Raw genomic sequence first — 50857 nt, 5'->3', positions numbered from 1 at the left:
GGGGCTACCCCTCGACGTCGGCCTTGAGGTTGGACAGCAGCTCGTGCTGGATCCGCTTGAGCCCGGCCGGCGCGAAGGTGCGCTCGAAGAAGCCGCCCACTCCCCCGGCGCCGTCCCACGAGGTGGTCATCTCCACGAGCGACCCGCCGGTCGCCTCGCGCACGGTGTACGTGGTGGCCATCGACGAGTTGGCGTCCTCCTCGACGAGCGACCAGTGGGCGGCGGCGTCCTCGACGGTCACGGTGGCCCTGACGTCGCGGCTGCGCTTCTTGGTGGCCTGCAGGTTCCAGGCCGCGACGGTGCCCTGGCCCCGGCCGCCCTCGATCAGCCGGTACGCGCTGAACTGCTCGGGCTGGATTCGGGGACGGACCTGGGCGTAGTCGGCGATCGCCGCGGTGACGGCGGCGACGGGCGCCTCGATGACGATGGTGTTGCTGGCGGTGACCCTGCCCATGACTGTGGTGTCCTCCTCGTCGGTCCGACCGTGTCGCGCCGACCGCGGCCCGCGGTGGCGGCGCCCTCCAGGAGTGCGCGTCAGACCACGTCCATCCTGCCCGATCCGCTCTCCCGCCGAGCGCGCCACCTCGCCCCGACCTTGCGGAGCTCCTCCAGCCACAGGATCGACGAGCCCACCGCCGCGGCCAGCAGCCACTCGTCGCCGTGCAGCGAGGTGGTGTCGAAGATCCCCTGCAGGAACGGCACCTCGACCACCGTCACGAGCAGCACCGGGACCGCGACCAGCGCCACCCAGATCGGCGCGTTCCGGGCCATCTCCCGGGAGAACACCGAGCCGGTGGTGGATCGGACGTTCATCAGGTTGAACACCTGGAAGAAGACGAAGGTGGCGTACGCCAGCGTGGTGGCGAACAGCGGCACGCCCGCGCGCTCGGGGAACACCCGGTCCGCGAACCCCAGGACGAGCAGCGTCCCGGCCGCCATCACCACGCCGAGCCACAGGATGCGCACCAGCCGTGCCGGTGTGAGGATCTGCTCCCCGGCCGGCCGAGGACGCCGACGCATGGCGTCCTTCTCCACGGGCTCCACGCCCAGGGCCATGGCCGGCGGGCCGTCCATGACGATGTTGACGAGCAGGACCTGCAGAGCGGAGAACGGCACGGCCGCCAAACCGAACAGCCCGCTGGCCAGGAAGACCAGGACGAACGCCCACGCGGTGGTGAGCTGGAACTTGACGAACTTGACGATGTTGTCGTAGATCCCCCGTCCCTGACGCACCGCCGAGACGATGGTCGCAAAGTTGTCGTCGGTGAGCACCATGTCCGCCGCGCCCTTGGACACGTCGGTCCCCGAGATCCCCATCGCGATCCCGATGTCCGCCTGGCTCAGCGCGGGGGCGTCGTTCACGCCGTCGCCGGTCATCGCCACCACCGCACCGTCGGACTGCAGCGCCCGGACGATCCTGATCTTGTGCTCCGGCGTCACCCGGGCCATCACGCCGAGCTCACCGGCTCGACCGCGCAGCTCGTCGTCGTCGATCCCGTCGAGCTCGGCTCCGCTCACGGCGTCCCCGCCGATCCCCAGATCCCGGGCGATCGCGGTGGCGGTGACCAGGTGGTCTCCGGTGATCATGTGCACCGAGATCCCCGCCTCGTGTGCGACCCGGATCGCCTCCGCCGCCTCCCGGCGCGGAGGGTCGACGATCCCCAGGACGGCGAGGACCGTCACGCCGCGCACCTCGTCGAGGAGCGAGTCCCCGTCCGGCGGCGATCCCCCGTCGAGGCCGGGGACCCCGGTCCGGGTCGCCACGAGCAGCGTCCGCAGCCCCCGCGCGGCGAGCTCCCCGGTCGCGCGGCGGATCTCCTCGCGGCGCTCGTCGGTGAGCTCCACGGCGCGGGTGCCGTCCCAGCCGTGGGTGGCGCGGGGCAGCAGCGCGCCCGTCGCCCCCTTGACGTTGAGGGTCAGCTCGCCGTCCGGCGCACGGTTGACCGTGGCCATGAACTTGTACTCGGAGTCGAACGGAACCTGCGCGACGCGGGGCCGCGCGGCCCGAAGCCCCTCCACGTCGATCCCGCACTTGGCGGCGGCCACCAGGAGCGCGCCCTCGGTCGGATCGCCCACCAGCTCGCCCCCGGTGACGACCGCGTCGTTGCACAGCGCCATCACCACCGCCGCCCTGCGCAGGTCCGGCACGGCGTCCGGATCCGCGGACAGCACCGCACCCGCGGTGTCGTACCCCGTTCCGGTCACCGAGTAGGCGCCCCCGTTGGCCACGATCCGGGTCACCGTCATCTGGTTGAGCGTGAGGGTCCCGGTCTTGTCGGTGGCGATGTGGCTGGTCGAGCCGAGGGTCTCCACGGCGGCGAGGTTCTTGATGATCGCGCCCTCCGCCGCGAGCTTGGACGCCCCCATCGCGAGCGTGAACGCGACGACCGCCGTGAGCCCCTCGGGGATGGTGGCCACCGCCAACGAGACCGCGCTGAGGAGCATCTCCTCCCACGACTGACCGCGAAGGAGACCGATCGCCATCACCAGCGCCACCACGACCAGCGCGATCACGGTGAGCACCCGGGCCAGGACCCCGATCCGCCGCTGGAGGGGCGTCCGGCCGGCCTCCGCGCCCCCGAGCAGGTCGGCGATCGCCCCCATCTCCGTCTGCTCGCCGGTCCCCGTCACGACGACTCGGGCCCGCCCCCGCGTGACCTCGGTGTTCATGAACACCATGCCCGACCGGTCACCGAGCGGCGCGTCGGCCGGCGCGACGGCCTCGGGCCTCTTGTCCACGGGAACGGACTCCCCGGTCAGCGCGGCCTCCGCCACCTGGAACCTCGACGCCTCCACCACCCGGCCGTCGGCCGGGACGCGGTCACCGGACTCCACCACCACGAGGTCGCCGGGGACGAGGTCGGGGCCGTCGACGATCATCTCCACCCCGTCGCGGATCACCCTGCTGTGGGGGACCGACATGTCGCGCAACGCGGCCAGACTCTCCTCCGCGCGGGACTCCTGCACGTAGTTGAGGACGGTGTTGAGCGCCACCACGAGGAGGATCACCACGGGGGTCTCCCACTCCCGGGAGACCCCCGCGCTCACCCCGGCCGCCACCGCCAGGACGATGATCATCGGATCGGCCAGCAACCTCAGCAGGCGCCGCCACGGCGGCACCCGCCCGGCCGAGGGGAGCGTGTTGGGTCCGTGCTCGGTCAGGCGCCGGGCGGCCTCGGCGCGGGTCAGTCCGCCCGCCCCCGCTCCGAGCCGGGACAGCACCTCCTCCGCGCCGAGGGCGTGCCACGGGGCCTGGCCGTGGTCTGCGCCCGCGCCCGCGCCTGCGGGAATCGTCGTCATCGCCCCGGCCTCAGTGTCCGCGCGCGATCCACTCCTCGAGGTGCGGCGACTCCTCGCCGACCTTCGTGCCGTCACCGTGACCGGTGTGCACCAGCGTCTCCGCCGGCAACGTGAGGATGCGGTCGCGGATCGAGGTGATGATGGTCGGGAAATCCGAGTAGGAGCGTCCCGTGGCCCCCGGACCGCCGGAGAACAGCGTGTCGCCCGAGAACAGCACGCCCGCCTCGGGCACGTGGAAGACGCACGAGCCCGGGGAGTGGCCGGGGGTGTTCATGACCACGACGCGGGTGCCCGCGATCTCCAGGTGCTGGCCGTCGGACAGGTCACCGTGGGTGACGCCGGGGTGGGTCGCGTCCCACAGCATCTGGTCGCCCGGGTGCACGAGCACCGGTGCGTCCAGCTTCTCCGACAGCTCCGGGGCCACGGTGATGTGGTCGTTGTGGGCGTGCGAGCACAGGATGCCCTTGACCGTGCGACCGGCGACGGCGTCGATGATCGGTTGCGCGGTGTGGGCGGCGTCGATCACGTACACCTCGGAGTCGTCGCCGAGGATCCAGATGTTGTTGTCCACCTCCCACTCGCCGCCGTCGAGCGCGAAGATCCCGCTCGTCACGACCTTCTCGATGCGCAGTCCGCCGGCGTGCCCGGCGCTGGTGTGCGTCTCGCTCACAGCGTCACCACCGATCGGAGGACGGAGCCGGCCTTCATCGCCCCGAAGGCGGCCTCGACCGCGTCGATGCCGATGCGCTCGGAGACGAACTTCTCCAGCGGAAGCCTGCCCTGGAGGTGCAGGTCGACGAGCATGGGGAAGTCCCGCTCGGGCAGGCAGTCGCCGTACCACGAGGACTTGAGGGAGCCGCCGCGACCGAAGAAGTCCAGGAGTGGCAACTCCAGCCGCATCTCCGGGGTCGGCACACCCACCAGGACCACGGTCCCGGCGAGGTCCCGCGCGTAGAAGGCCTGCTCGTACGTCTCGGGACGACCGACCGCGTCGATCACGACGTCCGCGCCGAACCCCCCGGTGAGCTCCCGGATCGCCGCCACCGGATCGGCGCCGGTCGAGTTGACCGTGTGGGTGGCGCCGAGGTCGCGCGCCCACTCCAGCTTGGTGTCGTCGATGTCCACCGCGATGATCGTCGAGGCGCCGGCGAGATGCGCACCCACGACCGCCGCCACGCCGACCCCGCCGCAGCCGATCACGGCCACCGACTGCCCACGGCTGACCCCGCCCGTGTTGACGGCCGCCCCGAGGCCGGCCATGACGCCGCAGCCGAGCAACCCGGCCACCGCCGGATCGGCCTGCGGGTCGACCCTGGTGCACTGCCCCTCGTGGACAAGCGTCTTGTCGGCGAACGCGCCGATTCCCAGCGCCGGGGTGAGCTCGGTGCCGTCCACGAGCGTCATCTTCTGGGACGCGTTGTGGGTCGCGAAGCAGTACTGCGGCTGCCCGCGCTTGCAGGCGCGGCACTCGCCGCACACCGCGCGCCAGTTGAGGACCACGAAGTCGCCCTCCGCCACGTGCGTGACGCGATCGCCGACGGTCTCGACGATCCCCGCCGCCTCGTGTCCGAGCAGGAACGGGTACTCGTCGTTGATCCCGCCGTCGCGGTACGCGAGGTCGGTGTGGCACACGCCGCATGCCTGCACGCGGACGATCACGTCATTCGGACCCGGATCGGGGACCACGACGTCGACCAGCTCGACCTCGGCCCCCTTGCTGCGGGCGATGACACCCTTGACGGTCTGCGACATTGACTCCTCTTTCCACGGACGTGTTCTGCTGGGGTCCACTGTGTCAGAGAAGCCGATCCCACCGCCCGGCAACGCACCGCGCCCCGCCTCCCTTCCGGGGGAGACGGGGCGCGGGAGAGCGTCAGGCGCGCGGCGCGATCAGACCGCGACGCCGTTGGCGCGCAGCCACGGCACGGGGTCGATCCACTGGCCGCCCTGGTTGCGCACACCGAAGTGCAGGTGGGGGCCCGTCGAGTAGCCGCGGTTGCCGACGGTGCCGATGACCTGTCCGGCGTTCACGCGCTGGCCCACCGACACGTAGTTCTGGTCGTTGTGGCCGTACTCGAGCAGGTAGCCGTCGTCGGTCTGGATGCGGATCCACAGGCCGTACCCGGAGGCCGGACCGGCCGCGACGACCTTGCCGGACTTCACGGCGTACATCGGCGTCCCGATGGGCGCGCCGAAGTCGGTGCCGTTGTGGAAGGTGCCCCACCGCGGGCCGAAGCCGGAGGTGATCGGGCCGGAGGTCGGGGCGTGCGCGCCGCCGATCCCCGGGATGCCGATCGAGCCGAGCGCCGGCTCGAACGCGTACTGGCGCAGCTGATCGTCGGTCAGGCCGATCCCCTGGGCGAACTCCTGCGCCATCTGGGTGATCTGGTCCACGTTGATCTCGGCGGACTGAGCGGACGCGGCGGGGGCGGCGGCCATGGCCACGCCCCCGGAGAGCGCGGCCCCGGCGACGGCGCCGGCCACGACGCGGCCCATGCCGTTGGCGGAGCGGGCGGCGCGGTGACGACCGGCGGTCGCGCGGGTGCCGTCCACGCCGAGCCGGTCTGCGAGCTCGGAAAAGGTGATACGAGTGGCGTCGGTCATCAGGGGAAACCTCAGAGATTCGATGCGGTGGTGAAGCAAGGGCCGACCGGCTTCCCCGGTGGCCTCCAAAAAGGTAACAGAAGTGTCTCGGCCTTGTCACGTCATTAGCACAGGAGATCACAAAAGCGCCGGTGAGCGGCCCGCCCACCGGCGCTTGCGTTGTTACCTCGCGGTGATCAGTGGTCTGCCTCGCCCATCCGGTGCACCAGGATGAAGTTGGTCGAGCCCTCGACCCCGGGGACGTTGCCCGCGACGATCACGATGAGGTCGTCCTCGTTGTAGCCCTCCACCGGCAGCAGCAACTCGTCGGTGACCTTGACGAGTTCGGCGGTCTCGTTCACCCGGTCGGTGAGGAACGTCTCCGTTCCCCACGTGAGCGCCAGTTGGCTGCGGATCCGCGGGTCCCCGGTGATGGCGATGAGCGGCAGATGGCTGTGCAGCCGCGCCAGGCGGCGGACCGTGTCCCCAGTCGAGGTGACGGCCACCAGTGCCTTGGCGCCGAGCCGCTCCCCGATCTCGCGGGCCGAGTACGAGATGACCCCGCGCTTGGTCCGCGGGATGTGCACCAGGTCGGGTGCGGCGGTGGAGTCCGCCTCGACCGCCAGCGCGATGGACGACATGGTCCGCACGGCCTCGATGGGGTACTTGCCGACCGAGGTCTCGCCCGACAGCATGACGGCGTCCGCGCCGTCGAGCACCGCGTTGGCCACGTCGGAGGCCTCCGCCCGCGTGGGGCGGGAGTTGCTGATCATCGACTCGAGCATCTGGGTGGCCACGATCACCGGCTTCGCGTTCTCCCGCGCGATCTGGATGGCCCGCTTCTGGACCAGCGGCACCTCCTGCAGCGGCAGCTCAACACCCAGGTCGCCGCGGGCGACCATGATGGCGTCGAAGGCCAGGACGATCGACTCGAGGTTCTTGATCGCCTCCGGCTTCTCGAGCTTGGCGATCACCGGCACGTGGATCCCGACCTCGTCCATGATCGCGTGGACGAGGTCGACGTCCGCCGGTGAGCGGACGAAGGACAGGGCGATGAAGTCCACGCCCAGCGCGAGCGCGAAACGCAGGTCCGCGATGTCCTTCTCGCTCAGCGCCGGGACGGAGACGTTCATCCCCGGCAGGGAGACGCCCTTGTTGTTGGAGACGATGCCGCCCTCGGTCACCACGCAGTGGACGTCCTCGCCCTCCACGTGCTCGACCGTGAGGCCGATGTTCCCGTCGTCCACGAGCAGACGGTCACCCGGGCGGGCGTCGTCGGCCAACCCCTTGTAGGTGGTGGAGACGCGATCCCTGGTGCCCTCGACCTCGGCCACGGTGATGACGACCCGGTCGCCCTCCACCCACTCGTGCCGTCCCTCGATGAAGCGACCGAGCCGGATCTTGGGGCCCTGGAGGTCCGCGAGCACGCCGACGGCGCTCCCCGACTCGTCGGAGGCCTTGCGGACCCAGCGGTAGTTGGCCTCGTGGTCGGCATGCTCTCCGTGGCTGAAGTTGAGCCGGGCGACGTTCATCCCCGCGTCGACGAGCTCGCGGATGCCCTCCTCGGAGGCGACGGCGGGACCCAGGGTGCAGACGATCTTGGTACGACGATTCACTCGTCCCAATCTAGTCCTCTCCCCGGGACGACCGGTTAACGCGTGGTCAACGCCCGACCAACGGGGGTGCGTCCTCCGGGGCTCCGTCGGCCGCGTCGCCAGCCGCACGCAGTTGCGACGGGTCCTCGCGGCCTCGCTCGGCGCGCCACACGTACACCAGGGCGGCCACCATGACGACGACCGAGACGATGGTGTTGATGCGCAACCCGAACACCTGCGTGGCGGAGTCCGCGCGGAGCAACTCCACCCAGAACCGGCCGAAGCAGTACAGCGCGACGTACAGGGCGAAGAGGCGGCCGTGACCGATCCGCACACGGCGGTCGATCAGCACCAGCGCGATCGCCACCAGGACGTTCCACACCAGCTCGTAGAGGAAGGTCGGGTGCACCGTCGCCAGCACCTGCCCGGTGGAGCGGCCGATGGTCTCGGAGTACCCGTACGCCTGGTCGTAGCGCTGGTAGATCTCCAGCGCCCACGGGACGTCGGTCTCACGTCCGTAGAGTTCCTGGTTGAAGTAGTTGCCCAGGCGCCCGATGCCCTGCGCCAGGACGATGCCCGGTGCCACCGAGTCGCCGAACGCCCCGAAGGCCCGGATACCCTGCCGGCGGAGGCCGATGTAGGCGCCGAGGGCGCCGAACGCGACCGCGCCCCAGATCCCCAGTCCGCCGTCCCAGATCCGGAGGGCGCCGACCGGGTCCTTGCCCTCGCCGAAGTAGCGGTACCAGTCGGTGGCCACGTGGTAGATGCGACCGCCGATCAGGCCGAACGGGACGGCCCACAGGGCCGTGTCGAGGACCACCCCGGCGCGTCCACCCCGTGCGACCCAGCGCTTCTCTCCCCACCAGATGGCCACCACGACGCCGAGGATGATCCACAGCGCGTACGCGCGCAGGGGGAAGGGGCCGATCTCCCAGACGCCCTGCGGCGGACTGGGGATCACGACGCGCCCCCGGGCCGACGGACGCCCTCGGCGAGTTCGGCCGTGAGCCGGGCCAGCGCGTCGAGGCCCTCGCCGGCGGCGGTGATGAGGGCGGAGCCCACGATCACGCCGTCGGCGTAGGAGGCGATCTCCGCGGCCTGGTCGCCGTTGCGGACGCCCAGACCGACACCGCACGGCAGGTCGGAGAGTTCACGGACCCGGGCGGTGAGCGTGCGGGGGGCGTCGGAGACCACGTCCCGCGCGCCTGTGACGCCCATGACCGCCTGCACGTAGACGAATCCGCCCGTGTGGGACAGCGTCATGGCCAGGCGCTCGGGGGTGGAGGACGGCGCCACGAGGAACACGCGGTCGATGCCGTGGGCGTCCGAGGCCGCGATCCAGTCCGTCGCCTCGTCGGGGATGAGGTCCGGGGTGATGACCCCCGTGCCCCCGGCGGCCGCGAGATCCGCCGCGAAGCGGTCCACGCCGTACTGCAGGATCGGATTCCAGTAGCTCATCACGACCGGGACCGCCCCCGCCTCGGCGACCGCCCGCACCACGTCGCAGGTGGCGCGGACGCGGAACCCCGCCTCGACCGCCACGTCCGCCGCCGCCTGGATGGTGGGCCCGTCCATCATGGGGTCCGAGTACGGGATACCCACCTCGATCACGTCGCAGCCGCTCCCGACCATCGTCCGGACGGCCTCGATCGATCCCTCGACCGTCGGGTAGCCCGCCGGGTAGTACCCGATGAGGGCCGCCCGGTTCTCGGACCGACACCGCTCGAACACGTCGCTCAGCACACTCATCCCTCGACCCCCCCGTCCGCGTACGCGCCCTCGCCGTCGTCGGCGCCCTGGCTCGAATCCACCCCCGCCTCGGGCGGGCTCCCCCCGCCCAGGAGACCGAACCACCGGGCCGCCGTGTCGACGTCCTTGTCCCCCCGACCGGACACGTTCACCAGGATGAGGTCCACCCCCTCGGCGGCGAGCTGCGCGGCGCCGGCGATCGCGTGCGCCGACTCGATCGCCGGGATGATCCCCTCGGTCCGGCAGAGTTGCGCGAACGCGTCCATGGCCTGGGTGTCGGTCACCGGCCGGTACTCGGCCCGGCCGATGTCCGACAGGTGGGAGTGTTCGGGCCCGACACCGGGGTAGTCGAGCCCCGCGGAGATCGAGTGCGAGTCCACGGTCTGGCCGTCCGCGTCCTGCATGAGGTGCGCGTACGACCCCTGGAAGACGCCCGGCCGCCCGGCGTTGACCGTCGCGGCGGTCCGACCCGTCCCCACGCCGTCGCCGCCGGCCTCACACCCCACCAGACGCACGTTCGCGTCGTCGAGGAAGGGGTGGAAGAGCCCGATGGCGTTGGATCCGCCGCCCACGCACGCCACGGCGGCATCGGGCAGCCTCCCGGCCTGATCGAGGATCTGCACGCGGGCCTCGGCGCCCACGATCCGCTGGAAGTCGCGGACCATCGTCGGGAACGGGTGGGGCCCGGCGGCGGTACCGAAGGCGTAGTACGTGTCGTCGGCGCGGGAGACCCAGTCGCGCATCGCCTCGTTGATGGCGTCCTTGAGGGTGGCCGATCCGATCTCCACGGCTTCGACCTCCGCGCCCAGCAGCCTCATCCGAGCGACGTTGAGCGCCTGGCGACGGACGTCGACGGCACCCATGTAGATCTTGCACTCCAGGCCCAGCAGCGCACACGCGGTCGCGGTGGCCACGCCGTGCTGCCCGGCGCCGGTCTCGGCGATCACGCGGTTCTTGCCCATGCGCACGGCGAGCAGCGCCTGCCCGAGGACGTTGTTGATCTTGTGCGACCCGGTGTGGTTGAGGTCCTCGCGCTTGAGAAAGACCCGCGCCCCGATCTCGGCACCGAAGCGCCCGGCTTCGTACAACGGGGACGGCCGACCGGAGTAGTGCCGCTGGAGGCGGTCCAGCTCGCCCAGGTAGGCGTCGTCCGTCCGGGCCTTGGCGTAGGCGTCGGCCACCTCGTCGACCACCGCCATGAGCGCCTCGGGGACGTACCGCCCTCCGTACGGGCCCCAGTGGCCTCCCCTGTCGGGCTCGTGTCCGGTGGTGGTCCGGAGCACGTCTCCCATCGAGGGCAGCGAGGTCAGCTCGTTAGGATTCACGGCTCCCAGTCTGCCGGACGGGCGCCGAGGGGGCCTAGCGGGGTCCCTGGGGGCAGGACGGGTGCGCGCCGGCCGTAGCGAGCGCGTGACACGCGGCCCGGGGATCCCCCTTGGTCACCAGCCCCTCGCCCACCAGCACCGCGTCGGCGCCCACGCTCGCGTACGCCATGAGGTCGGCGGCGTCACGGACACCCGACTCGGCGATCTTCACCACGTCGGACGGGAGCCCCGGCGCGATCCGGGAGAACACGTCGCGGTCGACCTCGAGGGTCTTGAGGTTCCGGGCGTTGACGCCGATGACGGTCGCGCCGGCCGCCAGGGCCCGGTCCGCCTCCTCCTCCGTGTGCACCTCCACGAGGGCGGTCATGCCGAGCGATTCGGTCCGGTCGATGAGGGACACCAGCGCGTCCTGCTCGAGCGCCGCCACGATGAGCAGGACGAGGTCCGCACCGTGCGCGCGGGCCTCGTGGATCTGATACGGGCCCACCACGAAGTCCTTGCGCAGGACCGGGATGTCGACCGCGCGCCGGACGGCGTCCAGGTCCGCCAGACTCCCGTTGAAGCGTCGCTCCTCGGTCAGGCAGGAGATGACGCGTGCGCCACCCTCCTCGTACATCCGGGCGAGCACCGCGGGATCCGGGATGTCGGCGAGCAGTCCCTTGGACGGGCTCGCCCGCTTGACCTCGGCGATGACGCCGACGCCGGGCTCGCGGAGCGCCTTGAGCGCGTCACGCGGTTCGGGGGCCGACTTCGCGGCCTCCTTGACGGACGCCAGATCCGTGACGGCCTGACGGGCCGCGACATCCTCGCGGACACCGTCGAGAATCGAGTCGAGCACGGTGGCCACCGCGACCTCCCTCAGCTGTGATGGGGCGGAAAGTGTGATCGAGATCAACAATAGAGGTCCCGGGGCGGGGTTCCCGAATCGGGACCCCGCTGGCCGTCCTCACCCGGTGGGATCCCGCCCGTCGTCGAGTTCCCGCCACAGGTCACGACCGTCGTCCGCGGTGGACTCCCCCGGTCCCGGGTCACCACGCCGCGCGGCCGGAGTGACGTAGCGCTGGTCGCGTGGGACCTGTCGTGCCGGCCAGAGCAGCGGGACGAGGCCCGCCGCGATGAGCGCCACCGCGCCGGCGCCGGTGAGCACCGGACCGAGCGAACGGGTGGAGGCCTCGGTGATCTCGGACCACTCCGGGATCACCTGGGCGCCGGTGCTCCCCGGCCCGGCGCTGGTCCGCCCCAGCCCCTCCTCGCCGGTCACGGCGGAGTGGATCCTGCTCGCGTCCGGCTGACCGACCGCCGAGATCATCAGGGCCCCGGTGGCCAGGCCGAGGAGCACGAGGACCGCGCCGACCGCCCGCGCCCCGATCCCGCGGACCAGCGACACCGCCGCCACCCCGGCGAGCGCGCCCAGCGCGAGCGGGACCAGCGCCGGTTGCCACTCCGACCCCGTCAGGCTGCGTCGCGCCTCCCCCGACTGGTCGTTGAACGCCACGACGTCCAGCCACACCACCCGGGAGGCGATCCACAGCAGGGCGGCGCCGACGAGCAGGAGGACGACGGGGGCGAGGAGTCGGGAACGCTGGGTCACCGGTCCCCCTTCCCGGCGCTCGGCCGATCGGTGGCGCTCGCGTCCCGCAGCGTGCCCGCGGCGGCGACCGCGCGCAGCACCGCCATGGCCTTGTTGCGGCACTCCTCGTCCTCGGAGGTCGCCACGGAGTCGGCGACGATCCCCGCCCCGGCCTGCACGTAGGCGATCCCGTCCTTGATCGTCGCGGACCGGATGGCGATGGCCTGGTCGGCGTTGCCGGCGAAGTCGAGGTACCCGACCACCCCCCCGTAGACCCCGCGCCGGGTGTCCTCGAGGTCCTCGATGATCTGCAGCGCCCGGGGCTTGGGGGAGCCGGACAGGGTGCCGGCCGGGAAGCACGCCGTCACGGCGTCGATGCCCGTCCGCCCCTCCGTCAGGCGGCCCGTGACCGTCGACACCAGGTGCATCACGTGGCTGTACCGCTCCACCTGCCGGAACTCGGTCACCACCACCGAGCCCGGCTCGCAGACCCGGCCGAGGTCGTTGCGACCGAGGTCGACCAGCATCAGATGCTCGGCGTTCTCCTTGGCGTCCTCCACCAGATCCTTGGCCAGGAGGACGTCGTGCTCGTCGTCGTCCCCCCTCTGCCTGGTCCCGGCGATCGGGTGGGTGGTGGCCACCCCGTCCTGGACGGTGACCAGCGCCTCGGGGCTCGATCCGACGATCGTGAACGCGGTGCCGCCGAAGCCGTCCTCGCCCGTCCCGTCCGGGATGGTCATGAGGAACATGTAGGGACTGGGGTTGGTGGTGCGCAGGATGCGGTACACGTCGCGCGGCGAGGCGGAGGTGTCCACCTCGAAGCGCTGACTGAGCACCACCTGGAAGGCCTCCCCCGAGTAGATCTGCTCGATGATCTCCGCCACCCGGGAGTGGAAGGTCGCCTCGTCGGTGCGCCGACGCACCTCCGGGACCGGGGAGTCGAACACGCTCACCCCGCCGGCGCCGGGAGCCGCGAGCCTCGCCGTCATGGACTCCACCCGCGCCACGGCCTCGGCGTAGGCCTCCTCGATCCGGTCGTCGCTGCCGTCCCAGTTGACGGCGTTGGCGATGAGGTGGATCCGACCCTCGTGGTGGTCGAACGCCGCCAGGTCGGTGGCCAACAACTGCACCATCTCGGGGACCTGGAGATCGTCGACCGTGTCGGTCGCGATCCGCTCGAGCCGGCGCACGATGTCGTAGCCCAGGTACCCCACCATCCCCGACGTCAACGGGGGCAGGCCCTCGATCTGGTCGGTCCGCAGGAGATCCAGGGTGCGACGGAGCGCGTCGAGGGGGTCACCGCCCGTCGGCGCCCCGGCCGGGACGTGCCCCCACCACACGGCCTCCCCGGCGTCGTCGACGGTGAGCGCGGCCGCCGCGCCGCACCCGATGAACGACCAGCGCGACCAGGACCGGCCGTGCTCCGCCGACTCCAGGAGAAAGGTCCCCGGGCGATCCGCCGCGAGCTTGTCGTACGCCGAGAGCGGGGTCTCCGAGTCGGCGAGGACCGTCCGCACGACGGGCACCACCCGGTGGCCGGCGGCGAGCGCCCGGAACTGCGCGAAGGTGGTGGTCGTGGTGCTCAACCGACGACCCGGACGAGTTGGTCGATCTGGATGACGGGCACGTGGTCATTCCTCCACTGGGGGTGCGTCGCTCAGGAGCGTGGCGGTGTCGAAGCAGCTGGTGGTGCCGTTGTGGCAGGCGGCCCCGGTCTGGTCCACGCGCAGCAGGACGGTGTCGCCGTCGCAGTCGATCTCCACGCTGCGGACGTGCTGGACGTGGCCGGAGGTCTCCCCCTTGACCCAGCGCCGACCGCGGGAGCGCGAGAAGTACACGCCGCGCCGGGTGGCCAGGGTCTCGGCGAGCGCGGCGTCGTCCATCCACGCCATCATGAGCACCCGGCCCGAGGCGGCGTCCTGCACGACCGCCGCGATGAGCCCGTCGGCGTTGCGGGTGAGCCGGTCGGCGACGGCGGGGTCCAGGGCGGGGTCGGTCATCGGACCGTGATCCCCTCGGCCGCCATCGCCCTCTTGACGTCGCCGATCGTCATCTCACCGAAGTGGAAGACGCTGGCCGCCAGCACCGCGTCGGCACCGGCCTTCACGGCGGGGGCGAAGTGCTCGACCGCGCCGGCGCCGCCCGAGGCGATGACCGGGATCGTCACGGCCGCGCGCGCCGCGCGCACCATGTCCAGGTCGAATCCGGCCTTGGTCCCGTCGGCGTCCATCGAGTTGAGCAGGATCTCCCCCACGCCCAGGTCCTGGCCGCGCCGGGCCCAGTCGATGGCGTCGATCCCGGTGCCGCGGCGGCCGCCGTGCGTGGTGACCTCCCAGCCGGACGGCGTGGGGCTCTGGCCCTCCGGGACGGTTCGGGCGTCGACGGACAGGACGATGCACTGCGACCCGAACCGCCTGCTCAGCTCCCCGAGCAGCTCCGGGCGGGCGATGGCCGCGGTGTTGACGCTCACCTTGTCCGCACCGGCGCGGAGCAACTGGTCGACGTCCTCGGCCGTGCGTACCCCGCCGCCGACGGTGAGGGGGATGAAGACCTGCTCGGCGGTCCGCTTGACCACGTCGATCATCGTCCCGCGGCCCGACGACGACGCGGTCACGTCCAGGAACGTGAGCTCGTCGGCGCCCTGGGCGTCGTAGGCGGCGGCCAACTCGACCGGGTCGCCGGCGTCCCGCAGGTCGAGGAAGTTGACCCCCTTGACCACACGGCCGGCGTCCACGTCGAGGCACGGGATCACCCTGGTGGCGAGTGTCACGGCCGGATCACCTCCCCGAGTCGAGCCACGGGCGGTGGCTCTCCGGTCCGGGTGTGGCCCGGCGCCGGCCGGCTTCGAAGAAGTTCCCGGGGTCACCGAGCTGACGGATCGTGTCGAGCACCTCGGCGTGCGCGCGCGGACCGGCCGCGAGGATGGACTGGGACTCGGTGGACCACTGCTCGCCGTGCAGGTCGGTGACGACCCCGCCCACGGCGCGGATGTGACAGGCGCCGGCCGCGTTGTCCCACGCGTAGTTGCCGAAGCTCACCGCGGCGGACAGCCGGCTGGAGGCCACGAACGACAGGTCGACGCCCGTGGACCCGAACTTCCGGGTGCGGGCGGCGTCGACGGTGAGCTGCTCGAACACCTCGCGTCGGAACGCGGGCGGGTAGGTGGTGCGGGCGCCGGTGTTGAGCGACCCGAGCCCCAGCGCGACGTCGCGGATCGAGACGTCGGAGATCGTCGGGACCTCCTCGTCGTTCTCCTTGAGCGGCCCCCCGGCGACGGAGGTGAACCGGAGGCCGAGGAGGGGCAGCCAGGTGAGTCCCAGGACGGGCTGCCGCTGGTGGACGAGCGCCAAGAGGATGCCGGTGGTCGGGATGCCGAGCGAGTAGTTGGCGGTGCCGTCGATCGGGTCGACCACCCAGAGTGTGCCCTCGTTGACGGGCGGTCCGCCGTACTCCTCCCCGTGCACGTCGAGCCCGGTCCCCTCGCGGAGCGCATCGGAGATCCTCCGCTCGAGCTCGAGGTCGAGTTCGGTGGCGAAGTCGTTGCGGGAGCCCTTGACGCGCGTGCCCTCCGCGCCCAGCCCCTCGACGAATCTCGGCGAGACCCCCTCGAGCACTCGCACGGCGAGCGCGAGTGCCTCGCCCGGCTCGACGGCCAGATCCGTCGGCAGGGTGTTTCCGGTCTGATGGGTCATCTCGGGCCTCCTGCTCGAGGTAGGTCGTGCGGACTCAGCGGACGCTGACGGCGGCGAGGGCCTCGGGGAGGGTGAACCTGCCGGCGTAGAGGGCCTTGCCGACGATGGCGCCCTCGACGCCCTCGGGCACGAGCGTGGCGATGGCCTCGAGGTCGGCGATCGACGAGACCCCACCCGAGGCGACGACCGGCGAGTCGGTCACCGAGCACACCTGCGAGAGCATCTCGAGGTTCGGGCCGTTGAGCATCCCGTCCTTGGAGACGTCGGTGACGACGTACCGCGCGCACCCGTCCTTGTTCAGGCGCTCGAGCACCTCCCAGAGGTTGCCGCCGTCGGACACCCAGCCGCGGCCACGCAGCCGCGGCTCTCCGTCGACCACCCGCACGTCCATACCCACCGCGATGCGGTCACCGTGGCGGGCGATGGCGGAGGCGCACCACTCCGGGTTCTCGAGGGCCGCGGTGCCGAGGTTGACCCGTGCGCAGCCGGTGGCCAGGGCGGCCTCCAGCGAGTCGTCGTCACGGATGCCCCCGGACATCTCCACCTTGACGTCCAGGACGCCGACGACCTCGGCGAGGAGTTCGCGGTTGGTCCCGCGACCGAACGCGGCGTCGAGGTCCACCAGGTGGACCCACTCGGCGCCGTCGCGCTGCCACTGCAGGGCCGCCTCCAGCGGCGATCCGTACGACGTCTCGGTCCCGGCCTCCCCCTGGACCAGGCGGACGGCCTGGCCGTCGGCGACGTCGACGGCGGGCAGGAGTTCGAGATAAGAAGGAGTGGTCACGGCGATCAGCCTAGTCCGTCCTCGCGGCGAGGACTCCCATCGCCCTCGGCCGCTCCTGACGCCTCACCGGGAACGTCGTCGCCGTACTCGGCTCGGATCGCCCTGGCGGTGATGCGGTTGGACGCCAGGCCCATCGCCGCGATGGTGAGGACCACCCCGACGAGCGCCACCACGGCCCGGCCCACGGGCGGCAGCGGGAGCAGTGCGACCGCGAGGGTGGTCAGACCCAGGAGGAGCACTCCCGCCCCCGCGACCCCCAGGGCGAGGATCGCGAACGACAGCGGCGCGGGTCCACCCCTGTCGCTAGCCAACGGAACGGAGCCAGTTCTCGAGCAGGTGGAGCCCGGCGTCGCCGGACTTCTCGGGGTGGAACTGCGTGGCCATGAGCGGACCGTTCTCCACCGCGGCGACGAACCGCGTGCCGTGCTCGGCCCACGTGACGTCCGGGGGCCTCAGCAGGTCCGACGGCTCCATCTCCCACCGCCGCACACCGTAGGAGTGGACGAAGTAGAAGCGCTCGTCGGCGGGCATCCCGGCGAAGAGGACGGTGTGCTCGGCGGGCTCCACGGTGTTCCACCCCATGTGGGGCAGCACCGGTGCCTCGAGGCGCTCGACAACCCCGGGCCACTCCCCGCAGCCGGCGGCACCGGACGAGCCCTCGTGCTCGCCGTCGGCGAACTCGGTCCCCCGCTCGAACATGACCTGCATCCCCACGCAGATCCCCAGGACGGGGCGGCCTCCGGCGAGCCGCTCGCCGATGATCCTGGGCCCCTTGACCGCCTCGAGTCCCTGCATGCACGCGGCGAACGCGCCGACGCCGGGAACGACGAGCGCCTCGGCCTGGGAGGCCGCCGTGGCGTCCGAGGTGAGGTCGACGTGCGCGCCGACCCGCTCGAGTGCGCGCTGGGCGGAACGGAGGTTGCCAGAGCCATAGTCGAGGAGCGCCACTCGCGTGGCGGACTTTGTCATGAGTTCACCTTAGTCCGTCTGGTACCCACCGCCGCCGGGCCGCCCACCACCAGCACGACGCCGGCGGCGACCGTGAACAGGACGACGTACCCGAACCCGGCGAACCCACCCATGACCACCGAACCGAGACCCGTCCCGGCGTCGAAGGAGATGTTCCACGAGGCGGAGGCGGTTCCCAGCCGGGAGCGCGGCATCCTCTCGAACGAGCTGACGAGCGCCTCGTTCTGCACGGCGCCGAACCCGAGGCCGAACACCACGGCCGGGGCGATGAACCACCACGGGTCGGCCGACACGGAGAGCAGGCCCGCGATGCCGCCCATGCCGAGCGCCGAGACCGCCAGGCCGGGCCAGACCAGGGCGCCGGGCCCGCGGCGGTCGGAGATGAGCCCCGCGACGGTGCGGCCCACGATCACGCCGACGCCCAGGAGCCCGAGCCCCACGCCCGCCACCACCGCACCGCTGCCGGTGGCGATCGAGTCGAGCGCGGGAGAGAGGAACGACGCCGCGGCCCCGTACGGCAGGGACACCGCGACCATGACGAGGAACGGCCCGGCCAGCAGGACGAGCACGGCCCTGCGGCTGAGCGCGGAGGGATCGGCCCGCTCCGGCGGTGCGGGGTGGACGTCGGGAAGCCGCGCGGCGGCGAGCAGGCCCACGACGCCGAACGCGGTGGCGCTCCACGCCACCGTGGCCAGCCCGAACACCTCGAGGAGCCAGAGCCCGACCGGCAGGAAGATCGCCTCGGAGATCCCCACCGCCAGCCCGATCAGCGAGGTGGCGCGGCCGAGCATCCCCGGCGGCGCGAGCTCGGCGACCAGGGCGGACCCGGCGACCGTCATCATCCCGAACCCCGCGCCACGGACGCCGCTCACGGCCAGGACGGCGACGGGCCCGTCGGCAAGGGCGAGTAGGCCGGACGGCAGCCCCAGCAACGCACTTCCGACGGCCAGCGCCCAGCGGTAGCCGATCGCCGCGGTGACCCTGGGGGTGAGCAGCTGGACCAGGACGGTGACCGTCATGAACACGCCGGTGGACGCGCCCGCGACCAGTTCGCTGCCGCCGCCCCGCACCACGGCCAGCGGCACGACGGGCAGGAGCAGGGAGAACCCGCCGAAGGCGAGCAGGACCAGGACGAACGCGGCCGGCACGCCGGGGGTGCGCGCCAACCGCGCGAGCGCCCCCGGCTTCCCGTCCGCCGAGCTCACGCCGGCATCACAGCGCGCCCTTGGTCGAGGGGATGCCGGTGATCCGCGGGTCCGGTTCGACGGCGGCGCGCAGCGCGCGGGCGACGGCCTTGTACTCCGCCTCCGTGATGTGGTGCGGGTCGCGACCGTAGTGCACCCGGACATGCAGTGCGATGCGGGCGTGCGAGGCCAGGGTCTCGAACACGTGCCGGTTGAGCACGGTGCCGTAGGGCGCGCTGTCGTGGCCCACGACCACGTACCCGATCATCACGTCGGGCTCCCCGGTGTGGACGCAGTACGGCCGCCCGGAGACGTCGACGACCGCCTCGGCCAGGGTCTCGTCCATCGGGATCGAGCACTGACCGAACCGCCGGATACCGCGCTTGTCCCCGAGCGCCTGCCCGAGTGCCTGGCCCAGGACGATGGAGGTGTCCTCGACGGTGTGGTGCGCCTCGATGTCGACGTCGCCGGTCGCGCGGACCGTGAGGTCGAACGCCCCGTGCTGACCGAAGGCGGTGAGCATGTGGTCGAAGAACGGCACCCCGGTCGAGATGTCGGTCCGCCCGGTCCCGTCCAGGTCGATCTCCACGACGATCGACGACTCCCGGGTCGTCCTCTCGACGCGGCCGCGCCGTGCGGTCTGCTCACTCATCGCTTCTCCTCGGTTCGGGTCTCGATCTCTCGCGCGGTCCCGATCTCGTCGGCCGCCAGTTCGGCGCTCACCTGCAGCAGCCGGTCGTTCTCGCTCTCCAGCCCGATGGTCGCACGAAGTCGGCCCGGGATGCCCACGTCGCGGATGAGGACCCCGGCGTCGAGGTAGCGGCGCCACGCCCGCGGCGCGTCGGTGAACGGTCCGTAGAGCACGAAGTTGGCCTCGCTGGGCAGCACGTCGTAGCCCTGTTCCCCGAGCCCGGCGGTGACGCGCTTGCGCTCCTGCGCCAGCAGCGCCACGGACGCCAGGGTCTCGTCGGCGTGCCGCAGCGCCGCACGCGCCGCGGCCTGCGCGATGACGGAAAGGTGGTACGGCAGCCGCACGAGCAGGACCGCCTCGACGAACGCCGGGTCCGCGGCGAAGTAGCCGAGCCGTCCGCCGGCAAAGGCGAACGCCTTGCTCATCGTCCTGGAGACCACCAACCTGTCCGGGTATTCGGCCAGCAGCGTGCACGCACTGGGAGACGGCGAGAACTCCGCGTAGGCCTCGTCCACCACCACCACCCCGGGCGCCGCCTCCAGCAGCCGGCGCAGGTCCTCGAGCTCGATCACGTGGCCGGTCGGATTGTTGGGGGTGGTGACGAAGAGGATGTCGGGCCGGTACTCGGCGATCGCGCCGAGCGCGGACTCGACGTCGATCGCCAGGCCCGCGGCCCGCTCGACGGGGATCCACTCGGTGTCGGTGCCGCCGGCGAGGATGGGGTGCATGGAGTAGCTGGGCACGAAACCCATCGCCCGCCGACCCGGCCCGCCGAAGGCCTGGAGCAGCTGCTGGAGGATCTCGTTGGACCCGTTGGCCGCCCACACCATGTCCACGTCGACCTCGACCCCGGTCTGCCTGGTGAGGTACGCGGCCAGGTCGGTGCGCAGTTCGACGGCGTCGCGATCCGGGTAGCGGTTGAGGTCGGTCGCCGCCTCGGACACCGCGGCCGCGATGTCCGCGACCAGTGCGGCGCTCGGCGGGTGCGGGTTCTCGTTGGTGTTGAGCTGCACCGGCACCTCGAGCTGCGGGGCGCCGTACGCGCTCCGACCCCGCAGGTTCTCGCGCAGGGGCAGCGCGTCCAGGCCCACGCCGGGGCGCGGTGCGGCGGTCATCGCTGCTCCCCCTCGGCCCCGAGGTCCTCGAAACGCGCGCGGACGGCCTCGCCGTGGGCGGGCAACCCCTCCGCGTCGGCGAGCGCGACGACCGTCGGCGCGATCTCCTTGAGCGCCGCCTGGTCGTAGTCGATGACGTGGATCCCCCGGAGGAAGGTCTGCACGCTCAGCCCGGACGAGTGCCGCGCGGTTCCGGAGGTGGGCAGGACGTGGTTGGACCCCGCCGCGTAGTCACCGAGCGGGACCGGCGAGTAGGAGCCCACGAAGATCGCGCCGGCGTTGCGCACGCGGGCGGCGTCGGCGGCGGCGTCGCGGGTCTGCACCTCGAGGTGCTCGGCGGCGTACGCGTCCACCACCCGGAGCCCCGCGTCGACGTCGTCCACCAGGACGATGCCCGACTGGGGCCCCTCGAGCGCCTCGCGGACCCGATCCGAGTTGAGCGTGACCCCGTACCGGGCCTCGACCTCCCTGTCGACGGCGTCGGCGAGCGGCACCGAGTCGGTGACGAGCACGCTGGCCGCGTTCGGGTCGTGCTCGGCCTGACTGATGAGGTCGTAGGCGATGTGGACGGGGTCGGCCGTGGCGTCGGCCAGCACGGCGATCTCGGTGGGGCCCGCCTCGGAATCGATGCCCACCACGCTGCGGCACAACCGCTTGGCCGCGGTGACGTAGACGTTGCCGGGGCCGGTCACCATGTCGACGGGCTCGAGCGCGCGACCGTCGGTGTCCTCACCACCGTGGGCGAGCAGGGCGACGGCCTGGGCCCCACCCACGGCCCACACCTCGTCCACTCCGAGCAGCGCGCACGCGCCGAGGATGGTGGGGTGGGGCCAGCCGCCGAAGTCGGCCTGCGGCGGGGAGGCGACGACGAGGGAGCCGACGCCGGCGACCTGCGCGGGCACGACGTTCATGATGACGCTCGACGGGTACACGGCCTTCCCACCGGGGACGTAGAGCCCCACGCGCTCGACGGGCACCCACTTCTCGGTGACGAACCCGCCGGCGGCGACCTCGGTGACGGTGTCCGAGCGCCGCTGCGCGGAGTGGACGATGCGGGCGCGGCGGATGGCCTCGACCAGGGCCGCGCGCACGACCGGGTCGAGGGTCTCGCCGGCCTCGGCGATCACCTCGGCCGGGACCCGGACCGAGGCGGGCCGCACCCCGTCGAACTCCTGGCCGTAGTCGAGCGCGGCGGGGACGCCGCGCTCGCGGATCGCCTCGACCACCGGTCGCACGGTGTCGACCACCGAGTCGACGTCGGCGGCGCCGCGCGGGAGTGTGCGGCGCAACTCGGCGGTGCCGAGGGTGCGGCCGCGCAGGTCGATGCGGGAGAGCATGGTGTGGCCTTTCCGTTGGTTCACGGGACGCCGGACAACCGCTCGACGACCCCGGACCAGTCTAGGTGCGCCCGCACACCGGTCACGCGCAGCAGGTCCCCGGCTCGTCGTCGTCCCCCACCACGGGGAGCGCGCCGAACGTCTCCGAGTCGGCGAGCACGGTGTAGACCTCCCACCGCTCGCCGCCCGGACCGGTGACCCACACCTTGTCCTGGGTGGCGAAGCAGCACGTGGTGCCGATCTCCTCGTCGGTGAACATGCCGGCGTCGGTGAGGCGGGCGATCTCGCTGTGGACCTGCTCGCTGGACTCGACCTCGACGCCCAGGTGGTTGAGGGTGCCGCCCTGGCCGGGGTTCTCGAGCAGGACGAGCTTGAGCGGCGGCTGCTCCACGATGAAGTTGGCGTAGCCGGGCTTGCGCTTGGCGGGGTCGACGCGCAGCAGCGTCGAGTAGAACCGGACGGCCTCGTCGACGTCGTCGACGTTGAGGGCGAGTTGCACACGGGACATGGTCGGAACCTCCACCTTTGTGACGGATATCGAATCTCTACCCGGCACAGAGAACCAGGCTTTTCGATATTCGTCAAGAAGCTCGGTTAGACTCCGCGGCATGCCCAAGGCGCTCCCCCTGATCGACGTCAGCTCGCCGGTGTGCTGCGCGCCGATGTCGGCCGGGCCGATCGGGCACGACGACGCCGTCGAGATCGCCCTGCGACTCAAGGCGCTGGCCGATCCGGTGCGGATCCGCCTGCTGTCGATCCTGCTCACCAGCGACGACGGCGAGGTCCGCACCGGCGACCTGGCCGCGGCCACCGGCGTCGCCGAGTCGACGACCTCGCATCACCTCGGCCGACTCCGCGACGCGGGGATGATCGAATCCGAGCGGCGCGGGATGGGCGTCTTCCACCGCGCCCGCGGATCGGCGATCGACGCCCTACGCGCGGCGCTCGATCCCAACTGCTGCACCTAGACGGAGCTGCGGTCGACGCTCAACACACCCCTCCGGGAATCGACGGCAGATGGGGCGCCAGGTCGTCCGCCATCGTCGACAGCGCGGCCGCCCCGGCCTCGAAGGACGGTGCGTCGATCGCGAGGGCGACCGCCACGTCCCCCCCGGCACCCGGGACGATCCCGAACTGGCGGACCAGGTATCCGCCGCCCTCACCCGGCCCCCAGCCGCCCTTGACACGTGCACCGGGGATGCGCCCGAGCCCCCACCGCTGATCCGGCGAGACCTGCCCCATCAGTTCGAGGACGCGCGCGGACGACTGCAGGCACGGCAGGCGACTACCGAAGCGGGCCTGATCGCTCAGCGCCCACCTGGTCTGGCCGAAGATCGTGTAGCCCGCGCGGGTGTGGACCGACGGCACCTGCGAGGTGCTGTCGCCGCCCTCGGCCAGGACCGCGCCGACCGCCGACGCCGCGGAGGCTCCCCCGCCGAGCGAGTCCCACAACCGCTCGGCCGCCCCGTTGTCCGAGACCGTGATCGCGGTGGCGGAGGCCTCCAGTGCCTGCGGATCGGTCCGGGCCACCGCCACCGCCAGCGGCACCTTGATCGTCGACCACGCGACGCCCGTCCGCCAGAGTCCGGCGGACCGGACCTCGCCCGCACCCCCGACCGCCGATACCGCAACCCCGGAACTTCCGGGGACGGCGCTGATCACGGCGTCGAGCGCGGCCGGGACATCCGGCGCCGGCGGGACGGGCGCCGGCGGGACGCCGGCCGCGGCCCCGGGCACCCCGACCCCGCCCTGGACGGGCGACGCCGCGGTCACCGTGGTCACCACCTCCGTCACCAGCACGGTCTCCCGCGGGGAACCCGACGCTCCGAGTGAGGAGCACCCGCCCGCCGCCACCGCGATCGCCAGGGTCGCCGCGACGGCCGCCCGCCTCCCGTGCTCCGGCGTCATCAGTAGATGTAGACCACGGCGTTGTTGCCGCCGGTGCAGGTCACCACCCCACCACCCGAACACGACATGGTGTACACGACGCCGGTCACCGGGCTGTAGGCGTCCACGACCATCGGCCCGCCGTTGCCTCCCGCCAGCAGGTACTCCGCCCACACGGACAGGGCGAACTCGCAGGACGTGGAGTTGGACCCGACCGCGGACCGCGAGTACGCCCCGTCCTCCGCGTCCGAGCATTCGTACGCACCGGCCGGCGCCACCCCCTGCGCGGGCCGGGCGGGCTGAACGGGGGGCTGCACGGTGGGCTGCGCCGGCGCCTCGGGGACGGTGGCGGTCGCCGAGACCGTCGACGTGACCGGGGCGGCCGAATTCCCCGTCAACCGGGGCACCAGGAAGAAGGCCGCGAGCGCGACCACGCCGATCAGGAGCATCACGCCGATGGTCAGCGCGACGACCGCCGCCGAGGACATCCCCTGCTTGACGGGCGGCCCGCCGTAGCCGCCGTAGCCGCCGGGCGCACCCGGCCCGTACCCGGGCTGCTGCACGGGCCTGAACTCTGAGGTGGGTGGGCCGTTCCATCCGGGGGGAGGATTCTGGGTCATGGCGCAACTCCCAACTGCCGGATCCAGCACACGCCGGACCTCATAGTTAGAGTCAGTTTATCGAGACACGCACTCGCCGTTGGACGAACGGGCCACCCTCCCCCGCGGACCAGTGTGTGCTCCTATCCTCGGGACCATGCGGACGCTCTCGTGGATCCTCGGCGCTGTGGTCGTCGTCATCGCCCTGGTCGTGGCCGGGCCGTTCGCCTACAGGGCGGTGCGAGGCGGGGACGACGCGCCCGCCGCAGCCGTGTCCACGGAACGCGCCGAGGCCGCCGCCGGAGACCTGGACGGGACCTGGTCGGTCGTGCCCGGGACCGTACCCAACGTCACGGCCGCCGGGTACACGGTCGACGAGATCCTCCGGGGTGAACCGGTCACCGTCGTCGGGAGCACCGATCAGGTGACCGGCGAGGCGACCATCTCGGGCAACACCCTGGAATCCGCGACGTTCGAGGTCCGGGTGGCGGACATCGCGACGGACATCGACCAGCGCGACAACCAGGCCCGCTCGCCCCGGATCCTCGACGCCGCCGGCCATCCGGTCGCGACACTCTCCGTGGCCGAGCCGGTCGACCTGACCACCGTCCCGGGGGACGGGTCCACCGCGACGCTCCCGATGGTGGTCGACCTGACGGTCAAGGGCGCGACCGTCCGCAAGACCGTCGAGGTGACCGTGTTCCGGTCGGGCGAGTCCCTCATCGCCTCCGGGGCGGTCCCCATGACGTGGACCGAGGTCGGTGTCACACCGCCGAGCCTGGGCTTCGTCACCGTCGGCCCGGACGGCACGATCGACTTCCTGGTGAGCCTCCGCAAGGACTGAGCGCGGTGGGCTCAAGTCAGAATTGCCGTACCTGAGTCGGGAATACTCAACTATCGGCGCGAGTTGAACCGGTTGCGAACCCGGACACGCCGGGCGCGACAGGACCAGTCCCGAAGGAGACCAGCCATGGCCACCAGCACCCGTTTCGACCCGTTCCGCGAGCTCGACCGCCTCCTGGGCGAGGGGCTGCGCAGCGCGACCGCCTCGACCTCGCTCCCGATGGACCTGTACAAGGAGGGCGACCGCTTTGTCGGCCTCATCGACATGCCCGGGGTCGATCCCTCGACCATCGACATCGACGTGGAGGACCGCACCCTCACCGTTCGCGCCGAGCGCCGGGCCCCCGTCGAGGGTGAGGCCCAGTGGCTCATGCACGAGCGTCAGACCGGCACGTTCGCCCGGCAGCTCGCGATGGGCAAGGGGCTCGCGACCGACAAGATCGAGGCCGACTACACCGACGGCGTACTCCGCCTGGTCATCCCCGTGGCCGAGGAGGCGCAGCCGCGCAAGATCGCGGTCTCGCACGGCAGCCGGAAGGCCGAGCCCGCCCGGATCGTGGAGGGCTCGTCCGAGGAGGGCTGACCGGCCTCCACCGGTCGCCTGAGCGCCGCCCCGGCCTCCGACGAGGTCGGGGCGGCCCTCATCCGGGCTCCCCCACCACCACGAGCACGTCCGTCGCCCGGGAGAGCCCCACGTACACCCGCTCGCGGATCCGGTCCATGCCGTCGTGGTGGTTGCACACCAGCACCACCGCGCGGCGCTCGAGACCCTTGAAGCCCAGGACGTGGCCGTAGAAGATGTCCTCCCCGCTCCAGAAAGTCTCCCAGTAGGCGTCGTTGCCCTCCCCCTCCTGCAGCTCGACCTGCATCGGGTGACGCGACCCCGTGGTGAGCAACGCGACGTCACCCGGTTCCCAGCCCTCGTCCAGCAGACGCATGGCCTCGTCGTCGCCGACGGCGATGGGGTCCGCCCCCTCCGGCACCTCGACGTAGCGCACGTCGGGCCCCGAGCCGCCGCGCAGCTCCATCCGCTGTCCCACGAGGGGCAGGAACGCGCTCGCGATCTGGCGGGTGTTGCGCAGGTTGTGGTCCAGCACCAGCGGCACCAGGTCGACGGGCGGTCGGCCGGTCCGCCGGAACACGCTCTGCCCGGCGTCGCCGACGATCATCAGCCTGCCGTGCTCGCGGTCGCGCAGGGCGCCGATCACCGGTCGCCACCAGCTGTCGGCGAAGTCCTGGGCCTCGTCCACGATCACGGCATCGAACCTCTTGCCGTCAGGCAGCCCGTCGGCGAGCTCCGCCATGAGGCGCGGCAACTCCTCCTCCCACCACCGCACCGTCTCTTCCGTCCTGACCCGCTCGTCGGGCCCCACGGGGGCGCCCCACTCCACGCCGAGTGCGTGGAACTCCCCCACGTACGCCGGCTGCTCGCGGCGCGTCCAGCCGCTCGTCACGCGCCTGAGGTAGCTCGCCAGTCCGTGCGAGTAGCAGATCAGCGCCACCCGCTGCCCGGCCCTCGACAGGCGTCGAGCCTGCTCCAGGGCGAGGTACGTCTTCCCGCTGCCCGCTCCGCCGCGGATCTCCACCCGGGGCAGGGCGTCGACGGCCCTGAGCAGGACCGATTGCTCGCGGGTGAGCGCATCGGCGATGTCGGCGTTCTCCGCGGCCCGGGCCACCACGTCGCGCTGCGGGAGCCCGCGGCCGCCGAGGATGTCCGCCAGCCGGTCGACCGTGTCGGCGGACAGGACCGGGCGATCCTGCGGGCCGGAATCCCGCGCCAACAGGTACGCGCGACGGGCGAGCTGGTCGAGCTGGTCCCTGTCCACGATGCGGTCGCGCCGGATCTCGGGCATCGCGAAGTCGTGGGGGATCGAGGCGTGCGGGAAGACCAGCATGTGGGTCCATCGTTGGTGCCGCGTGGGCCACCGCGGATCCGTGCTGACGTAGCCCCGCAGGGCGTAGAGGGCGTCCCGGCACTGGGTGACCGGATCGATCGTGAACCGCTTGGTTCCGCTGCCCTGCACCCACCGCCCGTCCTCGATCGCGATCTGCCCGGCCTTGACCTCGATCGCCACGATCCCCGCACCTGGCATCGCCACGAGGATGTCCACCTCGTGTTCCTTCTCGTGGGTCGAGACCCTCTGGCCCACCACGATGAGGCTGTCGTCGGAGAGCTGATCGCGGAGGAGTTCGACGACCCTCTCCTCGGAGGGGTGGCCGTAGACGGGGTTCTCGGGGAGGACGCGGGGCATGGTCCCAGGGGACCAGATCGGTCCGGCTTCCGCGGGCAGTCCATCTACTCTCGTCACATGACCGGAGAGAACAGCATCGACGACACCGTCGCCTCGGCGTGGGAGTCCTTCCGGGAGGACCTCACGGCCACGCTCCGCGGGCTCGAACCGGGCGGCACCGCCGGCCTCTCCATCACCGGGGAGGAGCTCGACGAGACGGCCCCGTACTTCCAGTTCCTCAGGTCCGACGAGGGGTCGCTCCTGGTGTCCGAGGTCTCCAGCAATCAGGTGCTCACCGGGAGATTCCGGCTCTCGCCGGGGCAGATCGGCGAACTCCTGCGGATCGGGTGGTCGCCCCCGACCGCGCCGATGGAGCAGCCGGAGATCCCTAATTTCCACCTCGTCGACTCGGACGTCGAGACTGCCGTCGCCCGCGTCCAGGAGACGCTGCAGTCGGTGTTCGGGATCCCCCACCCCGGTTTTCTCGCCCCGCCGCCGCGCGAGGACGACCTGCATCGCGCTCAGGTCCCCCCGGTGGACCCCCACGCGGACGAGGACCCGCTCGATCCCGACGAGGCGTACCACCCGACCGCACCGGAGGATCTTGCGTGGGCGGTGTCCCAGGCGTTGCGGAACCACTTCGGCACCTACCGCCCACCCGATTCCTCCGGCGGGTTCACGGTCAAGGTGGGCAGCGCCGGCATGATCGTCACACCACTCGAGGAGGGGGCGATCTCCGTCGTGGCCTTCCTCGTACAGGGGATGAGTGCACCGGGGAACGCCACGGCGCTGCTGGAGGAACTCAACGAGGAACTGTACGTGCGCTTCCACGTGGCGGGGACGAGCATCCTCGCGACGTGCGACATCCCCGCCATCCCGTTCGTCCCGAGGCATCTGTACACCGTCCTCGACGCGGTGGGCGGCATCGTCGACCGCGTCGACGACGAGCTGGCCACCGCGACCGGAGGGTCGACGCTGTTCGAGGACTCCAGTGCGGATGACCGGCCCGATCGAGGAGAGGCGGGCGGTGACGACGACCAGATCGACGACGAGCTTCCGGAGGAACTGCTGGCCCTGATCCACTTGGAGAACGACGAGTCCAACGTCCTCGAGCCGGCGGTCGTCGCCCGACTCATGGGCCACGACCGGACGTTCATCCTGCGCTGCATGCGATTGGCCGAAGAGCAGATGATCGCGTGGATCGCCAGTGCGGAGGACGAGCAGGACCACGACGAGAAGGAGGCGCTGCTCCACGAGGCCCGGGGGTGGGAGTCGACGGTGTCCACGCTCCGCGGGGCTCTCCGTGCCGTCGTCACGGGCGAGGCCGCACCCTCCGGCGGGGAGGGAACGAGAGACGACGACGAGGTGGGCGGGTTCGAGTTCGAGGAACGTCTCGTCGACTGGGCCTACGCGCTCGAGGACGAGATCGACTTACTGGAACCGGGCGAGACGCTCTTCGTCACCGCCGAAGCGGCTGCGGGAGACCCGCAGGCGACCCTCAGCATCAGCCGCTACCTCGAGACCGGTGTGCTGGCGCGGATGACGTGGGATGTCGGGGTCGACCACCCCGGCGAGTTGCTCGCCGATCTGGCGACCTTCGGGTGGAACCTCGCCCCGGCGTCCGGTTCGACGGGACCCCCACGATTGGTCCTCCTCGCCGACACGGCGACACACCACTTGGCACTGGGGTGTCTCCGCGGTCTGGCCGCCACCAGGGCGGTGGGTCCGCTCGACGACCTGACCGTCGACCGACATCCCGAGACCGGAGACTGGCGCCGGTTGCCGCCCCGCCTCCGCGTCGACGTGTCCTCCTTCGAGGATCTCCGGTCCGCGACCACCGAGGCCCTGGAACATCTGGGCGCGCACCCCGCCCTACTCCCGGGGATCAGATTGGAGAGCCCCGCCGCCAACCATTCGGTGACCGTCGAAGTCAGCACGGAAGCCCCGGTCCTGCACATCGCCGGCCCGGTCGTGACCGACGTCGACGCCGACCTCGTGGACGGCCTGACCGGGCGGCTTCCCGACACCGGGTTCGACTGGCTGTTCGTCGACGACCGGGTGGCCATCCGCGCCGAACTCGAGAGCTCGCCCTTCCAACCCGGCCACCTCGAGGTCATCCTCGCCGCGGCCGAGGACATCATCCTCATCCACTCACGCCCGCTCGCGGAGGACGTCGGCGGTCGCTCGGCCGTCGAGGACTACCTCGCCGAGGCCGAGGCCTAGCCGGCTCGTCCCCCCGGCCGCCGGGGTGAGATGTTGACAACACGGTGTCAGCATGTTTCCGACACAGTGTTAGCATCTTGTCCGTCCACGATGTCCATCGCGAAAGGCCTCCATGTTCCTCGCTGTGCGCGAGCTGATCTACGCGCGATCCCGCTTCGCCCTGATGGGCTCCGTGGTGGCGCTCATCAGCGTTCTGATGGTGCTCCTCGCCGGGCTCTCGTCCGGACTGGTCAACGACGGCGTCTCCGGTCTGCAACGCATGCCGGTCCAGGGCTTCGCCTTTGCCGCCGAGACCCGGACGGACTCGGCATTCACCCGTTCGGTCGTCGGTCCGGAGCAGGTCGACCAGTGGGCCGCGCGGCCCGACGTGGCCGACGCGACCCCCATGGGCCTGTCCATCATCAACGCCAAGACCTCCGCCGGGACCCCCGTCGACCTCACCCTGATCGGTGCGGACACCCAGGGCCCGCTCATCCCCGCGGTGGCGCAGGGACGCGCCCCCGCGGCCGACGGCGAGATCCTGGTCAGCTCCACCGCCGCCGACAACGTGGAACTGGGCGACACCGTGACGGTCGACCGACTCGGCATCCCTCTCACGGTGGTCGGCATCGCCGCAGACCAGCACACCTTCGGCCACGTCGACATGGCCTTCACGACCCTGACCACGTGGCAGGACGTCCACGCCGGCACGCGCGTCGGCGAGGAGCCGCGCTCCGGCGCCCGTCAGGAGTACAGCGTCGTGGCGATCTCCGGGGTCGACGGCAAGCTGCCCGATCTGGCCGCCGGCGATGCCGCCGCCGGCACCTCCGCCCGCGACCTGGCGGAGGCGTTCAACTCGTCCCCCGGCTACGAGGCCGAGACCATGACGATGTCGATGATCACCTGGTTCCTGTATGCGATCTCGGCGCTGGTCGTCGGGGCGTTCTTCGCCATCCTCACCGTCCAGCGGTCCCGCGAGATCGCGGTCCTGCGCGCCATGGGCGCCTCGACCATCCGCCTGCTGGTCGACGCGGTCGGCCAGGCCCTCATCCTGCTGGCCGGCTCGATCGCCATCGGCGTGGCCATCGGCGTGGGGCTCGGGTCCCTGCTGGTGGGCACCGGGATGCCGTTCGCGCTCGAGGCGGGGCCGATCGCGCTGGGAGCCTTCCTGCTCCTGGCCCTCGGACTCGTCGGCGCCACCCTCGCGACCATCCGGATCAGCTCCGTCGACCCGCACAGTGCACTGGGAGAGAACCGATGACCACCACCGAATCCGCACAGCGTTCCCCCGACTCCGCCACCACGCCGGGTCTCCGACTCCGCGGCGTCGACCTGACCTTCCAGGACGGCGATCAGACCCTACGCGCCCTCGACGGCATCGACCTCGAGGTCGCCCGCGGCGAGGTCCTGGCCGTGGTCGGCCCGTCCGGGGCGGGCAAGTCGAGCCTGCTGGCCGTGGCGGGCGGCCTCGCCACCCCCACCGCCGGGAGGGGCCGGGGCGGCGGGAGGGGGAACACCGGGGGGGGGCGCCGGGGGCTCACCCGCCTCCCCCGCGGCCACCGCGGGGGGGGCTTTCAGTCGGGCAATCTCGTGCCCGCCCTCACCGCGCTCGATCAGCTCCGGCTGGTCGGCACGCTCGGCGGGGACCGCTCCCGGCTTCGCGACCCGGACCGGTTGCTGGAGTCCGTCGGACTGAGCCACCGGGCCCGCCGGCGCCCGGCCACGCTGTCGGGCGGCGAGCGTCAGCGGGTGGGGATCGCCCGGGCCCTCATGTCGTCACCGGATCTGCTGCTCATCGACGAGCCCACCGCGGCCCTGGACCGCAAGAACAGCCACGACGTGGTGCGCCTGCTCGCCGACGAGACCCACGAGAACGGCGTCGCCACGGTGCTGGTGACGCACGACCACGAGATCCTCGAGCACTGCGACAGGGTGCTGGAGATGGTCGACGGGCGTCTTGAGGTGCACGTATGATCAGCCCGCCGCGGGAGCGGTGACAGGAGGTCGTCATGCCACGCATCGATGCCCCCACCGTGGGCGAGCACCGGGACGCCAAGCGGCGGGCCCTGCTCGACGCGGCGCGCTCGATGCTCTCCGAGGCGCCCGGCGCACCGCCCGACATCAACGAGCTCACCGCCCGGGCGGGCATGACGCGGTCGAACTTCTACACCTACTTCCCCTCCCGCGCCGAGTTGGTCGTCGCGGTGGCGGAGGACCTCATGCCCCGCTGGATCACCACCGTCGCCGAGGCGGTGCGGGATGCCGGCGGCGGGCGCCGGGGGGTCGTGGCCTACGTGCACACGACGCTGGACCTGGTCGCCGCCGGTGACCACGCGATCCTCACGGCGCTCGCCGCGCAGCTCCCCGACGGCCCGGCGCGGGAGCGGTTGAACCGGATGCACGCCGAGATGACCACGCCCCTGCGGGAGTCGCTCGCGGAGTTCTCCCCGTCCGATCCGCTGGTGACGACGGAGCTGGTCATGGCGGTGACCTTCAAGGCCTCGGAACTCGTCGAGGCCGGGCGACCGCTGGCGGAGGTGCTCACCGCGGTGGACGCCCTGATCGATCCGGCCGGCTGAACGCTCGGACGCGGCACGGGGCGCGCTGGCGCAATGGTGCATTCCCGCAGCGTGGGCCCGGAAGAACCGCGCAAAGACGCAGCGCAAGTCAGGGGGCGGGTGCGGGGCGCGGGTGCGGGGCGGGAGTCAGGCCGGCCCCACCGCCCATCCCGAGGTCATCTGACCCACGAACGCCGGCAGCCGCATCAGGATCCGGTTCTGCTCGGCTCGGGGCCGGAACCCCACGTCCAGGTACCTGGGCGCGTCGTGGGGCCGGTCGCGCACCAGGGACCGGTACGCCGGCACCAGGTCCTGCTCGACGTAGTCCCACCGCGGCTCCCGGTCGGCCCAGTTGAAGGCCGGCAACGGGGTGCGGAGCACCGTCGGCTGTCCGTTCACGTCGGCCCGGACGGAGAGTGGCCGGAATTCGCCGAGGGTGGACGCCCCGGGAATGTCCGGGGCCCCGCCCACGGTGGTGATGTAGGTGAGCACGCGCCCGACGTCCCCGCGGCCGGCCGCGGTGGCGTCCCACTGGTCGGCGATGACCTGGTTCTGCTCGCGCGAGGCCATCCGCAGCAGCGCCTCGGACAGCCCCTCCTGCGTACCCTCGTCGAGCATCCGCCAGGCGTCGACAACGTAGTCGTCGTAGGCCCCGCCGGCCGCGAGTTCGTCGATCCCGGTCAGCCCCTCGGCCGCGTACGCCTCGTGCATCGGGACCATGTCCATGAAGATGTGGCGCTGCATGATCAGCAGCCGGTGCAGGTACCAGTCCACGTCCTGCCGCGTCAGCGCCGGCCCCACGGTGGCGAGCAGCCGGACATCGCGCGCCGTGGCGTCGGCGATCTCCCACGGCACCCCCGCCAACGCGCCCCCGACGCCCGTCCCCAGTTCGTGCACCCCGGGCACGGTGAGCAGCCCGCCCACCCCGTCCAGGTCCCAGAACCCGGCGGCGAACGACATTCCCGCCAGGCCGGCCATCCCGGTCCACCAGTACCCGTCGTGGGTGTTGTAGAGCCGCAGGTAGTTGGCGTACACCTTGTCGACGGTGGCGAGGTTAGCCGCGAGTCCCCGGGCGGGCTCCCACTCCCCCAGGTCGATTCCCGCGTTCTCCGCGCCCACGGCGAGCCAGTACTGACGGGTCAGGGTCGAGTAGCGCCGGGGCTCCACCCCCGCCGCGCGCACCACATCGAGCGCGTCGCGGAGTTCGGCGCGGTCGGTCGTCATGGTGGTGGAGAACCCGCCGGCGTGCTCGGCGTCCGCGTTGTCCGCCGGGACGTCGAGGTAGGCCGCGTACGGGAGCGCACCCGCCGGCGGCGGAGCGTGGACGAGCGCCATCATGGCGATCATCCACGCGGCGAGCACGGTGGCGTGGAACCGTCCGGTAACGCCTTCCGATCGACCGGTCACGCCGCCCCCAGATCCTGTGTGTGAGTCACGTCACTCTAAGCCGGGCGCCGCCCTCTCGGGGCCGAACGCGCGGGGGCCGATGAGGCGATGCCGGCGCACGCGGGCGACAATGGACGGCATGGGAGTGTCCACCAACACACCCGGCCGACACACCCGGCCAGCACACCCGGAGCCAAGGAGTCCAGTGAGTACCTCGATCGATCGGGCACCTGCCCGTAGCGCCACCCGCGACCTCGCCCAGATCGCGGTGTTCGCGGCCCTCATCGTCGTCCTCGGTCTCCCGGGTCAGATCAGCATCGGTTCCGCCGGCGTGCCGATCACGCTGCAGACGCTCGGCGTGATGCTCGCCGGCGCGCTCCTCGGCTGGCGCAAGGGCGCGCTGTCGGTGCTGGCGGTGATGGTCATCGGCCTGGCGCTGCCCGTCCTCGCCGGGGGCCGCACGACGCTCACCGCGCTGGCCAGCCCAACCGCGGGCTTCCTCATCGGCTGGCTTCCGGCGGTCATCGTGATCGGGCTGCTCACCGCGCTGATGATGCCCCGCTACCGACTCGTCCCCGGGCTGCTCGTCAACATCCTCGGCGGGCTCGTGGTGATCTACGCCTTCGGCGTGGTGGGCATGCTGATCCGCACCGAGCTCACCCTCACGGCCGCGATCGCCGCCAACGGCGTGTTCGTGCCCGGCGACCTGGCCAAGGCGGTCGTCACCGCGGTCGTCGCCCAGCAGGTCCACAGGGCGCGGCCCGGTCTGATCGCCCCCCTGCGCAGGCAGCGCGCGACCCGGGCGTGACCGACCCCCGCGGCGCCGAGATCCGGTTCGACGGCGTCGGCCACTCCTACGGCGACCGGACCGTCCTCGCGGACATCGACCTGGTGCTCACCGAACGACGCATCGGGATCGTCGGCGTCAACGGCGGCGGGAAGTCCACGCTCGCCCGGATGATCAACGGGCTCGTCGTCCCCACCTCCGGCACGGTCACCGTGGACGGCCTCGACACCCGTCGCAAGGGCGCCCGGATCCGTCGGCGGGTGGGCTTCTGCTTCACCGATCCGGACACCCAGATCGTCATGCCCACGGTGGCGGAGGACGTGGACTTCTCGCTGCGCCGTTCGGGGTTGAGCAAGGAGGATCGACGACGACGAGTCGACCAGGTGCTCGCCGGGTACGGTCTCACCGACCACGCCGATCACCCCTGCCACCTGCTGTCCGGCGGCCAGAAGCAGCTGCTCGCGCTGGCGGCGGTGCTGGTGATCGAACCGTCGGTGATCGTGGCCGACGAACCCACGACACTGCTCGACCTGCGCAACCGGGCGCTGGTGGCCGAGACCTTCGCCGAGCTGGACCAGCAGCTCATCGTGGTCACCCACGACCTGGACCTGGTCGCCGACTTCGACCGCGTGCTGGTGGTCGACGGCGGTCGGGTGGTCATCGACGACGCGCCCGCCGCGGCGCTGGCCGGCTACCGCCGCATCGCGCTGCGGACGGGCTCGGGTCCGGGCTCGGGTCCGGGTTCGGCGGCCTAGGTGTTCGCCACCTACCAGCCGGGCGACTCGCTGCTACACCGCCTGCCGGCCGGCCCGAAGATCCTCCTGGTCTGCGCGTTGATCCTCACAGCGTCCCTGGCGATCCGCGAGCCCCGGCACGTGCTCCCGGCGTTGGCCCTCACCGCGGGGCTGTACGCCCTCGGACGGATCCGGCCGCGCGCCGCGTGGGACCAGGTCCGCCCGGTCCTGCCGATGCTCGTCGCGATCCTGGCGCTGCAGTGGATCGTCGCGGACCTCGACACCGCCCTGCGCGTGAGCGGGTCGCTGCTGGTGGCCGTGGCCGTCGCCGGTCTGGTCGCGTTGACCACCCGCGTGTCGGACATGCTGGACGCGGTCACCCGCGCCGCCCGGCCGCTGCGGCACGTCGGCGTGTCCCCGGACCGGGTCGCGCTGGTCCTCGTGCTGACCATCCGCGCCATACCGCTGCTGGCCCGTCAGCTCCGGCAGGTGACCGAGGCCCGCAAGGCCCGCGGCCTGGGCATGTCCATCCGGGCGCTGGTCGTCCCCACCGTGCTCGGGGCCCTCACCACAGCCGACCAGCTGGGCGACGCGCTGGCCGCCCGGGGGGTCGACGACTGAGCCGCCCGCGGCGCCGGGCGGTAGCGTCGTCCCGGTGAACGGACGGGAACTCCAGCGATGCGCGGCGATGCGGGCGCGCGAACTGCCGGCCACGACCCTGGAGTTCCCGTTCGGCCCCGACGTCGACGTGTTCAAGGTCCGGGGAAAGATGTTCATGTTCCACGTGGAGGTGGCGGGCGGACGTCAGGTGGTCCTCAAGTCCCTACCGTCGGACTCGCTGGCCCTGCGGGACGCGCACGCCGACATCACGCCCGGCTATCACATGAACAAGCGCCATTGGATCTCGCTCCACCCCGACGGCTCGCTGACCCCCGCCATGGTCGACGAGCTCGTCACCGAGTCCTATCGGCTCGTGGTGGCGGGACTGCCGGTCGCGCTGCGGCCCGTCGAGGCGCCCGCGGTCGGGCCCGGGCCGCGCGGAGTCCCCGCCGGCGGCGCACCCGGTGGGGGGGGGGAACCAGTCGTTGATGTTCGCGCGCGTCGGGGGCTCCGGCGAGAGGGACTCCTCCGCGAGCGAGCCCAGACGCTCACCCAGCACACCCTCGACGGAGTCGGTGGCGGACGCGGTGTCGATCTGGCCCTCGAGCGAGTCGCCCACGAGCGGCACTCCCCCGACCACCGCGCCGACCGACCCGTCGATGTCGCCGTCGAGCAGGAAGTCCGCGGACTCCGCGACCGGGTTCACGACGGCGCAGATGATTCCCACGGGGATCGGCAACCCCGCACCCATCAGCTGGGCGGCGGTGCCGACGACGGTGCCGATGTTGCAGGCGAGGGTGGCGGTCGAACCGAGCGGGCCCGACGTGTACCCGGGAAGCGAGCCGGTGACGGAGCCCGGCAGCAACTCGCCCGCAGGACCGAGGTAACCGCCGTCCGTCTCGGCCGCGGCGGCCCCGGCCGAGGAGAGGAGAAGCGCGGCGGCCAGCACTCCGGCGTACGCGATGGTCTTGGACATGTGGGGCCTCCGAGCAGCGGCTGCGGGGCGGCTGCCCCGTGGGTCGATGAGTACGACCCCATCACATATCCGTGGGTTGTGGGGATCCGTTACCCGGGGCGGGGACGGCCGCGCCGTGGCGGCCGGTCCGCAGACCCTTGCCTCATCGAAAGTCTGTGCGTATAATAGAACACAGATTCGAGGTGGCAGGGACGGCGGAAGGGGAGGAACATGGACGGCAGCTCACGCGGCACCGCCGGCGATTCCCCCGCGTCCGCGACTCCCGCCTCGCTCACCGACCTGACCGCTGCCGCACGTGAGGGGTGGGCGGCGGAGAATCGGGCGGCGGCACGGCGGCTGATCGCGTGTTACGAGCTGTACCGGGAGTGCGCCCGCCAGGAGGAGGCCGGCGCCGGCGACGGGTCTCCGCCGGGCCATGCCGTGGTCGATCCGTTCGTCGCGGCGACCGGCTACGTCGTCGCCGCCATGGCGATCTCCTCTCTCCGGGCCGAGGCGATGATCAGCTTCGCGTGGGACCTCCACACGCGTTATCCCGCCATACTCGAGGCGCTGTCGGCCGGGCGAATGGACCTGCGTGCCGCGGAGTCCCTGGCGCGGCAGATGGCGACCGTCGACGCCGAGGTCCTGCCGCTGGTTCAGCGGAAGGTGGTCGACGACTACCTCGACGCCCTGGAGGCCGGTGAGCGGCTCGGAGCCAAGACGATGCGCGAGAGGGCCGACGCGATCATCGCCCGGCACGACGCGGACGGCATCCGCCGCCGGCGGGACGAGGCCGCCCGGGCGCGCGGCGTGCGCCTCAACAAGGGGCGAGACGGGATGTCGACGCTGTCCGCCGTCCTCGCCAACGAGGAGGCCGCCGTCCTGGCCGAGGCGATCGACCAGCGGGTGGCCGAACACGCCGACGACGACGAGGGGGCGGCCGCGGGTGAGGAGTGCTTCTACTCGAAGGCCGAACGACGCGCGGACGCCCTGCTGTCCCTCGCGTGTGGAGACCGTCGACGGGCCGGCACGCCCGACCAGCCTCCTGCGCCGCTTCGACCGAGGGTCACCGTCCTGGCGGGACGCAGCGACTCCGACGACCGCGGGGATGCGGCGACCGTGGAGTTCACCCGGAGCGGCCAGGCTGCGCTCCACGCGCTGCTCGCCATGCTCGCCACCAGCGACGGCGCCAGCTTCGAGAGGGTCGATCCCCGCATCGGCGCCGCTGACGACGCCAGGCGGGCCCTGAGGTACAAGCCCAGCGCCGAACTGGCAAGACGCATCCGGCTTCGGGATGGCACCTGCCGTCACCCCGGGTGCGCGGTCCCGGCCGACGACTGCGACGTGGACCACGTCCGGCCGTTCGATCACGCGGACCCGGCGCGCGGCGGGCACACCGAGGAGTGCAACCTCATGTGCCTCTGCAGGCGCCACCATCGGTTCAAGACCTTCTCGGACTGGGTCTACGACCTGCAACCGGACGGGACGCTGATCGTCACGAGTCCCGAGGGGACCACCACGATGACGCGACCGTCCGGACCGCTCGGCGCCTACAGGCGCGAGCAGGCTCATGCCGAGACCGCGGCCTGGGACGCGCAGCAGCGGCGAAGCCCCGACCCGTCCACCGCCGGCAGCCGCTCGCACTCCGAGCCGACCTACTGGTCCCGGCGCGCCGCCCGCCTGGCCGCCGAACGCGACCGCACCGCGCACCCCGCCGGCACCGGCCCGGGCAGTCCCCGACCGTCCGAGCACGGCCGATGGTGGCGCCGGAACGCACCCGTCGCGAGCAAGGTCGAACAGGACGTCCGGGCACTCCTCGACGAGCTCCTCGACCCACCACCGTTCTGAGGCCCCCGTCTTCCGAGGCCGGCGTCCGTGGCGGGGCGGAATGGGGGATGGTGGAGACATGACCGGGATCCCGAGCAGTCCGTCCGACCACGCACTGGCCGATGTCATGCCCTCCGTCGCCGCAGCGCTGGGGGCGGGCACGCGCAATCCCCTCGCTCTGGAGCCGTGCCGGGACGCGGTCCTCGTGCTGGTCGACGGCCTCGGCGCGGAGCTCATCCGCGAGCACGCCGACGACGCTCCGACCCTCGCCGCACTGTCCACGAGGATGATCTCGGCCGGGTTCCCCGCCACCACCGCCACCAGCCTGACGAGCCTGGCGGTCGGCGCACCGTGTTCGCGACACGGGATCGTCGGGTACAGCTTCCGCATCTCGGACGCCGAGGGACCGGCCACCTCGTTCAACCCGCTGCGGTGGACCCTCGGGTCGGCGGGCGGCCCCTCGGCCCTGGACCGCTTCCCTCCCCGCGAGGTGCAGCAGCACCCGAGCCTGCTCGAACTCCTCGCGGCGCAGGGCGTCGAGGTCACCTATGTCATGCGTGAGGATTTCCGCGATTCCGGCCTCACGCGCGCGGCGTTCCGCGCCGACGGCGCCTACCTGCCGGCGAGCTCCCTCGACGAGGTCCGCCGGGGCGTCCTGGACAGCGTCGGCGGTCCGTCCCGCACGCGACGCTTCGTCTACGCCTACTTCGGCGATCTCGACCTCGTGGGCCACATCCACGGACCGGGCTCCCCGGAATGGGTGCGGTCGCTGCGGGAGGTCGATGCCTTTGTCGCCGACCTCGCCGCCGACCTGCCCCACGGCTGCACTCTCCTCCTCACCGCCGACCACGGGATGGTCACCGCCGAGACCGTCGTCGACATCGACTTCTCCCCCGCCCTCCTGGCCGACGTCGACACCGTCGCCGGTGAGGCCCGCGTCCGCCACGTCTACGCCCGAGACGGGTCTGCGAACGACGTGCTGGCCGCGTGGACCTCGGAGCTCCGCGGCCACGCACTGGTCATCAGCCGAGAACAGGCGCTCGACGAGCTCCTCTTCGGTCGGGGTCGGGACCATGCGGCCAGGCTCGGTGACGTCATCGCCGTCGCGACCGGCGGCGTCGTGCTGGCACGGACCCGGAACGAGCAGCTCGAATCCTCGCTGCTCGGCCACCACGGCGCGAACACCCCTGCCGAGCAGCACATCCCCCTGATCGTGCGCTGATCCCTCCGCCGCTCAGCAGGTGACCAGCACCGACGGGTCGCTCGTCGTGTCGAGCCACCGGCCGTACGCGGGCGGGCCCACCGCGCGCACATCCGCGCACAGGTCCCCACGCGTGTATCCGGACGGCAGGTAGACCGCGTAGATGACGTTCCCGTTCTCGTCCCTCTGACGCAGCGACGGACACGCCATGTCAGTACGGAGATAGGACGCGCCCGGGTACTGGGCCAGCGCCGAGGAGATCTCCTGCGCGTACGCACCCGGGGTGACGGCGGAGTACAGGACCACGATCCCGCGACCGTCGCAGGCCGGGCGGGTCATGGGGATCGACAGGCCCAGGTCACCGCTGGAACCCGTCGCCGCTCCGGCGGGCCCGGCCGGGGCGGGTGCGGGTGCGGGTGCGGGCGCGGGTGCAGGTGCGGGCTCCTGCGGGACCGGCACGGCCGCGATCTCGTCGTCGCCGCTGGATGCCAGCAAGTACCCCACGACTCCGGCGAGCGCCACGAGGAGGACGACCACCAGCGCGCCCAGCGCCCACACGAGCCCGCTACGGGGCGGGGAGGTCGGCGGTGGCGCCGGGTAGCCGGGGCCGCCCCATCCCGCACCGCCCTGACCGGTATAGCCCTGACCGGTATAACCCTGACCCGGATCACCCCAGGAGTTCGCGTGGTTGCGGTGCCCGTCCTGCCCCCGGCTGGCGTCGTCCCAACCGTTGCCGCTCAGTGAATCGGTCATCTTCCAGCCCTCCACGGGGTCGGCGGGCCGACCTGCCAGATCTTGATGACGGTCACCCTATGCCCCCGGGCCAGCGGATGCGGGCAGGCCATCTCGTCGTTACCGTCACCTGCGTGCGTGACCACGCACGCACGCGACCAGAGAGGAGCCCCGCATGAAGGCGGTCACCTGGCACGGAAAGCGCGACGTCCGGGTCGATGAGGTCCCGGACCCCAGGATCGAGGAGCCCACCGACGCGATCGTCAAGATCACCAGCACAAACATCTGCGGCTCGGATCTACACCTGTATGAGGTGCTGGGACCCTTCATGAACGAGGGAGACATCCTCGGTCACGAGCCCATGGGCATCGTCGAGGAGGTGGGCGCCGGGGTCACCGACCTCAGACCAGGCGACCGGGTGGTGATGCCGTTCCAGATCTCGTGCGGCCACTGCTACATGTGCGGCAAGGGTCTCAACACCCAGTGCGAGACCACCCAGGTCCGCGAGCAGGGCATGGGCGCGGCCCTCTTCGGCTACTCCGAGCTCTACGGCAGCGTCGCGGGCGGCCAGGCGGAGTACCTGCGGGTCCCCCACGCGCAGAACACCCACATCAAGGTCCCGCACGAGCACGCGGACGACCGCTACCTCTACCTGTCCGACGTGCTGCCCACCGCATGGCAGGGGGTGGAGTACGCGCAGATCCCCGACGGCGGCACGGTCGTCGTGCTGGGACTCGGACCCATCGGTGACATGGCCGCTCGGATCGCGGCCCATCGTGGACACCGCGTCATCGGGGTCGACCCGGTCGCCGAGCGGCGGGCCCGGCAGACCCACCGCGGCGTCGAGGTTCTCGATCCCGCCGGGGTGTCCGGGGAGGTGGGAGAGGCGATCCGCGAGATGACCGACGGCCGCGGCCCCGACTCGGTGATCGACGCGGTGGGCATGGAGGCCCACGGCTCGCCCGCCGCCGGTGCCGCCCACGCCGCGGTGGGGATGCTGCCGAAGTTCCTCGGCAGGAAGATGATGGAGACCGCGGGAGTCGACAAGCTGGCCGCGTTCTACTCCGCCATCGACATCGTGCGCCGTGGCGGGACCATCTCGCTCTCCGGCGTCTACGGCGGTAGCGCTGATCCGCTGCCCATGCTGACGATGTTCGACAAGCAGATCACCCTGAAGATGGGCCAGGCCAACGTCAAGCGCTGGGTCGACGACATCATGCCGCTGCTCACCGACGACGACCCGCTCGGCGTCGACGACTTCGCCACCCACCGCCTCCCCCTCGCGGACGCGCCCAGGGCCTACGAGATGTTCCAGAAGAAGCAGGACGGCGCCGTCAAGATGATCCTGACGCCGTGAGCTCGACTGGCCCCCCGGGATCGCGGGGTCAGAGAGAGGTGGTGGCGTCCGGGTGGTCGGACTCCTTGAGCGGCTTCTGCGCGCCGCCGGAGAGCGTCGATTCCCCGAGCCGGACCTCGCGGTAGCGATCGGCCTGGGCCTGCGTGATGGGCTCGCGGGCACCGTCCTTGGCGTAGCAGACCGGAAGCCACGCCCCCTGGGGGTCCAGCCGCGCGACGATCCGCTGGCGGAGACGGAACGGCTGGATGGAATCGGACCAGGCCAGAAGCAGGTCGAAGTCGGTGCCGCGGGCGTCGGGCACCGAGTCGGTGGTGCAGAAGTGCTGGACGCTGCGCCACACCGCGAACTGCGCGCCCGCGAACGACGTGGGATCGACGGTGGCGGCCTTGGGGGTGCGGGACGCGCGGGTGCGGGCGGGGGCCGCGGGGGCGGGCGGCGGAGGTGGTGGCGAGGTGTTCTCCCCGGACTCCACGCGGCGGCGCGCCTCCGCCATCCTCTGCTGGCGACGTTCCGCCGCTGTCTTGGTCACACCCGAGTCCCAGAAGCCCGTCATGGGTCCCGACTTTACGCCGCTCCAACCCCTGTCCACCCCACCCGAACGCCGCTGTGCGGCGGACCTCACATATCGCGGCCGGGAGTCACATGTCCAGACCTAGGTCGAGGACGCCCACCGAGTGGGTAAGGCCGCCCACGGCGAGGAAGTCGACGCCGCACCGGGCGTAGTCGGCCGCCGCGTCCAGGGTCAGGCCACCGCTGGACTCCAGGCGGGGGCCGGGGGAGACCTTGTCCCCCCGCTGCGCGGCGATCTGGGTCTGCCAGACGGGGAAATTGTCGAGCAGCACCAGGTCCACGCCCGCGTCGAGCATCTGGTCGAGCTGCCCGAGCGAGTCCACCTCGACCTCGCAGGGCAGGTCCGGGAACCTCTCGCGGACGGCGGCCAGGGCGGGCACCACCCCGCCTGCGGCCACCACGTGGTTGTCCTTGACCAGGACCGCGTCACCGAGCCCCAGCCGGTGGTTGACCCCACCCCCGCAGCGGACGGCGTACTTCTGCAGCAGCCTCATGCCCGGCATGGTCTTGCGGGTGTCCCGGACGGCGCAGGCGGTGCCGGCGAGCTCGTCGGCCCAGGCGCGGGTGGCGGTGGCCACGCCGGACAGGTGACACACCAGGTTGAGCAGCGTGCGCTCCGCGGTCAGCAGCCCGCGGGTCGGCGCGGAGATCTCGGCCACCACGTCGCCGGCGGCCACCCGGTCACCGTCGGCGGCGAGCAGGGTCACCGAGAAGTCCGCCCCGAGCACCTCGGCCAGCACCAACGGGATCAGCGGCAGGCCCGCGATCACGCCGTCGGCGCGCGTCGCCAGGCGGGCGGTGGCCCTGGCGTCGGCCGGGACGGTGGCCAGCGAGGTGGCGTCCGGGCCGTACCGCAGGTCCTCGTCGAGGGCGCGCCGGATCGCGATCACGGCGTCGGCGCGGGTGTCGGGGTCGAACGCCTCGTCGCTCACTCCCCCGACCCCGGGTTGCCGATGGCGATCATCCGCTCCACCGACCCGCGCGCCGCCGCGGCGGTCGCGGGATCCACGTGAACCTCGTCGGCACCCTCGACCAGGGCGCGCAGCAGGGCGGCCGGGGTGATCATCTTCATGTACGGGCAGCTGGCGTCGGCGTTGACGGGCAGGAAGTCGATCTCCGGCGCCGCCTTGCGCAGCTGGTGGATCATGCCGACCTCCGTGGCCACCAGGACCTCGCGGGCGCCCGAGGCGCGGGCCGCCTCGACCATGCCGCCGGTGGACAGGATCTTGACCATGTCCGCCGGCACGGCACCCTCGTCCGCCAGGTGAAGCGCGCTGGTGGCGCAGCCGCACTCGGGGTGGACGAACAGCTCGGCGCCGGGGTGCTCGGCGGACTTGGCGGTGAGCTGGTCGCCGTTGATCGCGGCGTGCACGTGGCACTCGCCGGCCCACACCAGGACGTTCTCGCGACCCGTCTTGCGGCGGACGTGCGCGCCGAGGAACTGGTCCGGCAGGAACAGCACCTCGCGGCCGGGGTCGATCGACTCCACCACGTCGACTGCGTTGGAACTGGTGCAGCAGATGTCGGTGAGCTCCTTCACCGCGGCGGTGGTGTTGACGTACGAGACCACGACGGCGTCGGGGTGCTCGGACTTCCACTCGGCCAGCTGCTCGGCGGTGATCGAGTCGGCCAACGAGCACCCGGCGGCCTCGTCGGGGATGAGGACGGTCTTGTCCGGTGCGAGGATCTTGGCGGTCTCCGCCATGAAGTGCACGCCGCAGAACACGATGGTGGACTGTTCGGCGGCCGCCGCGATCCGCGACAGGGCCAACGAGTCCCCCACGTGGTGGGCGATGTCCTGGATCTCGGGGAGCTGGTAGTTGTGCGCCAGGATCACGGCGTCCCGCGCCTCGGCGAGACGACGGATCTCGGCCGCCCACTCGGCGTCGGCCTCGACGCCCGTGTACCCGCGCTCGGTGCGGCGGATGCGATCGGCCAGCGGCGAGTCCAGCCGTCCGACGGTGGTGCCCGGACGCGGCACGGTCGTGGTCTTGAGTCCAGTGGCAGTACTCATCGCTGCCCCTCCCCGGGTTGATTCTGCGGGCCGATACCGCACCGGCCGCGTTTTCGACTTACAATCGAAAACATGTCGGAGTCTAACACCGGGCACGAGGTTCTCGCAGTGGTGGGCCAGGTTCGCACCGTCCCGCCCGCAGCCTCCCCGGCGCTCCACGTGCTGCTGTGGCAACACGCTCTGGGCCCCGCGGCGGGACGGTGGGCCCTCCCCGGTGGCGAGGTCCGCCACGACGAGGACCTGGCCACCTCCGCCACCCGGCAACTCGCGGAGAAGGTGGACGTGCGATCGCTGAGCCACCTGGAATCCGTGGCCGAGTTCTCCGATCCGGCGCGCGTGCCCGGCCGGCGCGTGTTCGCGTCCGGGTTCCTCGGGGTCCTGCCCTCCGACGCCGACCCGGACATCCCCGCCGACACCTCGTGGTTCCGGGTGGACGCGCTGCCCGACACGGTCTTCGACCACGCCGAGATCGTGGCCCGCGCCCGCGCCCGGCTCGCCGCCAAGCTCTCCTATTCCACGCTCGGGTTCGCGCTGGCGCCCCGGGAGTTCACGCTGTCCGCGCTCGCCCAGCACTACGAGGCCGCGCTCGGCCACCCTGTGGACCCGACCAACCTGCAGCGGATCCTCACCCGGCGCGGTGAGCTCGTCCGCTGCGGACGCAGCGCCCCGCCCGGGCCGACCGGGGGCCGCCCCGCCGCGCTGTACCGGTTCGCCGAACGTCGGCTCCGGATCACGGATCAGTTCGCGACCCTGCGTCCACCGGCCGGTCCCGCAGGTCCCGCAAGTCCCGCAGGTCCCGCGACAGGCTGAAATGCGCGAGCGCCGCCACCGTGAAGCCGGCGATCATGGCGTTGAACACCAGCCACCCGGCACCGGGCGGGAACCAGTCCCACGACGGCCCCGAGGTGCCGTAGAGCATCCGGTCGAAGAACAGCGCACCCGCCTTGGGCGCCTGCCTCACCACCTCGCCGTAGGCCGCGCCCCGCGGCGGTGCCGCCAGCAGGTCCGCCAGCGGCGAGGCCGCCGCGGCGGCGACCGCGCACGTCAGCCCCGGCAGCAGCATCAACGCGGGGACCCCACCCGGACGGCGCAGACCCGGATGTCGACTCCACAGCACCAGTGTCACGCACACCGAGGCTAAGCCGAGCAGGACGATCAACACCAGGAGCTGGGTCCCGCCGTCCGCTCCGGCCTCCGGCAGCCGCAGGCCCCTGCCGTCACCCACCGAGAGCACCTCCGAGCGGGGCGCGGCGGCGATCCACACCAGCAGCGCGGCGAGGGCCGGGGAGAGCACCCCCACCGCGGTGCCGGCGACGCGTGACGACGACGAGCGGAGCATGAGCCGGACTGTACCAACGCCGGGGATGCCGGCCGTTTGTGGTTCAATCGGACCCGGCTCCACTGTCCTCCGGGTGTGCCCGTATGCAGTATCGGGCCGTCTCCGCACACCAGACGACCCGTCAGGACGTACCCGCCAGTGGCCACCGACACCCCGACAGCGCCCGTTCGCCGGCGCCCCGGGAAGATGGCCTACCGGCACGACATCGACGGGCTCCGCGGCCTGGCGATCGCGCTGGTCGTGGTGTTCCACATCTGGATGGGCCGGGTGTCCGGCGGCGTCGACGTCTTCCTCACCCTGTCCGGGTTCTTCTTCCTGGGATCCCTCCTGCGCGGGGCGGCGGACCGGCGCACCCCCCTCAACCCGCTCCCGCACCTCACGCGCCTGATCCGACGGCTCTACCCGGCCCTGGTGGTGACGGTGGCCGCGACCGTGGTGGGGACCGTCCTGATCAAACCCCCCACCCAGTGGACGGCGATCTTCGACCAGACCGTGGCATCGCTGTTCTACTTCCAGAACTGGACGCTGGCGCTCACCGCCTCGGACTACGCCGCCGCCGACGCCACCATCTCCCCACTGCAACACCTGTGGTCCATGTCGGTGCAGGGGCAGTTCTACGTGATCGCTCTCACCGTGGTCCTCGGGGTGGCCGCGCTGTGGCGGGTCGTGGTGCGACGCGGCTCCCCCAAGGGGCTGCTCGTGGCGGTGGTGGTCGCCGGCACCGCCGCCTCCGTGTGGTGGTCGATCCGGGGTCAGGCCGTCAACCAGCCGTGGAACTACTACGACACGGTCGCCCGCCTGTGGGAACTGCTCGTCGGCGGACTCGTGGCCGTCCTGCTGGTCGTGCTCGTCCTGCCCTGGCCGCTGCGCATGCTCACCACCGTGGCGGGACTGGCGCTGATCGTCAGCTGCGGCTTCGTGATCGACGGTGCGGCCTACTTCCCCGGCCCCCTGGCCTGGTACCCGATCGGCGGGGCGCTGCTCATCATCCTCGGGGGGAACCTCCCGCAGGGCGAGCGGGCCACGCCGTCCAGGGACCCGGTCACATGGCTGCTGTCGGCCCGGGTGTTCCGTCGGCTGGGCGACATCTCGTACTCCCTGTACCTGTGGCACTGGCCGCTGCTCATCCTCTGGCTCTCCTACGACCGGGGGGCCGAGGTGACCCTGGTCTCGGGGCTGAGCATCGTCGCGGTCTCGGTCGTGCTGGCGCTCCTCACGGAGAAGTACGTCGAACGACCGCTGCGGATGGCCAGCCGCGCGCGCGGCCGCACCACGCCCGCGGCCCAGAAGCGTGACGCGCTCCGCGGGAGGCCGTCCCGCTCGGCCCGCGAGCGGCGGCTCTTCGTCCGGGCGACCGCCCTCGTCGTCGTCGCCGCCGTGGCCGGTCTCGGCACCGTGGGATGGTGGACCGCCACGTCCGCCTCCCGCTCGGCCGTGCCCTACGTCGACTCCCTCACCGACCCCGACCACCCCGGCGCGCGCGCCTTCCTCGAGGGGGTCCGGGCCCCCGACGACGTGGGATACCTCCCCTCCCTCCTCCAGGTCTCCAACGACCTCCCGGTGAGCACGATCGACCAGTGCATCTCCGACTTCACCTCCGCCGAGGTGCAGATGTGCGTGTACGGCGACGTCACCGCCCCCCGCACCGTCGCCTTGGTCGGCGGGTCCCACGCCGAGCACTGGATCAGCGGCCTCGACGAGGTCGGACGGCACTACGGCTTCCGGGTGGTGACGCTGCTCAAGATGGGGTGCCCGCTCACGCTCGACGCCTCCGTCTCCGACGGCGACGACCGCCTGTACGAGAGCTGCGAGGAGTGGACCCCCGCCGCCCTCGCCGCGCTGGTGGGCCTGGCCCCCGAGTTCGTGTTCACCACCGCCACCCGGCCGGTCGGGGTGGTGGGGCCGGACGTGACGCCGCGCCAATACGTCGAGCTGTGGCGCGCGCTCGGCGAGCAGGGGATCGGCGTCCTCGCCGTCCGCGACACCCCCTGGCTGAACCGCGGGAGGGGCCCGATCCGCGCCGGGGACTGCCTGGGCGACGGCGGCACCCCCGAGGAGTGCGGGATGCCCCGGGAGCGGTCCATCTCGGCGATCAACCCGGCCTCGCTCGCCGGTGCCGGCATCGACTCGGTCCGGCTGCTCGACCTCACCGACGGCCTGTGCGACGCCCGGGACTGCCCGGTCGTGGTGGGCAACGTGATCGTCTACCACGACTCCCACCACCTCTCGGGGTCCTGGGTGCGGTCCGCGTCCGGCGAACTCGCCCGCCAGATGGGGCCCGCGACCGGCTGGTGGTGACCGCCCCACGGCGCCCGTCACGCGCTGTCGTGGCAAGGCACTACTCTTGGACAACGTGACCCCCCATGACGCGCAGCCGTCCGCCCCAGAGCTCATCCGCGCCTGGCCCGGTTCGGCCTACCCCCTCGGCGCCACCTACGACGGGACAGGGACCAACTTCGCGTTGTTCTCCGAGGTCGCGGAGCGGGTCGAACTCTGCCTGATCAGCAAGAAGGGTCGCGAGCAGCGCATCGAGCTCACCGAGGTCGACGGCAACATCTGGCACTGCTACCTGCTCGGGGTGTCCCCGGGGCAGCGCTACGGCTACCGCGTCCACGGCCCGTACGAGCCCGAGAGGGGCCTGCGGTGCGACCCGTCCAAGCTCCTGGTGGACCCGTACGGCAAGGCGTTCGACGGAGCCTACGACGGGGACCCGAGCCTGCACAGCTACGACCTCGACGACCCGGACCAGCGCAACACCGAGGACTCGCTCGGCCACACCATGACGACCGTGGTGATCAACCCGTTCTTCGACTGGGGCAACGACCGCGCGCCGCGGCACGAGTACCACAACACGGTGATCTACGAGGCCCACGTCAAGGGCATGACCGCGCAGCACCCCGAGGTGCCGGCCGAGATGCGCGGGACCTACGCCGGCCTGTGCCATCCGGCGATCATCGAGCACCTGACCGACCTCGGCGTGACCGCGATCGAACTCATGCCGGTCCACCAGTTCATGCAGGACCAGCGCCTGCTCGACCTGGGGCTGAAGAACTACTGGGGGTACAACAGCTTCGGCTTCCTGGCCCCGCACCACGAGTACGCGTTCGCCGACAAGCCCGGCGACGCGGTGACCGAGTTCAAGGCCATGGTCAAGGCGTTCCACGACGCCAACATCGAGGTGATCCTCGACGTGGTCTACAACCACACCGCGGAGGGCAACCACCTCGGCCCCACGATCGGCTTCCGTGGCATCGACAACCAGGCCTACTACCGGCTGGTCGAGGGCGACGAACAGCACTACATGGACTACACGGGCACCGGGAACACGCTCAACGTCCGGCACCCGCACTCGCTGCAGCTCATCATGGATTCGCTGCGCTACTGGATCCTCGAGATGCACGTCGACGGCTTCCGCTTCGACCTCGCCTCGACCCTCGCGCGCGGCCTGCACGACGTGGACCGGCTCTCCTCGTTCTTCGACCTGGTCCAGCAGGACCCGGTGGTCAGCCAGGTCAAGCTCATCGCCGAGCCGTGGGACGTGGGCGAGGGCGGCTACCAGGTGGGGAACTTCCCGCCCCTGTGGACCGAGTGGAACGGGCAGTTCCGCGACACCGTCCGCGACTTCTGGCGTGGCGAGCCCGCCACCCTGGGCGAGTTCGCGTCGCGGCTGACCGGGTCCTCCGACCTGTACGAGAACACCGGCCGCCGTCCCACGGCGTCGATCAACTTCGTCACCGCGCACGACGGCTTCACGCTCAACGACCTCGTGAGCTACAACTCCAAGCACAACGAGGCCAACGGCGAGGACGGAAACGACGGCGAGAGCCACAACCGCTCCTGGAACTGCGGAATCGAGGGGCCCACCGACGATCCCGACGTGCAGGACCTGCGTCACCGCCAGCGCCGCAACATGCTCACCACCCTGATCCTGTCGCAGGGCACGCCGATGATCGCCCACGGCGACGAGATGGCCCGCACCCAGGACGGCAACAACAACGTCTACTGCCAGGACAACGAGCTGGCCTGGATGGACTGGGACCTCGACGAGGAGAAGCAGGACCTCCTCGAGTTCACCCGCAGCCTCGTCCACCTGCGCCGGGACCACCCGGTGTTCCGCCGGCGCAGGTTCTTCGGGACGGTGCTCCGCGACGAGAAGGACCCGCAGGACATCGCGTGGTTCAGCCCCGACGGCTCGGAGATGACCCACAAGGACTGGGACTCCGGGTTCGGCAAGTCCCTGGCCGTCTACCTCAACGGCGAGGGCATCCACGAGCCGGACGAGCGTGGCCAGCGGATCGTGGACGACTCGTTCCTCATGCTGTTCAACGCCCACCACGAGCCCATCGAGTTCTCGCTCCTCGGCACCGGGTTCGCGGAAGCCTGGCAGGTGGTCCTGGACACCGCCAGCCACGTCGGCCAGAGCGGTGACGAGCTGGGGTCGGACGGCACGATCACCGTCGCCGACCGCAGTACCGTGGTCCTGCGGAAGCTCCGCTAGCGGATGGCCCCCGTGGACCCCTCCGCCGTGACCCGGCCGCTCCGGCGGGCCGAGGCCCTGTCCAGCACGTACCGGGTGCAGCTGCGGACCCCCGCCTCCGACCCCGACGGCCGGGGATTCACCCTGGCCCACGTCGAGGAGCTCGTGCCCTACCTCGCCGACCTCGGCGTGGGCTCGGTGTACCTGTCCCCCATCCTCACGGCCACGCCCGGCTCGACCCACGGCTACGACGTGGTGGACCCCACCAGCATCTCGCCCGACCTCGGCGGGATCGCGGCGCTGCGCTCGCTGCGGGCGGCGTGCCGGGTCCACGGGCTGGGCATCGTGGTGGACATCGTCCCCAATCACCTGGGCGTCGAGGACCCGTCGGCCAACCCGTGGTGGTGGGACGCGCTGAGGCGGGGCCCCGACTCGCCGCACTTCTCGTTCTTCGACTTCGACACCGATCCCGCCAACGGGGCGGACGGTCGGATCGCGCTTCCCGTCCTGGGCGCGCCGGAGGACGTGGCCGACCTCGTCGTCGTCCCCCCCTCGGCCACCGACTCGGGCCACCCCGAACTGGGCTTCCACGACCACCGGTTCCCCCTCGCCCCAGGCACGGACGGGGGCTCCCCGCAGGAGGTCCACGACCGCCAGCACTACC

The 50857-nt window shown here is 71.9% G+C and carries 50 protein-coding genes; 18 read left to right on the top strand and 32 right to left on the bottom strand.

Going from position 1 to position 50857, the window contains the following annotated elements:
- Nucleotides 1-4: 4 nt before the first annotated feature.
- The 23 genes from Q0444_RS01820 to Q0444_RS01710 form a co-directional block, all read right to left on the bottom strand.
- Nucleotides 5-454 (bottom strand): SRPBCC family protein, encoded by a 450-nt coding sequence (locus Q0444_RS01820; RefSeq protein WP_291080162.1) that lies wholly within the window; start codon nucleotides 452-454, stop codon nucleotides 5-7.
- Nucleotides 455-534: 80 nt separating this feature from the next.
- Complete coding sequence (locus Q0444_RS01815; protein ID WP_299020860.1) at nucleotides 535-3300, bottom strand: cation-translocating P-type ATPase; 2766 nt, start codon at nucleotides 3298-3300, stop codon at nucleotides 535-537.
- A gap of 10 nt (nucleotides 3301-3310) precedes the next feature.
- Entirely contained in the window at nucleotides 3311-3970 is a 660-nt protein-coding gene (locus tag Q0444_RS01810; protein ID WP_299020858.1) for an MBL fold metallo-hydrolase, read from the bottom strand.
- Complete coding sequence (locus tag Q0444_RS01805) at nucleotides 3967-5052, bottom strand: S-(hydroxymethyl)mycothiol dehydrogenase (RefSeq protein WP_299020856.1); 1086 nt, start codon at nucleotides 5050-5052, stop codon at nucleotides 3967-3969. The genes Q0444_RS01810 and Q0444_RS01805 overlap by 4 nt, the downstream gene beginning before the upstream one ends.
- 138 nt (nucleotides 5053-5190) lie before the next feature.
- Nucleotides 5191-5904, bottom strand: coding sequence for a M23 family metallopeptidase (locus tag Q0444_RS01800; RefSeq protein WP_291081102.1), 714 nt, complete (start codon nucleotides 5902-5904; stop codon nucleotides 5191-5193).
- 176 nt (nucleotides 5905-6080) lie between these two features.
- Entirely contained in the window at nucleotides 6081-7499 is a 1419-nt protein-coding gene (gene pyk / locus Q0444_RS01795; protein ID WP_291081104.1) for a pyruvate kinase, read from the bottom strand.
- A gap of 46 nt (nucleotides 7500-7545) precedes the next feature.
- On the bottom strand, nucleotides 7546-8439 hold the full coding sequence (gene lgt, locus Q0444_RS01790; RefSeq protein WP_291081106.1) for a prolipoprotein diacylglyceryl transferase: 894 nt from the start codon (nucleotides 8437-8439) through the stop codon (nucleotides 7546-7548).
- Nucleotides 8436-9227 (bottom strand): tryptophan synthase subunit alpha, encoded by a 792-nt coding sequence (gene trpA, locus Q0444_RS01785; RefSeq protein ID WP_299020853.1) that lies wholly within the window; start codon nucleotides 9225-9227, stop codon nucleotides 8436-8438. Before trpA ends, lgt begins: the two co-directional genes overlap by 4 nt.
- Nucleotides 9224-10519 carry a tryptophan synthase subunit beta gene (trpB, locus tag Q0444_RS01780; protein WP_291081169.1) on the bottom strand — a complete coding sequence of 432 codons (1296 nt, stop codon included), beginning with the start codon at nucleotides 10517-10519 and terminating at the stop codon, nucleotides 9224-9226. Before trpB ends, trpA begins: the two co-directional genes overlap by 4 nt.
- 67 nt (nucleotides 10520-10586) lie before the next feature.
- Entirely contained in the window at nucleotides 10587-11399 is an 813-nt protein-coding gene (gene trpC, locus Q0444_RS01775) for an indole-3-glycerol phosphate synthase TrpC (RefSeq protein WP_291081110.1), read from the bottom strand.
- A 99-nt stretch (nucleotides 11400-11498) separates the two neighbouring features.
- Nucleotides 11499-12143 carry a TIGR02234 family membrane protein gene (locus tag Q0444_RS01770; protein ID WP_291081112.1) on the bottom strand — a complete coding sequence of 215 codons (645 nt, stop codon included), beginning with the start codon at nucleotides 12141-12143 and terminating at the stop codon, nucleotides 11499-11501.
- Nucleotides 12140-13708 (bottom strand): anthranilate synthase component I, encoded by a 1569-nt coding sequence (locus tag Q0444_RS01765; RefSeq protein ID WP_291081114.1) that lies wholly within the window; start codon nucleotides 13706-13708, stop codon nucleotides 12140-12142. The genes Q0444_RS01770 and Q0444_RS01765 overlap by 4 nt, the downstream gene beginning before the upstream one ends.
- A gap of 45 nt (nucleotides 13709-13753) precedes the next feature.
- On the bottom strand, nucleotides 13754-14122 hold the full coding sequence (hisI, locus tag Q0444_RS01760) for a phosphoribosyl-AMP cyclohydrolase (protein WP_291081116.1): 369 nt from the start codon (nucleotides 14120-14122) through the stop codon (nucleotides 13754-13756).
- On the bottom strand, nucleotides 14119-14892 hold the full coding sequence (gene hisF, locus Q0444_RS01755; protein WP_291081118.1) for an imidazole glycerol phosphate synthase subunit HisF: 774 nt from the start codon (nucleotides 14890-14892) through the stop codon (nucleotides 14119-14121). Before hisF ends, hisI begins: the two co-directional genes overlap by 4 nt.
- Nucleotides 14893-14899: 7 nt before the next feature.
- Nucleotides 14900-15814, bottom strand: a complete 915-nt coding sequence (locus tag Q0444_RS01750; RefSeq protein WP_291081120.1) for an inositol monophosphatase — start codon at nucleotides 15812-15814, stop codon at nucleotides 14900-14902.
- A gap of 34 nt (nucleotides 15815-15848) precedes the next feature.
- Nucleotides 15849-16598, bottom strand: a complete 750-nt coding sequence (gene priA, locus Q0444_RS01745; protein ID WP_291081122.1) for a bifunctional 1-(5-phosphoribosyl)-5-((5-phosphoribosylamino)methylideneamino)imidazole-4-carboxamide isomerase/phosphoribosylanthranilate isomerase PriA — start codon at nucleotides 16596-16598, stop codon at nucleotides 15849-15851.
- A gap of 5 nt (nucleotides 16599-16603) precedes the next feature.
- Entirely contained in the window at nucleotides 16604-16909 is a 306-nt protein-coding gene (locus Q0444_RS01740; RefSeq protein ID WP_291081124.1) for a hypothetical protein, read from the bottom strand.
- Nucleotides 16902-17567, bottom strand: coding sequence for an imidazole glycerol phosphate synthase subunit HisH (gene hisH / locus Q0444_RS01735; protein WP_291081125.1), 666 nt, complete (start codon nucleotides 17565-17567; stop codon nucleotides 16902-16904). Before hisH ends, Q0444_RS01740 begins: the two co-directional genes overlap by 8 nt.
- Entirely contained in the window at nucleotides 17564-18772 is a 1209-nt protein-coding gene (locus Q0444_RS01730) for an MFS transporter (RefSeq protein WP_291081127.1), read from the bottom strand. Before Q0444_RS01730 ends, hisH begins: the two co-directional genes overlap by 4 nt.
- 7 nt (nucleotides 18773-18779) lie before the next feature.
- A complete protein-coding gene (gene hisB, locus Q0444_RS01725) occupies nucleotides 18780-19403 on the bottom strand; it encodes an imidazoleglycerol-phosphate dehydratase HisB (protein ID WP_291081129.1) in 624 nt (207 codons plus the stop codon).
- Nucleotides 19400-20557 carry a histidinol-phosphate transaminase gene (locus Q0444_RS01720; protein WP_291081131.1) on the bottom strand — a complete coding sequence of 386 codons (1158 nt, stop codon included), beginning with the start codon at nucleotides 20555-20557 and terminating at the stop codon, nucleotides 19400-19402. The genes hisB and Q0444_RS01720 overlap by 4 nt, the downstream gene beginning before the upstream one ends.
- On the bottom strand, nucleotides 20554-21894 hold the full coding sequence (gene hisD / locus Q0444_RS01715) for a histidinol dehydrogenase (protein ID WP_291081133.1): 1341 nt from the start codon (nucleotides 21892-21894) through the stop codon (nucleotides 20554-20556). The genes Q0444_RS01720 and hisD overlap by 4 nt, the downstream gene beginning before the upstream one ends.
- A gap of 82 nt (nucleotides 21895-21976) precedes the next feature.
- Nucleotides 21977-22402 (bottom strand): ArsI/CadI family heavy metal resistance metalloenzyme, encoded by a 426-nt coding sequence (locus Q0444_RS01710; RefSeq protein ID WP_291081135.1) that lies wholly within the window; start codon nucleotides 22400-22402, stop codon nucleotides 21977-21979.
- A 100-nt stretch (nucleotides 22403-22502) separates the two neighbouring features.
- Between Q0444_RS01710 and Q0444_RS01705 the strand changes: the two genes are divergently transcribed.
- A complete protein-coding gene (locus Q0444_RS01705; protein ID WP_291081137.1) occupies nucleotides 22503-22862 on the top strand; it encodes an Rv2640c family ArsR-like transcriptional regulator in 360 nt (119 codons plus the stop codon).
- Between the two features lie 19 nt (nucleotides 22863-22881).
- Here Q0444_RS01705 and Q0444_RS01700 read toward each other — a convergent pair whose 3' ends face one another.
- The gene (locus Q0444_RS01700; RefSeq protein ID WP_291081139.1) at nucleotides 22882-23802 is read right to left on the bottom strand and encodes a hypothetical protein; all 921 of its coding nucleotides are present in this window, start codon (nucleotides 23800-23802) and stop codon (nucleotides 22882-22884) included.
- A complete protein-coding gene (locus tag Q0444_RS01695; RefSeq protein WP_291081140.1) occupies nucleotides 23802-24344 on the bottom strand; it encodes a serine/threonine protein kinase in 543 nt (180 codons plus the stop codon). The genes Q0444_RS01700 and Q0444_RS01695 overlap by 1 nt, the downstream gene beginning before the upstream one ends.
- Nucleotides 24345-24537: 193 nt before the next feature.
- Here Q0444_RS01695 and Q0444_RS01690 point away from each other — a divergent pair, with 193 nt between their 5' ends.
- Both Q0444_RS01690 and Q0444_RS01685 read left to right on the top strand, forming a co-directional pair.
- Nucleotides 24538-25224 carry a YceI family protein gene (locus Q0444_RS01690; protein WP_291081142.1) on the top strand — a complete coding sequence of 229 codons (687 nt, stop codon included), beginning with the start codon at nucleotides 24538-24540 and terminating at the stop codon, nucleotides 25222-25224.
- Between the two features lie 126 nt (nucleotides 25225-25350).
- Complete coding sequence (locus Q0444_RS01685; protein WP_291081144.1) at nucleotides 25351-25806, top strand: Hsp20/alpha crystallin family protein; 456 nt, start codon at nucleotides 25351-25353, stop codon at nucleotides 25804-25806.
- Between the two features lie 58 nt (nucleotides 25807-25864).
- Here Q0444_RS01685 and Q0444_RS01680 read toward each other — a convergent pair whose 3' ends face one another.
- On the bottom strand, nucleotides 25865-27475 hold the full coding sequence (locus Q0444_RS01680; RefSeq protein ID WP_291081146.1) for an NERD domain-containing protein: 1611 nt from the start codon (nucleotides 27473-27475) through the stop codon (nucleotides 25865-25867).
- Nucleotides 27476-27532: 57 nt separating this feature from the next.
- Between Q0444_RS01680 and Q0444_RS01675 the strand changes: the two genes are divergently transcribed.
- From Q0444_RS01675 to Q0444_RS01660, 4 genes are all read left to right on the top strand, one after another.
- Nucleotides 27533-29677, top strand: a complete 2145-nt coding sequence (locus Q0444_RS01675; protein ID WP_291081148.1) for a T3SS (YopN, CesT) and YbjN peptide-binding chaperone 1 — start codon at nucleotides 27533-27535, stop codon at nucleotides 29675-29677.
- Nucleotides 29678-29789: 112 nt separating this feature from the next.
- Entirely contained in the window at nucleotides 29790-30917 is a 1128-nt protein-coding gene (locus tag Q0444_RS01670; RefSeq protein ID WP_291081150.1) for an FtsX-like permease family protein, read from the top strand.
- The gene (locus Q0444_RS01665; RefSeq protein WP_299020846.1) at nucleotides 30914-31630 is read left to right on the top strand and encodes an ABC transporter ATP-binding protein; all 717 of its coding nucleotides are present in this window, start codon (nucleotides 30914-30916) and stop codon (nucleotides 31628-31630) included. The genes Q0444_RS01670 and Q0444_RS01665 overlap by 4 nt, the downstream gene beginning before the upstream one ends.
- Before the next feature lie 35 nt (nucleotides 31631-31665).
- Entirely contained in the window at nucleotides 31666-32235 is a 570-nt protein-coding gene (locus Q0444_RS01660) for a TetR/AcrR family transcriptional regulator (protein WP_299020845.1), read from the top strand.
- A 126-nt stretch (nucleotides 32236-32361) separates the two neighbouring features.
- Here the strand turns inward: Q0444_RS01660 and Q0444_RS01655 are convergent, their stop codons facing one another.
- A complete protein-coding gene (locus Q0444_RS01655; RefSeq protein ID WP_299020844.1) occupies nucleotides 32362-33621 on the bottom strand; it encodes a hypothetical protein in 1260 nt (419 codons plus the stop codon).
- 184 nt (nucleotides 33622-33805) lie between these two features.
- On the opposite strand from Q0444_RS01655, the gene Q0444_RS01650 reads away from it, so the two are divergent.
- The 6 genes from Q0444_RS01650 to Q0444_RS01625 all read left to right on the top strand — a co-directional run bounded on the left by Q0444_RS01650 (nucleotide 33806) and on the right by Q0444_RS01625 (nucleotide 39725).
- Nucleotides 33806-34408 (top strand): biotin transporter BioY, encoded by a 603-nt coding sequence (locus tag Q0444_RS01650; RefSeq protein WP_291081157.1) that lies wholly within the window; start codon nucleotides 33806-33808, stop codon nucleotides 34406-34408.
- Nucleotides 34405-35142, top strand: coding sequence for an energy-coupling factor ABC transporter ATP-binding protein (locus tag Q0444_RS01645; protein ID WP_299020843.1), 738 nt, complete (start codon nucleotides 34405-34407; stop codon nucleotides 35140-35142). The genes Q0444_RS01650 and Q0444_RS01645 overlap by 4 nt, the downstream gene beginning before the upstream one ends.
- Nucleotides 35143-35742, top strand: coding sequence for an energy-coupling factor transporter transmembrane protein EcfT (locus Q0444_RS01640; RefSeq protein WP_299020841.1), 600 nt, complete (start codon nucleotides 35143-35145; stop codon nucleotides 35740-35742). It begins immediately after the preceding gene.
- Between the two features lie 67 nt (nucleotides 35743-35809).
- Nucleotides 35810-36862, top strand: coding sequence for an MmcQ/YjbR family DNA-binding protein (locus Q0444_RS01635; RefSeq protein WP_299020863.1), 1053 nt, complete (start codon nucleotides 35810-35812; stop codon nucleotides 36860-36862).
- Nucleotides 36863-36907: 45 nt separating this feature from the next.
- On the top strand, nucleotides 36908-38524 hold the full coding sequence (locus Q0444_RS01630) for an HNH endonuclease signature motif containing protein (RefSeq protein WP_299020839.1): 1617 nt from the start codon (nucleotides 36908-36910) through the stop codon (nucleotides 38522-38524).
- Nucleotides 38525-38582: 58 nt separating this feature from the next.
- The gene (locus Q0444_RS01625; RefSeq protein WP_299020837.1) at nucleotides 38583-39725 is read left to right on the top strand and encodes an alkaline phosphatase family protein; all 1143 of its coding nucleotides are present in this window, start codon (nucleotides 38583-38585) and stop codon (nucleotides 39723-39725) included.
- A 12-nt stretch (nucleotides 39726-39737) separates the two neighbouring features.
- Here Q0444_RS01625 and Q0444_RS01620 read toward each other — a convergent pair whose 3' ends face one another.
- Nucleotides 39738-40457 (bottom strand): serine/threonine protein kinase, encoded by a 720-nt coding sequence (locus Q0444_RS01620; protein WP_291080120.1) that lies wholly within the window; start codon nucleotides 40455-40457, stop codon nucleotides 39738-39740.
- A gap of 154 nt (nucleotides 40458-40611) precedes the next feature.
- Here Q0444_RS01620 and Q0444_RS01615 point away from each other — a divergent pair, with 154 nt between their 5' ends.
- Nucleotides 40612-41793, top strand: coding sequence for a zinc-dependent alcohol dehydrogenase (locus Q0444_RS01615; RefSeq protein WP_291080119.1), 1182 nt, complete (start codon nucleotides 40612-40614; stop codon nucleotides 41791-41793).
- Between the two features lie 28 nt (nucleotides 41794-41821).
- On the opposite strand, the gene Q0444_RS01610 is transcribed toward Q0444_RS01615, so the two are convergent.
- The 3 genes from Q0444_RS01610 to nadA all read right to left on the bottom strand — a co-directional run bounded on the left by Q0444_RS01610 (nucleotide 41822) and on the right by nadA (nucleotide 44377).
- A complete protein-coding gene (locus tag Q0444_RS01610; RefSeq protein ID WP_291080118.1) occupies nucleotides 41822-42346 on the bottom strand; it encodes a hypothetical protein in 525 nt (174 codons plus the stop codon).
- Nucleotides 42347-42431: 85 nt separating this feature from the next.
- Complete coding sequence (gene nadC, locus Q0444_RS01605; protein ID WP_299020835.1) at nucleotides 42432-43295, bottom strand: carboxylating nicotinate-nucleotide diphosphorylase; 864 nt, start codon at nucleotides 43293-43295, stop codon at nucleotides 42432-42434.
- Nucleotides 43292-44377, bottom strand: a complete 1086-nt coding sequence (gene nadA, locus Q0444_RS01600; protein WP_291080114.1) for a quinolinate synthase NadA — start codon at nucleotides 44375-44377, stop codon at nucleotides 43292-43294. Before nadA ends, nadC begins: the two co-directional genes overlap by 4 nt.
- Before the next feature lie 72 nt (nucleotides 44378-44449).
- On the opposite strand from nadA, the gene Q0444_RS01595 reads away from it, so the two are divergent.
- Nucleotides 44450-45187, top strand: coding sequence for an NrtR DNA-binding winged helix domain-containing protein (locus Q0444_RS01595; RefSeq protein WP_291080112.1), 738 nt, complete (start codon nucleotides 44450-44452; stop codon nucleotides 45185-45187).
- On the opposite strand, the gene Q0444_RS01590 is transcribed toward Q0444_RS01595, so the two are convergent.
- Nucleotides 45108-45716, bottom strand: a complete 609-nt coding sequence (locus Q0444_RS01590) for a hypothetical protein (protein ID WP_291080110.1) — start codon at nucleotides 45714-45716, stop codon at nucleotides 45108-45110. The two genes, Q0444_RS01595 and Q0444_RS01590, sit on opposite strands and share 80 nt — an antisense overlap.
- Nucleotides 45717-45854: 138 nt before the next feature.
- Between Q0444_RS01590 and Q0444_RS01585 the strand changes: the two genes are divergently transcribed.
- From Q0444_RS01585 to Q0444_RS01575, 3 genes are all read left to right on the top strand, one after another.
- Nucleotides 45855-48014 (top strand): acyltransferase family protein, encoded by a 2160-nt coding sequence (locus Q0444_RS01585; protein WP_291080108.1) that lies wholly within the window; start codon nucleotides 45855-45857, stop codon nucleotides 48012-48014.
- 55 nt (nucleotides 48015-48069) lie between these two features.
- Nucleotides 48070-50214 (top strand): glycogen debranching protein GlgX, encoded by a 2145-nt coding sequence (gene glgX / locus Q0444_RS01580; RefSeq protein ID WP_291080106.1) that lies wholly within the window; start codon nucleotides 48070-48072, stop codon nucleotides 50212-50214.
- A gap of 12 nt (nucleotides 50215-50226) precedes the next feature.
- Nucleotides 50227-50857, top strand: a 631-nt coding sequence (locus Q0444_RS01575) for an alpha-amylase family glycosyl hydrolase (protein ID WP_299020834.1), incomplete at its 3' end; no start/stop codon positions are given.

The sequence above is a fragment of the uncultured Dietzia sp. genome (assembly GCF_937873725.1).
In the GTDB taxonomy this organism is placed as follows: Bacteria; Actinomycetota; Actinomycetes; order Mycobacteriales; family Mycobacteriaceae; genus Dietzia.
The sequence above is the reverse complement of the archived record's forward strand: the minus strand, read 5'-3'. Positions and strand labels throughout refer to the sequence as shown.

Bases quoted from the DNA above. Each gene is read 5' to 3' on its own strand.
- Q0444_RS01805 (WP_299020856.1), bottom strand. From the start codon at position 5,052: ATGTCGCAGACCGTCAAGGGTGTCATCGCCCGCAGCAAGGGGGCCGAG.
- Q0444_RS01630 (WP_299020839.1), top strand. From the start codon at position 36,908: ATGGACGGCAGCTCACGCGGCACCGCCGGCGATTCCCCCGCGTCCGCG.
- Q0444_RS01815 (WP_299020860.1), bottom strand. From the start codon at position 3,300: ATGACGACGATTCCCGCAGGCGCGGGCGCGGGCGCAGACCACGGCCAG.
- trpB (WP_291081169.1), bottom strand. From the start codon at position 10,519: ATGGGAGACGTGCTCCGGACCACCACCGGACACGAGCCCGACAGGGGA.
- Q0444_RS01800 (WP_291081102.1), bottom strand. From the start codon at position 5,904: ATGACCGACGCCACTCGTATCACCTTTTCCGAGCTCGCAGACCGGCTC.
- Q0444_RS01680 (WP_291081146.1), bottom strand. From the start codon at position 27,475: ATGCCCCGCGTCCTCCCCGAGAACCCCGTCTACGGCCACCCCTCCGAG.
- Q0444_RS01625 (WP_299020837.1), top strand. From the start codon at position 38,583: ATGACCGGGATCCCGAGCAGTCCGTCCGACCACGCACTGGCCGATGTC.
- Q0444_RS01590 (WP_291080110.1), bottom strand. From the start codon at position 45,716: ATGCTCCGCTCGTCGTCGTCACGCGTCGCCGGCACCGCGGTGGGGGTG.
- Q0444_RS01750 (WP_291081120.1), bottom strand. From the start codon at position 15,814: ATGACCCATCAGACCGGAAACACCCTGCCGACGGATCTGGCCGTCGAG.
- Q0444_RS01595 (WP_291080112.1), top strand. From the start codon at position 44,450: ATGTCGGAGTCTAACACCGGGCACGAGGTTCTCGCAGTGGTGGGCCAG.
- hisH (WP_291081125.1), bottom strand. From the start codon at position 17,567: ATGACAAAGTCCGCCACGCGAGTGGCGCTCCTCGACTATGGCTCTGGC.
- Q0444_RS01720 (WP_291081131.1), bottom strand. From the start codon at position 20,557: ATGACCGCCGCACCGCGCCCCGGCGTGGGCCTGGACGCGCTGCCCCTG.
- Q0444_RS01660 (WP_299020845.1), top strand. From the start codon at position 31,666: ATGCCACGCATCGATGCCCCCACCGTGGGCGAGCACCGGGACGCCAAG.
- Q0444_RS01620 (WP_291080120.1), bottom strand. From the start codon at position 40,457: ATGACCGATTCACTGAGCGGCAACGGTTGGGACGACGCCAGCCGGGGG.
- Q0444_RS01610 (WP_291080118.1), bottom strand. From the start codon at position 42,346: ATGACGGGCTTCTGGGACTCGGGTGTGACCAAGACAGCGGCGGAACGT.
- nadA (WP_291080114.1), bottom strand. From the start codon at position 44,377: ATGAGTACTGCCACTGGACTCAAGACCACGACCGTGCCGCGTCCGGGC.
- trpA (WP_299020853.1), bottom strand. From the start codon at position 9,227: ATGAGTGTGCTGAGCGACGTGTTCGAGCGGTGTCGGTCCGAGAACCGG.
- hisD (WP_291081133.1), bottom strand. From the start codon at position 21,894: ATGCTCTCCCGCATCGACCTGCGCGGCCGCACCCTCGGCACCGCCGAG.
- hisB (WP_291081129.1), bottom strand. From the start codon at position 19,403: ATGAGTGAGCAGACCGCACGGCGCGGCCGCGTCGAGAGGACGACCCGG.
- Q0444_RS01700 (WP_291081139.1), bottom strand. From the start codon at position 23,802: ATGACGCCGGAGCACGGGAGGCGGGCGGCCGTCGCGGCGACCCTGGCG.
- Q0444_RS01710 (WP_291081135.1), bottom strand. From the start codon at position 22,402: ATGTCCCGTGTGCAACTCGCCCTCAACGTCGACGACGTCGACGAGGCC.
- Q0444_RS01670 (WP_291081150.1), top strand. From the start codon at position 29,790: ATGTTCCTCGCTGTGCGCGAGCTGATCTACGCGCGATCCCGCTTCGCC.
- Q0444_RS01615 (WP_291080119.1), top strand. From the start codon at position 40,612: ATGAAGGCGGTCACCTGGCACGGAAAGCGCGACGTCCGGGTCGATGAG.
- Q0444_RS01635 (WP_299020863.1), top strand. From the start codon at position 35,810: ATGCGGGCGCGCGAACTGCCGGCCACGACCCTGGAGTTCCCGTTCGGC.
- Q0444_RS01690 (WP_291081142.1), top strand. From the start codon at position 24,538: ATGCGGACGCTCTCGTGGATCCTCGGCGCTGTGGTCGTCGTCATCGCC.
- Q0444_RS01820 (WP_291080162.1), bottom strand. From the start codon at position 454: ATGGGCAGGGTCACCGCCAGCAACACCATCGTCATCGAGGCGCCCGTC.
- Q0444_RS01665 (WP_299020846.1), top strand. From the start codon at position 30,914: ATGACCACCACCGAATCCGCACAGCGTTCCCCCGACTCCGCCACCACG.
- Q0444_RS01705 (WP_291081137.1), top strand. From the start codon at position 22,503: ATGCCCAAGGCGCTCCCCCTGATCGACGTCAGCTCGCCGGTGTGCTGC.
- Q0444_RS01685 (WP_291081144.1), top strand. From the start codon at position 25,351: ATGGCCACCAGCACCCGTTTCGACCCGTTCCGCGAGCTCGACCGCCTC.
- hisI (WP_291081116.1), bottom strand. From the start codon at position 14,122: ATGACCGACCCCGCCCTGGACCCCGCCGTCGCCGACCGGCTCACCCGC.
- Q0444_RS01675 (WP_291081148.1), top strand. From the start codon at position 27,533: ATGACCGGAGAGAACAGCATCGACGACACCGTCGCCTCGGCGTGGGAG.